At 69.4% G+C, this 57,306-nt stretch carries 45 protein-coding genes and 3 pseudogenes (2 of these 48 running past the window's edge); 24 read left to right on the top strand and 24 right to left on the bottom strand.

The genetic code is table 11. The annotated features are described in order from the left end of the window. Positions 1–560, top strand: the end of a protein-coding gene (gene gndA, locus ABZ855_RS17640; protein WP_360807670.1) for an NADP-dependent phosphogluconate dehydrogenase. The gene continues 883 nt to the left of window position 1, outside the view; 560 of the gene's 1,443 nt are visible here — the last part of the coding sequence; the start codon falls outside the window, past its left edge; its stop codon occupies positions 558–560. 58 nt (positions 561–618) lie between these two features. Here the strand turns inward: gndA and ABZ855_RS17635 are convergent, their stop codons facing one another. Further along, complete coding sequence (locus ABZ855_RS17635; protein ID WP_360807668.1) at positions 619–2,133, bottom strand: cellulose-binding domain-containing protein; 1,515 nt, start codon at positions 2,131–2,133, stop codon at positions 619–621. A gap of 261 nt (positions 2,134–2,394) precedes the next feature. Beyond that, a complete protein-coding gene (locus ABZ855_RS17630) occupies positions 2,395–3,717 on the bottom strand; it encodes a radical SAM protein (protein ID WP_360807666.1) in 1,323 nt (440 codons plus the stop codon). A 149-nt stretch (positions 3,718–3,866) separates the two neighbouring features. Here ABZ855_RS17630 and ABZ855_RS17625 point away from each other — a divergent pair, with 149 nt between their 5' ends. The 9 genes from ABZ855_RS17625 to ABZ855_RS17585 all read left to right on the top strand — a co-directional run bounded on the left by ABZ855_RS17625 (position 3,867) and on the right by ABZ855_RS17585 (position 15,485). Next, positions 3,867–5,111, top strand: coding sequence for an FAD-binding protein (locus ABZ855_RS17625; RefSeq protein ID WP_360807664.1), 1,245 nt, complete (start codon positions 3,867–3,869; stop codon positions 5,109–5,111). 174 nt (positions 5,112–5,285) lie between these two features. Continuing rightward, entirely contained in the window at positions 5,286–6,521 is a 1,236-nt protein-coding gene (locus ABZ855_RS17620) for an ROK family transcriptional regulator (protein ID WP_360807694.1), read from the top strand. 221 nt (positions 6,522–6,742) lie between these two features. After that, positions 6,743–8,005: a sugar ABC transporter substrate-binding protein gene (locus tag ABZ855_RS17615; protein ID WP_360807662.1), complete on the top strand. Its 1,263-nt coding sequence runs from the start codon at positions 6,743–6,745 to the stop codon at positions 8,003–8,005. A 20-nt stretch (positions 8,006–8,025) separates the two neighbouring features. Further along, positions 8,026–8,991: a sugar ABC transporter permease gene (locus tag ABZ855_RS17610; RefSeq protein WP_360807660.1), complete on the top strand. Its 966-nt coding sequence runs from the start codon at positions 8,026–8,028 to the stop codon at positions 8,989–8,991. Positions 8,992–8,999: 8 nt separating this feature from the next. Further along, positions 9,000–9,893 (top strand): carbohydrate ABC transporter permease, encoded by an 894-nt coding sequence (locus ABZ855_RS17605; protein ID WP_360807692.1) that lies wholly within the window; start codon positions 9,000–9,002, stop codon positions 9,891–9,893. Positions 9,894–9,934: 41 nt separating this feature from the next. Further along, complete coding sequence (locus ABZ855_RS17600) at positions 9,935–12,829, top strand: glycoside hydrolase family 2 TIM barrel-domain containing protein (protein ID WP_360807658.1); 2,895 nt, start codon at positions 9,935–9,937, stop codon at positions 12,827–12,829. A gap of 32 nt (positions 12,830–12,861) precedes the next feature. Then, positions 12,862–13,875 (top strand): ATP-binding cassette domain-containing protein, encoded by a 1,014-nt coding sequence (locus tag ABZ855_RS17595; protein WP_360807656.1) that lies wholly within the window; start codon positions 12,862–12,864, stop codon positions 13,873–13,875. 1 nt (position 13,876) lies between these two features. After that, entirely contained in the window at positions 13,877–14,680 is an 804-nt protein-coding gene (locus tag ABZ855_RS17590; protein ID WP_360807654.1) for an ABC-2 family transporter protein, read from the top strand. Between the two features lie 4 nt (positions 14,681–14,684). After that, a complete protein-coding gene (locus tag ABZ855_RS17585) occupies positions 14,685–15,485 on the top strand; it encodes an ABC-2 family transporter protein (RefSeq protein WP_360807652.1) in 801 nt (266 codons plus the stop codon). An 84-nt stretch (positions 15,486–15,569) separates the two neighbouring features. Here the strand turns inward: ABZ855_RS17585 and ABZ855_RS17580 are convergent, their stop codons facing one another. The 5 genes from ABZ855_RS17580 to ABZ855_RS17560 all read right to left on the bottom strand — a co-directional run bounded on the left by ABZ855_RS17580 (position 15,570) and on the right by ABZ855_RS17560 (position 20,215). Further along, positions 15,570–16,589, bottom strand: coding sequence for an LLM class flavin-dependent oxidoreductase (locus ABZ855_RS17580; RefSeq protein WP_360807650.1), 1,020 nt, complete (start codon positions 16,587–16,589; stop codon positions 15,570–15,572). Between the two features lie 77 nt (positions 16,590–16,666). Beyond that, positions 16,667–17,191, bottom strand: coding sequence for a flavin reductase family protein (locus ABZ855_RS17575; RefSeq protein ID WP_360807648.1), 525 nt, complete (start codon positions 17,189–17,191; stop codon positions 16,667–16,669). Then, the gene (locus ABZ855_RS17570; protein ID WP_360807646.1) at positions 17,188–18,528 is read right to left on the bottom strand and encodes an NtaA/DmoA family FMN-dependent monooxygenase; all 1,341 of its coding nucleotides are present in this window, start codon (positions 18,526–18,528) and stop codon (positions 17,188–17,190) included. Before ABZ855_RS17570 ends, ABZ855_RS17575 begins: the two co-directional genes overlap by 4 nt. A 215-nt stretch (positions 18,529–18,743) precedes the next feature. Continuing rightward, positions 18,744–19,481, bottom strand: a complete 738-nt coding sequence (locus tag ABZ855_RS17565; RefSeq protein ID WP_360807644.1) for an NAD(P)-binding domain-containing protein — start codon at positions 19,479–19,481, stop codon at positions 18,744–18,746. Between the two features lie 140 nt (positions 19,482–19,621). Beyond that, positions 19,622–20,215, bottom strand: a complete 594-nt coding sequence (locus ABZ855_RS17560) for a TetR/AcrR family transcriptional regulator (RefSeq protein ID WP_360807642.1) — start codon at positions 20,213–20,215, stop codon at positions 19,622–19,624. A 250-nt stretch (positions 20,216–20,465) separates the two neighbouring features. Between ABZ855_RS17560 and ABZ855_RS17555 the strand changes: the two genes are divergently transcribed. From ABZ855_RS17555 to ABZ855_RS17545, 3 genes are all read left to right on the top strand, one after another. Further along, entirely contained in the window at positions 20,466–21,785 is a 1,320-nt protein-coding gene (locus ABZ855_RS17555; protein ID WP_360807640.1) for a jacalin-like lectin, read from the top strand. Positions 21,786–21,920: 135 nt separating this feature from the next. Further along, a complete protein-coding gene (locus ABZ855_RS17550; RefSeq protein ID WP_360807638.1) occupies positions 21,921–22,730 on the top strand; it encodes an alpha/beta fold hydrolase in 810 nt (269 codons plus the stop codon). Between the two features lie 360 nt (positions 22,731–23,090). After that, positions 23,091–24,488: a hypothetical protein gene (locus tag ABZ855_RS17545; protein WP_360807636.1), complete on the top strand. Its 1,398-nt coding sequence runs from the start codon at positions 23,091–23,093 to the stop codon at positions 24,486–24,488. 287 nt (positions 24,489–24,775) lie between these two features. Here the strand turns inward: ABZ855_RS17545 and ABZ855_RS17540 are convergent, their stop codons facing one another. Then, positions 24,776–25,834: a rhamnogalacturonan acetylesterase gene (locus ABZ855_RS17540; RefSeq protein ID WP_360807634.1), complete on the bottom strand. Its 1,059-nt coding sequence runs from the start codon at positions 25,832–25,834 to the stop codon at positions 24,776–24,778. Between the two features lie 280 nt (positions 25,835–26,114). Here ABZ855_RS17540 and ABZ855_RS17535 point away from each other — a divergent pair, with 280 nt between their 5' ends. Next, a complete protein-coding gene (locus ABZ855_RS17535) occupies positions 26,115–27,803 on the top strand; it encodes a rhamnogalacturonan lyase B N-terminal domain-containing protein (protein WP_360807632.1) in 1,689 nt (562 codons plus the stop codon). Positions 27,804–27,934: 131 nt separating this feature from the next. Here ABZ855_RS17535 and ABZ855_RS17530 read toward each other — a convergent pair whose 3' ends face one another. Together ABZ855_RS17530 and ABZ855_RS17525 are read right to left on the bottom strand one after the other, a co-directional pair. Then, positions 27,935–29,347, bottom strand: a complete 1,413-nt coding sequence (locus tag ABZ855_RS17530) for an RICIN domain-containing protein (RefSeq protein ID WP_360807630.1) — start codon at positions 29,345–29,347, stop codon at positions 27,935–27,937. Next, entirely contained in the window at positions 29,344–30,528 is a 1,185-nt protein-coding gene (locus ABZ855_RS17525) for a glycoside hydrolase family 43 protein (RefSeq protein ID WP_360807628.1), read from the bottom strand. The genes ABZ855_RS17530 and ABZ855_RS17525 overlap by 4 nt, the downstream gene beginning before the upstream one ends. Before the next feature lie 242 nt (positions 30,529–30,770). On the opposite strand from ABZ855_RS17525, the gene ABZ855_RS17520 reads away from it, so the two are divergent. Both ABZ855_RS17520 and ABZ855_RS17515 read left to right on the top strand, forming a co-directional pair. Continuing rightward, entirely contained in the window at positions 30,771–32,921 is a 2,151-nt protein-coding gene (locus ABZ855_RS17520; protein ID WP_360807690.1) for an autotransporter, read from the top strand. A 154-nt stretch (positions 32,922–33,075) separates the two neighbouring features. Then, positions 33,076–34,200 (top strand): hypothetical protein, encoded by a 1,125-nt coding sequence (locus ABZ855_RS17515; protein ID WP_360807626.1) that lies wholly within the window; start codon positions 33,076–33,078, stop codon positions 34,198–34,200. Here the strand turns inward: ABZ855_RS17515 and ABZ855_RS17510 are convergent. Then, positions 34,194–34,445, bottom strand: coding sequence for a DUF6415 family natural product biosynthesis protein (locus ABZ855_RS17510; RefSeq protein ID WP_360807688.1), 252 nt, complete (start codon positions 34,443–34,445; stop codon positions 34,194–34,196). The genes ABZ855_RS17515 and ABZ855_RS17510 overlap by 7 nt on opposite strands. Before the next feature lie 615 nt (positions 34,446–35,060). Here ABZ855_RS17510 and ABZ855_RS17505 point away from each other — a divergent pair. Next, positions 35,061–35,666 (top strand): annotated as a pseudogene (locus tag ABZ855_RS17505) (DUF6042 family protein); the annotation flags it as partial. A 78-nt stretch (positions 35,667–35,744) separates the two neighbouring features. Here the strand turns inward: ABZ855_RS17505 and ABZ855_RS17500 are convergent. Continuing rightward, a pseudogene (locus tag ABZ855_RS17500) lies at positions 35,745–35,899 on the bottom strand (integrase core domain-containing protein); the annotation flags it as partial. Between the two features lie 436 nt (positions 35,900–36,335). Between ABZ855_RS17500 and ABZ855_RS17495 the strand changes: the two are divergent. Next, on the top strand, positions 36,336–37,391 hold the full coding sequence (locus ABZ855_RS17495; protein ID WP_360807624.1) for a TIR domain-containing protein: 1,056 nt from the start codon (positions 36,336–36,338) through the stop codon (positions 37,389–37,391). A gap of 69 nt (positions 37,392–37,460) precedes the next feature. After that, positions 37,461–38,006 carry an NUDIX hydrolase gene (locus ABZ855_RS17490; RefSeq protein ID WP_360807686.1) on the top strand — a complete coding sequence of 182 codons (546 nt, stop codon included), beginning with the start codon at positions 37,461–37,463 and terminating at the stop codon, positions 38,004–38,006. 72 nt (positions 38,007–38,078) lie between these two features. Here ABZ855_RS17490 and ABZ855_RS17485 read toward each other — a convergent pair. Continuing rightward, positions 38,079–38,184: pseudogene (locus ABZ855_RS17485) on the bottom strand (IS5/IS1182 family transposase); the annotation flags it as partial. 446 nt (positions 38,185–38,630) lie between these two features. Here ABZ855_RS17485 and ABZ855_RS17480 point away from each other — a divergent pair. Further along, positions 38,631–38,789, top strand: coding sequence for a hypothetical protein (locus tag ABZ855_RS17480; protein WP_360807622.1), 159 nt, complete (start codon positions 38,631–38,633; stop codon positions 38,787–38,789). Between the two features lie 68 nt (positions 38,790–38,857). On the opposite strand, the gene ABZ855_RS17475 is transcribed toward ABZ855_RS17480, so the two are convergent. Beyond that, the gene (locus tag ABZ855_RS17475; protein ID WP_360807621.1) at positions 38,858–40,540 is read right to left on the bottom strand and encodes a hypothetical protein; all 1,683 of its coding nucleotides are present in this window, start codon (positions 40,538–40,540) and stop codon (positions 38,858–38,860) included. A gap of 394 nt (positions 40,541–40,934) precedes the next feature. Here ABZ855_RS17475 and ABZ855_RS17470 point away from each other — a divergent pair, with 394 nt between their 5' ends. After that, positions 40,935–41,441, top strand: a complete 507-nt coding sequence (locus ABZ855_RS17470) for a hypothetical protein (RefSeq protein WP_360807619.1) — start codon at positions 40,935–40,937, stop codon at positions 41,439–41,441. 91 nt (positions 41,442–41,532) lie between these two features. Here the strand turns inward: ABZ855_RS17470 and ABZ855_RS17465 are convergent, their stop codons facing one another. Next, positions 41,533–42,978: a hypothetical protein gene (locus tag ABZ855_RS17465; RefSeq protein WP_360807617.1), complete on the bottom strand. Its 1,446-nt coding sequence runs from the start codon at positions 42,976–42,978 to the stop codon at positions 41,533–41,535. A gap of 1,072 nt (positions 42,979–44,050) precedes the next feature. After that, entirely contained in the window at positions 44,051–44,389 is a 339-nt protein-coding gene (locus tag ABZ855_RS17460) for a hypothetical protein (RefSeq protein ID WP_360807615.1), read from the bottom strand. Positions 44,390–44,691: 302 nt separating this feature from the next. Here ABZ855_RS17460 and ABZ855_RS17455 point away from each other — a divergent pair, with 302 nt between their 5' ends. Next, a complete protein-coding gene (locus ABZ855_RS17455) occupies positions 44,692–45,180 on the top strand; it encodes a hypothetical protein (RefSeq protein ID WP_360807613.1) in 489 nt (162 codons plus the stop codon). A gap of 240 nt (positions 45,181–45,420) precedes the next feature. On the opposite strand, the gene ABZ855_RS17450 is transcribed toward ABZ855_RS17455, so the two are convergent. Further along, the gene (locus ABZ855_RS17450; protein WP_360807611.1) at positions 45,421–46,821 is read right to left on the bottom strand and encodes an amino acid permease; all 1,401 of its coding nucleotides are present in this window, start codon (positions 46,819–46,821) and stop codon (positions 45,421–45,423) included. A 173-nt stretch (positions 46,822–46,994) separates the two neighbouring features. On the opposite strand from ABZ855_RS17450, the gene mmuM reads away from it, so the two are divergent. Next, on the top strand, positions 46,995–47,924 hold the full coding sequence (gene mmuM, locus ABZ855_RS17445) for a homocysteine S-methyltransferase (protein ID WP_360807609.1): 930 nt from the start codon (positions 46,995–46,997) through the stop codon (positions 47,922–47,924). Positions 47,925–48,408: 484 nt separating this feature from the next. Then, positions 48,409–49,470, top strand: coding sequence for a LacI family DNA-binding transcriptional regulator (locus tag ABZ855_RS17440; protein WP_360807607.1), 1,062 nt, complete (start codon positions 48,409–48,411; stop codon positions 49,468–49,470). 33 nt (positions 49,471–49,503) lie between these two features. Here the strand turns inward: ABZ855_RS17440 and ABZ855_RS17435 are convergent, their stop codons facing one another. From ABZ855_RS17435 to ABZ855_RS17405, 7 genes are all read right to left on the bottom strand, one after another. Continuing rightward, a complete protein-coding gene (locus ABZ855_RS17435) occupies positions 49,504–52,236 on the bottom strand; it encodes a fumarate reductase/succinate dehydrogenase flavoprotein subunit (protein WP_360807605.1) in 2,733 nt (910 codons plus the stop codon). Positions 52,237–52,249: 13 nt separating this feature from the next. Next, positions 52,250–53,107, bottom strand: a complete 858-nt coding sequence (locus ABZ855_RS17430) for an ABC transporter ATP-binding protein (protein WP_360807604.1) — start codon at positions 53,105–53,107, stop codon at positions 52,250–52,252. Beyond that, the gene (locus ABZ855_RS17425) at positions 53,104–53,976 is read right to left on the bottom strand and encodes an ABC transporter permease (RefSeq protein ID WP_360807602.1); all 873 of its coding nucleotides are present in this window, start codon (positions 53,974–53,976) and stop codon (positions 53,104–53,106) included. The genes ABZ855_RS17430 and ABZ855_RS17425 overlap by 4 nt, the downstream gene beginning before the upstream one ends. Next, the gene (locus ABZ855_RS17420; protein WP_360807600.1) at positions 53,973–55,394 is read right to left on the bottom strand and encodes an ABC transporter substrate-binding protein; all 1,422 of its coding nucleotides are present in this window, start codon (positions 55,392–55,394) and stop codon (positions 53,973–53,975) included. The genes ABZ855_RS17425 and ABZ855_RS17420 overlap by 4 nt, the downstream gene beginning before the upstream one ends. A gap of 14 nt (positions 55,395–55,408) precedes the next feature. Further along, positions 55,409–55,636: a ferredoxin family protein gene (locus ABZ855_RS17415; RefSeq protein WP_006376935.1), complete on the bottom strand. Its 228-nt coding sequence runs from the start codon at positions 55,634–55,636 to the stop codon at positions 55,409–55,411. Between the two features lie 53 nt (positions 55,637–55,689). Further along, entirely contained in the window at positions 55,690–56,460 is a 771-nt protein-coding gene (locus ABZ855_RS17410; RefSeq protein WP_360807598.1) for a GntR family transcriptional regulator, read from the bottom strand. Positions 56,461–56,637: 177 nt separating this feature from the next. Continuing rightward, positions 56,638–57,306, bottom strand: the end of a protein-coding gene (locus tag ABZ855_RS17405) for a carboxylesterase family protein (protein ID WP_360807596.1). Its footprint extends 930 nt past the window's final position; 669 of the gene's 1,599 nt are visible here — the last part of the coding sequence; its start codon lies off the right edge, out of view; the stop codon is at positions 56,638–56,640.

Below are 57,306 nucleotides of genomic sequence, written 5' to 3'. Positions count from 1 at the left end.
GGGCCCTGCGCGCCGCGTACCAGCAGCTGCCCGGCGGGAGCAGCTGGGACCTCACCGCGTACGAGGCGGAGCGGTTCGCCTGCCTGGTCGAGCACGCCCTGTACGCGTCGAAGCTCATCGCCTACGACCAGGGCTGGAAGATGATCCTGGACGCGTCGGCGGAGTACGGCTGGGACATCGACCTCGGCGCGATAGCGAAGATCTGGCGCGGTGGCTGCATCATCCGCGCCGCCTTCCTCGACCGGATCCGCGCCGCCTACGCCGTCGATCCCTGCCGGGTCACCCTGCTCACCGAGGAGGGGTTCACGGCCGAGATCGCCGACGCGCAGGTCCCGTGGCGCGAGGTCGTCGCGACGGCCGCCCGGCACGGTGTCCCGGTCCCGACGTTCTCCGCCGCCCTGTCGTACTACGACACCCTGCGCGCCGAGCGCCTGCCGGCCGCCCTCACCCAGGGCCAGCGCGACTACTTCGGCGCCCACACCTACCGGCGCACCGACCGCGAGGGCCGCTTCCACACCCTCTGGGAGCGGGCCGACCGGAGTGAGACCGAGGTGATCTGACCTCGCTCCGCGTGATCCTCCGGCCGTTCACGGCACCCCGTGCCCCGCGTGGGGTGGGTCAGGTCGTGCTCGTGCAGGGGCTGCCGTTCACCGTGAAGTCGAACGGGAGCTCGTTGTCGCCGTCGCGGCCGGCGAGGAACCCGAGGGAGACCGTGCCGCCCGCCGCGACCGCCCTGTTGTAGTCGGCGGCGGTGGCCGTGACGCGGTCGCCGTCCTGCCTGAAGTTCGCGTCCCACATCTGGCTGACCCGCTGGCCGTTGTGGAAGCTCCAGGCGATGCTCCAGCCGTCGAGGGCCTTCGTGGTGGTGACGCTGATGGTGGCCTGGAAGCCGTCGGGCCATTCGTTGACGAGGTCGAAGTCGACGTCGCAGGACACCGGGGCGCTCTTGGCGGGGCTCGGCGTGGGTTTCTCACGGGGCTCGGTGGACGAGGAGGTGCCCTGGGGCTCCGTGTCGGGCTTGTCGTTGGCCGTCGGGGACGAGCCGGTGTGCGGCTTCGAGGCCTGGTCCGTCGGCAGGGGGGACGCGGACGGGGTGGCGCCCACGGGGACGGTCAGGCCGGACGGCAGTACGGACGCCGGGTCCACGACGGGCTTGTTGTCGCTCGCGCCGCCCCGCGTGGTCGTGTCGCCGTCCGATCCGCCGAAGGGCATCAGTGACACCGTGAGCGTCAGCGCCGAGACGATGACGGCGGCCACCAGGATCGCCGTACGGCCGATGCGCGGGCGGAACTCCCCGATGGTGAGTCCGGTGTTCATGCCCGCTTCGGTGCGCCCGCCGAGCAGGCCGGCCTCGGCCGCGCGGCGGCGCCGTTCCAGATAGGCGAGGCCGCCCCAGCCGATGACACCGCCGGCGAGCGCGGCGGGCAGGCCGCTGATGCCGCCGTAGAGCCGCAGGCAGGCGGCGGCCTCGGCGCACTCCACGCAGGTCGCGAGGTGCCAGGAGAGGTCCTCGGGGATCTCGGCGCCCTGCGAGCGGGTGACGGCGTCGAGCAGCCGGGCGAAGCTGCGGCACTCGGAGCTCATCGGGATGTCGAGGAGGTTGCGCTGGCACCGGTCCCTGAACAGGCCGCGCACCTGGACGAGTTCGTCGGCGGCGGTATGCGGGTCGAGGCCGAGCCGGCGGGCCACGACGGGCAGCGGCAGCGCCTCCACCTCGGCCAGCCACAGCAGGGCGGCGTCCGGTTCCTGCATGTCGCGCAGGGCGCGCAGCGCGAGCGGGCGGCGCAGCGGCGGGCCCACGTACCGGGCGGCCTTGTCGGAGTTGAGCCAGAGCCTCAGGTCGGGGTCGAGATGGTTGCCGTGCCCGGTTTCCTCCCAGGACGCGGCGGTGCTGCGAACCGCCGCCAGCAGCAGGGGTATCCAGGGCAGCCGGGGTATGCGGCGCCCGGTGCTGCGGGCGCCGAAGTCGGCGGCCCGGGCCGCGTGGATACCGTGCGTGAACGCCTCGGCGGCCAGCTCCGTGCCGGCGGAGGAGCCGGACGTGCACAGGTCGGCGTACGAGAGGACCGCGTCCCAGCACTCGGAGAACAGCGCTGCTTCGGCGGCGTCCTGAGGGGTCGGCAGATCTGGCATTTGGGGGGACTCCAGCATCAACGGCTTGCACACGCCAACGTCAAGGTCAGGGTAGAACGTCAACTGCCCCCAGGAACAAGGGAGTTGAGGGGAACGTTTCCCAGAACGGAGCCCCGAGCTTTTCACGTTTCCCGCACAACTGACAAGCGACGTATTCACATGTCCGCACATGTCAACGCGGCTCGCCGTACGGGGGTCGCGAGGTGAGCGGAACGACGTTTTTGTCCCCGGCCCCCCATACGGATCGCGGGGGCGCTCTGTTCAGACGTTCGGCACCGGATCCCGGGCCGGCAGGCTGTCCATGAAGGAGCTGACGGAGAACACCGCGCGGCCGGGGCCGGGTTCGCCGTAGCCGGGGGGCGAGTCGAGGCCGAACTCGTCCATCGTGGCGCGGTAGGCCTCCAGCAGACGGATGTGGTACTCCAGCGGCGCGCCCTGCGGGTTGGCCTTGCCGAGCGGGGTGGTGGGCTCGGGGCACCAGGTGGTGAACCGGGGCGTGATGCCGTGCGACATGAAGAAGCGCAGGCCCTCGGTGGTGGACGCGATCGCCTCGTCGACCGTGGTGAACCCGGACGGCTCGGCCATCTCCACACCGGCCACGAAGTTGGGGATGACGTTGCGCGCGCCGAAGACCTCCGCCGAGTCCAGGATCCGCTTGTGCCACTCGTCGCGGCCCACGTAGCGCTCCTTGCCGGGGCAGTACAGCTCGAAGAGCCGGCGGTCCCACACCTCGTAGTTGGGGTGGTAGATCTGCACGCCGTAGTCCTTGAAGCGCTGCACGTCGTCCTTGGGCAGCGCCTGGGCGACGACCTTGCCGATCCAGCGTCCCGGGAAGTGCTCCTCGATCGCCTTCGCGTACATGCCGTAGAAGTCGGCCTCGTCGCGGCCCTGGAGCTTCGAGGTGATCGCGCCGCCGGTGAGCGTGTAAGCGGTGGAGGCCTTGGCGGTGTCGTACCGGTTGATGATCTCCAGCGCCTCGAGGACCTCGTCGACGTCCTTGACGCCCGTGTAGGGCCGCCCGGCGGCCTTGTGCTGGCGCCAGTTGTGGTTGATGTCGCAGTACTGGCACTCCTCCTTGGCGCCGAAGTACTGGCAGACCCGGAAGACGGTCAGATAGATCAGGTAGCCCCACTGGATGGTCGGGGCGACCTCCATGACGGACTTCCCGTTGGAGAGGGTGTGGCGGTAGTACTCCGGCATGGGCGGCACCCCTACGTCGGAGATCCGCCTGCCGTCCAGATAGAGGCCGAGGACGCCGTCCTCACCGGCGGCCACCCGGTAGGGCGACGCCGGGTTCACCCGCACCGACACGACGGTCCGGCGCAGGTCGTAGGGCCCGCCGGTGAGGATGATCTCCTCCGGCGGGCGGCGCAGCGCGGCCTCGCCCAGCTCGGGCAGGGTGCCGTGGTCGAAGGAGAAGATGAAGTACGACTTCGGCTTGACGTCACCGCTCTCGTTGTCGCTGAGCGCGGACGCGTCGAAGGCGACACCACCCCTGAGCAGGTCTTCTTTGAAGACGGCTTCCCTCGGTACATGGGGAAAGCGCTCCATCAGATCCTCGACCAGCGCGGTGCGGCTGCCCATCCCGTGTCTCCTCCAGCTCCGGCGGTGTCCCGGCGTTCGACTCCTCACGGTATGCCCCCGCCCGCGCGTGGGTGGCCGCGGGGCCCCTCGGGCATGTCCTCCGGCGTCGCGTGAGAGGGTCGTCGCACCTGAGCGGAGGGACAAACCCCATGGCCGAGACGCTGACCAACTGGGCGGGCAACATCATCTACACGCCCGAGGAACTGCACCGACCGCGTTCCCTGGACGCCCTGCGGGCGCTCGTGGCGGACAGCGAGCGGGTGCGGGTGCTGGGCAGCGGGCACTCGTTCAACGAGATCGCCGAGCCGGGCGCCGGCGGTGTCCTGCTCTCGCTGGCCGGCCTGCCCCAGGAGATCGACGTGGACACGGCGGCCCGTACGGTCCGGGTCGGCGGCGGGGTCCGGTACGCGGAGCTGGCCCGGGCCGTGCACGGGCGCGGGCTCGCGCTGCACAACATGGCGTCCCTGCCGCACATCTCGGTGGCGGGGTCGGTGGCCACCGGTACGCACGGTTCGGGGGTCGGCAACGGTTCGCTCGCCGCCGCGGTGCGCGAGGTCGAGCTGGTCACCGGGGATGGCTCGACGGTGACGATCAGCCGGGGCGAGGAGCGGTTCGAGGGCGCGGTCACCGCGCTCGGCGCCCTGGGCGTCGTCACGGCCCTCACCCTCGACCTGGAGGCGGACTTCGAGGTCGAGCAGTACGTGTTCACCGAACTGCCCCTGGACGGGCTGGACTTCGAGGCGGTGGCCGGGGCCGCGTACAGCGTGAGCCTGTTCACCGACTGGCGGGCGCCGGGCTTTGGGCAGGTGTGGCTGAAGCGGCGGACCGACCAGGCGCCGGTGGACTTCCCGTGGGCCGAGCCGGCCACCGAGGCGATGCACCCGGTGCCGGGGATGCCGGCCGTGAACTGCACCGAGCAGTTCGGGGTGCCGGGGCCCTGGCACGAGCGGCTCCCCCACTTCCGGGCGGAGTTCACGCCGAGCAGCGGCGAGGAGCTCCAGTCGGAGTACCTGCTGCCGCGCCCGTACGCGCTCGACGCGCTGCGCTCGCTCGACGCGATCCGGGACGTCGTCGCGCCGGTGCTGCAGGTGTGCGAGGTGCGGACGATCGCCGCCGACACGCAGTGGCTGAGCCCGGCGTACGGGCGGGACAGTGTGGCCTTCCACTTCACCTGGGTGGCGGACACCGAGGCGGTGCTGCCGGTGGTGCGGCGGGTCGAGTCGGCGCTGAACCCGTACGGGGCGCGTCCGCACTGGGGGAAGGTGTTCGCCGTACCGGCGGAGGTGGTGCGGGGACGCTATCCGCGGCTGGCGGACTTCGGGGCGCTGGCGGCGTTCCTGGACCCGTCCGCGAAGTTCACGAACGCGTTCGTCCAGGAGGTCCTCGGCGGCTGACCTCGGGCCGGGGGCGGTGCCACGTGCGGGGGAACTTTCTTCAGCCCCTTTCCTAACCCCTTGTCGAACCTCCCCCGCTCCCATAGCCTTGCGCCGCGCCGGTGCCGTCGTGCTCCGGTCTGTCCGCATTTCAGGTCCGTACGGGATCTGCTCGGCGAGGGGGCACACCCGGTGGTGAAGCGCACGTCACGTGACATCCGCACCGCGAACCGCTATGAGGTGCTTCGCCAGATCATCGCCCATTCACCCACGTCCCGGCAGGAGCTGGCCGCCGCGAGCGGGCTGAGCCTCGCCACGGTCGCCACGCTCGTCGGCGAGCTGCTCGAGCTGCGGATGATCACGGAGGTCGGGTTCGAGGACTCGGCGGGCGGCCGCCCCCGGGGCCTCGTGGCCGTCAACGCGCCGGGGGGCGCGTTGATCGGCGTCGACATCGCGGAGACGTACGTCCATGTCGAGCTGTTCGATCTCGCGCTGAACGTGCTGGCCCGCGCCGACGAGGACATGCGTCCCGGCGAGAGCCTGCCCGAGCAGGTGGTCAGCCATGTGGCCGCCGCCGTGGGCTCCGTGGTCGCGCAGGCCGGCATCGAGGGCGCGCGGGTGCTGGGCGTCGGGGTGAGCGTGCCGGGGCAGGTGGACCGGGACACCGGCGTCTCGGAGTACGCGCCCAACTGGGACTGGCACGACGTACCCCTGCTCGACCTGCTGTCCGAGGTCATCGCCTACCCGCTCTACCTGGACAACCCGCTGCGCGCCGGCGCGGTCGCCGAGATGTGGTTCGGGGCGGCGCGCGGGCGCGGGGACGTGGTGGTGGTCAATCTCGGTACGGGGGTCGGCGCGGGGCTCGCGCTCCAGGGCGGGCTGTACCGGGGGGTGAGCAACAGCGCCGGCGAGTGGGGGCACACCACGCTCGTCCTTGACGGGCGGTTGTGCCGCTGCGGCAACCACGGCTGCGTGGAGGCCTATGCCGGCGCGCCCGGCATCATGCTGAACCTGCGCGAACTCGGCCCGGACAGCCCGCTGTTGCATCCCGAGGACCAGACCGCCACCATCGACGCGCTGGCCCGTGGGGTGGAGGCGGGCGATCCGGTGGCCGTCGAGGTCGTGCGGGAGACGGCCCGTTACATCGGCGCGGGCATCGCGAACCTGGTCAACGTCCTCAACCCCGAGGTGGTCGTGCTCAGCAGCTGGGTCGCCCGCACGCTCGGCGAGCCGCTGCTGCGCGAGGTGCGCGAGTCGGTCGGCCGGCACGCGCTCAGCAGGCCGCTCGCCGCCACCGAGATCGTCCTGTCCCCCATCCCCACCGATCCGGCGTGCCTGGGGGCGGCGACGTTCGCCCTCGAGGGCGCCCTGTCCTCGGTGACCCAGCGGTCGTCGACCGCCCGGCGGACCGGCGCGATGCCGCTGAAATAGGTCTGGTCCAATGGTCAACCGCGCCCGCGCGGACCGCCGTTGAGCGGTCCGCGCCTTTGTCACGTCCGAAATGCCGAACAGTCCGCAACGTTTCGAACGGGCTTCGTCCAACCCCTTGCCGAAGCCTTAGCCGAAGGTTAACGTCCCGCTCCGCACCTCCTGTTTCAGCCACTCGGCGCTTCGCCCGTGGCCCGCAGCCGCACCAGAGACAAGGACGTCACATGTCGGCCATGAGCAGCAACTGGGACCGCCGATCCATCCTCCGCGCCGCAGCCGGCCTGTCCGCCGCGGGCGCGCTGACCGCCTGCGGCGGCAACAACGGCCGCTCCGGCGGGGCCGGTTCGGGCACGAACCTCACGCAGTACTTCCACGCCTACGGCGAGGCGGGCACCGAGCAGGCCATCAAGAAGTACGCCAAGGCCTACGACAAGGCCAACGTGACCACGCAGTGGATCACCAGCGCCGACTTCGAGAGCAAGCTGTTCGCGACGCTGCTCACCAAGAACGCGCCCGACCTCTTCGAGTTCCACCCGCAGATCCAGATGATCAAGAGCGGCCAGGTGGCGGACCTGACCGACATCATCGAGCCGGTCAAGTCGGACTTCAACCCGGCCGACATCAAGTCGCACACGGTCGACGGCAAGATCTACGGCGTCCGCATGATCGACGACCCGCAGTTCTTCTTCTACCGCAAGTCGATGCTGGAGGCGGCCAAGGTCGACGTGCCCACCACGCTCGACGAGCTGATGGAGGCCGCCGAGAAGCTCACGACCGGCAAGGTCAAGGGCCTGTACATGGGCAACGACCTGCACAACGTCATCAACCCGATGATCTGGTCGGCCGGCGCCGACACCCTCGACGAGAAGAACCAGATCGCCTACCACACCCCAGGCGTCATCGAGGGCATCAAGAAAATGCGTCAGCTGTTCACCAGCGGCAACCTCCTCCTCGGCGCGCCGACCGAGTCCTGGGACCCCTCCTCCCTCAACCAGGGCCTGTGTGCCATCCAGTTCTGCGGTATGTGGGCGATGCCCGGCATCCAGGCCGCGCTCGGCGACGACTGGGGCGTGTTCCCCTTCCCGAAGACCATCGACTCCGGCAAGCAGTCGGTCTACAACGGCGGCTGGTCGATGTTCGTCAACGCCAAGAGCGAGAACGTCGAGGCCGCCAAGGAGTACGTCAAGTGGCTGTGGATCGACCAGAAGCAGTACCAGGAGGACTGGGCCACCTCCTACGGCTTCCACATCCCGCCGCGCGCCTCGCTCGCGCAGTCGGCCACCAAGCTCAAGTCGGGCAACGCCGCTGAGGGCGTCAGGCTCTTCAACGAGTTCGGGCACTTCGACAACATCGGCTGGACCCAGGCCATGATCACCGCCCTCGAGGACGTCTTCGCCAACGCCGTCCGCAAGGACATGGATCCGGAGGCCGCCCTCGACAAGGCCGACGAGGCCGTCAACCGCGAACTCAAGAAGCTGTTCGGATAGGCCGCGGGACGGATCAGGACATGTCGACGACGAAGACGCGCGACATCGCGCGCCCCGCCGCGGAGAAGGCCTCACCGGCCAAGCCGCGGCGGGCCCTGCGGGGCAGCCCCACCTTCAACTTCTGGCTCTTCACCGGGCCGTTCCTCATCGGCCTGGCGATCTTCGTCTACGCGCCGATCCTCTGGAGCCTCTGGCTCAGCTTCTTCGAGGCCCGCTTCACCGTCACGCCCGACAAGTTCGTCGGCTTCGACAACTACACGTACATGCTGACGAACGACGACTTCGTCGGCTCGCTCGGCACCTTCACCGCCTTCGCCGCGTTCATCGTGCCCACCACCTGGGCGCTCTCGCTGGGCCTGGCCCTGCTGGTGAACCGGCTGCGCTTCATGCGCGCGTTCTTCCGGTCGGTCTTCTTCCTGCCGACCGCGTGCAGCTATGTGGCCGCGTCGCTGATCTGGAAGATGTCCATCTTCAGCGGCGTCCGCTTCGGCCTGATGAACACGGTCCTCGGCTGGTTCGGGATCGAGAACATCGCCTGGCTGGCCGACCCGAACCCGCCCTGGTACTGGGTGGTCATCGTCAGCGCGCGTCTGTGGCTGCAGTCCGGCTTCTACATGATCCTTTTCATCGCCGCGCTGCAGAACATCCCGGGCGAGCTGTACGAGGCCGCCGCCATCGACGGCGCCAAGCCGGGCTGGCAGACCTTCCGGTACATCACCCTGCCCCAGCTGCGCGCCACCTCCACCGCGGTGATCCTGCTGCTGCTGATCGCCGCCTACCAGGCCTTCGACGAGTTCTTCAACCTCCTGTCGAAGACCACCTGGGGCCGGCCACCCCTGGTCGAGCTGTACTACAAGGCCCTGGGCGAGAGCCAGGACTACGGTGCCGGCAGCGCCGGCGCGGTCATCCTGACCGTCTTGATCTGCGCCGTGACCCTGCTCCAGGGCAAGTTCATGGGCTTCGGAAGGGGGGACGAGTCCAAGTGACCACCACGATGCCCGAGGTGCCCGAGGTACAGGACCCGGCGCCGCAGTCGAAAAAGCCGCGCCGCGTCAGGCGTGGCGGCGGCGTGATGAGCTCCACCGGGCTCTACATCGCCACCGGTATGGCCGGCTTCTTCTTCCTGATCCCGTTCTATCTGCTGGTCCGCAACGCCCTCTCCACGGACCTCGAGATCACCGGAGAGAACTGGAAGTTCTTCCCCACGGACATCCAGTGGGGCAACATCAGCGAACTGTTCAACGACGGGACGGTGCCCTTCGCCCAGTCCCTGTGGAACTCGGCGATCGTCGCCACCCTGCACACCGTCGGCGTCCTGCTGGTGTGCTCCCTCGCCGGGTACGGCCTGGCCCGTATCCCGTACAAGCACGCCAACAAGGTGTTCTACGCCGTCCTGGGGACCCTGATGGTCCCGACCGCGGTGACCTTCGTACCCAGCTTCGTGCTGGTCTCGTCGCTCGGCTGGGTGGACACCTACCGGGGTCTGATCATCCCGGGCCTGTTCAGTGGTTTCACCTGCTTCCTGTTCCGGCAGTATTTCCTGGGGTTCCCCAAGGAGCTGGAGGAGGCGGCTCGCGTGGACGGACTGGGCTACTGGGGTGCGTACTGGCGCATCGTGGTGCCCAACTCGCTGAACTTCTTCGCGGCGATGGCGACCATCACCTTCATCAACGGGTGGAACTCCTTCCTGTGGCCGCTGGTCATCGGTCAGAGTCCGGACGCGTGGACCGTTCAGGTCGCGCTCTCCAACTACATGACCAACCAGACCGTCGTCTTCCATATGATCTTCATGGCCACCGCATTTTCCATCCTGCCCCTGGTGTTCGTGTTCCTCTTCCTCCAGCGCTGGCTGGTGCAGGGGATCGCCCAGACCGGCATCAAGGGCTGAGCCGCCCATCGAGCTGAACCACGGGCCGAACTAGGAGACCGATGTCCTTCCGCACCACGGCAGCATCCCCGGCGACGGCGACCGACTACGTCGAGGACGTCTCACCCGGCAGCGGGGCACTTCCGCCCCGCGCCTGGTACGCGTCCTCGGACGCCGGTTCGCTGTCCCTGAACGGCAGCTGGCGTTTCAGGCTGTCGCCGACCGCCGACGGCGCGGACGACTCGTTCGCCGAGCCGGGCTTCGACGCCGGGGACTGGGCCGAGGTGACGGTCCCCGGCCACTGGGTCCTCCAGGGCGACGGCGCCTTCGGCGCGCCCATCTACACCAACGTCCTCTACCCCTTCCCGGTGGACCCGCCGCGGGTGCCGACCGAGAACCCGACCGGCGACCACCTGCACGTCTTCGACCTGCCGTCCGACTGGCCCGACCTGTCGGACGGCGGGGCGGTGCTGCGCTTCGACGGGGTCGAGTCGTGCGCCCGGGTGTGGCTGAACGGCACGGACATCGGCGAGTTCAAGGGCTCCCGGCTGGCCCACGAGTTCGCGGTCGGGCATCTGCTGAAGCCCGGCGGCAACGTCCTCGCGGTCCGGGTCCACCAGTGGTCGGCGGGCTCGTACCTGGAGGACCAGGACCAGTGGTGGCTGCCGGGCATCTTCCGCGACGTGACGCTGCTGCACCGTCCGGCGGGCAGCGTCCTCGACTTCTTCGTGCACTCCTCGTACGACCACACGAGTGGTGAGGGCACCCTCCGTGTCGAGTCCGACGTCGACGGGCGGGTCACCGTCCCCGAGTTGGACATCGATGTCAGGACGGGCGAGCCGGTGACGGTCGCGGTCCAGCCGTGGACCGCCGAGACGCCCCGCCTCTACGACGGTGAGCTGGTCACGGAGGGCGAGCGGGTGCCGTTGCGCATCGGCTTCAGGACCGTCGAGCTGGCGGACGGGCTCATCAAGGTCAACGGGAAGGCGGTCCTGTTCAAGGGCGTCAACCGGCACGAGTGGCACCCCGAGAAGGGCCGCTCCCTCGACCTGGAGACCATGCGGGCGGACGTGCTGCTGATGAAGCGGCACAACGTCAACGCCGTCCGCACCTCGCACTACCCGCCGCACCCCGCCTTCCTCGACCTGTGCGACGAGTACGGCCTGTGGGTCATCGACGAGTGCGACCTGGAGACCCACGGCTTCACCGAGCAGGGCTGGCGGGACAACCCCGTCGACGACGACCGCTGGACCCCGGCCCTCCTGGACCGCGCGTCGCGGATGGTCGAGCGGGACAAGAACCACCCGTCGGTCGTCATCTGGTCGCTGGGCAACGAGGCCGGCACCGGACGCGGCCTGACCGCCATGGCCGAGTGGATCCACGGCCGGGACAGCTCCCGGCTCGTGCACTACGAGGGCGACTGGGACTGCCGTGACACGGACATGTACTCCCGCATGTACGCCGACCACGCGGAGACCGAGCGGATCGGCCGGCACCTGGACGGCGGCACCCACAAGCGCCGCCAACTCCCCTTCATTCTCTGCGAGTTCGGCCACGCCATGGGCAACGGCCCCGGCGGCATCGCCGACTACCAGCGGATCTTCGAGGCCCACGAGCGCACCCAGGGCGGCTTCATCTGGGAGTGGATCGACCACGGCGTCAAGGACGAGCGGTTCGGCTACGCGTACGGCGGCGACTTCGGCGAGGAGCTGCACGACGGCAACTTCGTCTGCGACGGGCTGATCTTCCCCGACCGGACGCCGTCACCGGGGCTCCTCGAGTACAAGAAGGTCATCGAGCCGGTCCGCATCGAGGGCGACGGCACGGACGGCACCGTACGCGTGACGAACGCGTACGACTTCGCCGACCTGTCCGCGCTCACCTTCGAGTGGTCGTACGACGTCGACGGCACGGCGGTCGAGTCCGGCACCCTCGCGGTGCCCGCCCTCGCCCCCGGCGAGTCGGCGGACGTGAAGCTGCCCGCGCCGCCCGCCGACGCGCGGGGCGGCGCCGAGTCCCAGTGGACGGTACGGGCGCTGCTGGCCGACGAGTCGGCCTGGGGCGAGCGGGGACACCAGGTGGCCTGGGGCCAGGTCCCCGTGGCCGCCCGTCCGTCGCCGGCGGTCACCGCCTCGGCCGCGCCCGCCGTGGCGGACGGGGTCATCACCCTCGGCCCCGGCTCCTTCGACGCCCGCACGGGTGCGCTGCGGTCGATCGGCGGCCGCGAGGTCCGGGAGCTGCGGCTGGACGTGTGGCGAGCGCCCACCGACAACGACTTCGGCGCGGAGTGGCAGCCCGACATCCGCTACGGCGTGCTGTGGCGGCAGTTGGGCCTGCACCGTATGCGACACCGCCTGGACTCCGTCGAGTCGGGCGAGGACACGCTGACGGTACGCACCCGGGTGGCGCCGGCCGCCGCCGAGGTGGCCCTGAACACGGAGTACCGCTGGACGTCCGACGGCGACCGGCTGCAACTGACCGTGTCCGTCGTCCCGGAGGGCGAGTGGAAGCTGCCGCTGCCGAGGCTCGGCATCCGGCTGGGGCTGTCGGAGGCGGACCGGGTCACCTGGTTCGGCGGCGGCCCCGGTGAGGGCTACCCCGACACCAAGTCTGCCTCCATGCTGGGTCGTTGGGAGTCGACGGTCGACGACCTCCAGACCCCCTACGTCCGCCCGCAGGAGAACGGCGCCCGTGCCGACGTGCGTTGGGCGGAGATCGGCGGACTGCGGGTCGACGGCGACCCGGAGTTCTGGTTCACGGCCCGCCGCTGGACGAGCGAACAGCTCGACGCGGCCGACCACCGGACCGACCTGACGCCCACGGACACCGTCTGGGTCAACCTCGACCACGGGCAGCAGGGCATCGGCTCGCAGTCCTGCGGGCCGGGCGCACTGCCGCAGTACCTGCTGCGGGTGGCGCCGGCGACATTCACCTTCGTGTTCACAGCAATCGAGTAACACTTCCTCATCTCGCCTCTATCGGGGGAACGTTGAGCGGCAACATAGAGGTCCGGGGCCTGTCCCGGACCTTCCACACCACAGTGCGGCGTCCCGGGTTCACCGGGGCGCTGCGCTCCCTCGTCCAGCCGGAGCGGGTCGCCAAGGAGGCCGTCTCCGACATCACCTTCGACGTCGCGCCGGGTGAACTCCTCGCGCTGCTCGGGCCGAACGGCGCCGGCAAGTCGACGACCATCAAGATGCTCACCGGCATCCTCACGCCCACCTCCGGCGAGGCACGCGTCGCCGGTGTGGTGCCGTACCTGGAGCGGGAGCGCAACGCCCGCAACATCGGGGCGGTGTTCGGCCAGCGCACCCAGCTCTGGTGGGACCTGCCGGTGCGCGAGTCGTTCTCGATCCTGCGGGACATCTACGAGATACCGAAGGACGAACACGCCGTACGGCTGCGGGAGTTCGACGAGCTGCTGGCGCTGTCCACGTTCTGGGACACCCGCGTACGGCATCTGTCGCTGGGCCAGCGGGTGCGCTGCGACCTCGCGGCGGCGCTGCTGCACGATCCGCCGGTGGTGTTCCTCGACGAACCCACCATCGGTATGGACGTGGTCGTGAAGGAGCAGGTGCGGGAATTCCTGCGGCACCAGGTCGAGGAGCGCGGCCGGACGGTCCTCCTCACCACGCACGACATGACCGAGGTCGAGCGGCTCGCCGAGCGGGTCGTCCTCGTCAACCACGGCCGGCTCGTGCTGGACGGCACGCTGGACGAGATCAAGAAAAAGTTCGGCTCGACCTGGCAGGTCCGAGCCACGCTGGCCGACCCGCACGCGGAGGTGGCGCCGCTCCCCGGCATCGCTCTCCTGCGCCGCGAGGGCCCCCAGGTGGTCTTCGGCCCCGAGGGCCCGGCCGCCCCGACCGTCCACCAGGCGCTCAAGCAGGTCATCGAGCGGTACGAGGTGACGGACATCGCCCTCGACGAGGCCGACCTCGAGGACGTGATGCGTGCCGCGTACGTCCAGGCCGAGGCACCCGCGACCCCCGAGGGCGCCTGACATGGCCGTCCTGCACGCCTGGCGGGCCGCCCGGGTCACCCCCCTCGGCGAGCTGAACGCCCCGCCCCGGATGACCGCGGCCCTGATCCGGCTGACCGTCCAGGTGGTCCTGGTCGCGTCCCTGTGGAAGGGCCTCTACCAGCAGACCGGTACGACGGCCGGCCTCGACCGCGAGCAGGCGGTGACGTACGCCGTCATGGCCGTACTCGCCTCCCGGCTGCGGGAGTTGGACCAGTACGCGGGCCGCGACACCGTACTCCAGCACATGCACTTCGGCACGATCGTGTACTGGTACCTGCGTCCGCTGCCGCCCCAGCGCTACTACGCGCTGCGGGCCCTGGGCGAGCAGGTGTACGGCTTCGCCTGGGCATTCGCCGGGTTCTTGGTCTGTCTGGCCGCCGGGGTGGTCGAACCGCCCGAATCGGCGGCCGTGGCAGGGGTGTTCGCACTCAGCCTCCTGCTCGGCCAGCTGGTTCTCTACTACGTCATGCTCGTCATCGACCAGCTGTGCTTCTGGACGCTGCGCAACGGCGCCGCGATGCTCATCCTGATCTTCGCGCAGAACCTGCTGTCCGGGGTGTACGCACCGCTGTGGTTCTTCCCCGGCTGGTTCATCACCCTCAGCTCCTTCCTCCCCTTCCAGGCCACGCTGAGTGTGCCGCTGTCGCTGTACGTGGGCCGCATTCCGCTCTCGGACGCGGCCTTCCAGCTCTCCGTGCAGGCCGGCTGGGTCCTCGTACTGGCCCTGTTCACCCGGTTCCTGTGGCGGCGGGCCGCCCTTCGAGTCGTCGCCCAGGGAGGCTGAGGCCGTGAACGCCGTACGTATCGCATGGCGCATCACGCGCCTCAACTTCCGTGCCCAGCTGGAGTACCGCTCCGAGTTCCTGCTGATGATCGCGATCGGTGCCATCTGGCAGGTGTCGGTGATCGTGTTCGCGACGGTGCTGTTGACCCGGTTCACCGGGATGGGCGGCTGGGACAGCTCGGAGGTGCTGCTGATCCCGGCGACCCGGATGCTGGCGCACGGCATCTTCGTCCTGTTCCTCGGACGGCTGCACGGGATCGGCCGGATCATCCAGGAGGGGATGATCGACACCTATCTGGTCCGCCCGATGCCGGTGTTCCGCCAGGTGCAGCTGTCCGTCTTCCCCACCAACGCCATCGGCGACCTGACCGTGGCCGTGGGCCTGATGGTGGGCGCGCTCTCACGCAGCGACCTGGACTGGACGGCGGGCCGGATCACGTACCTGGTGCTGGGCGTCCTCGGCGGGATGCTCATGGAGGCGGCCCTGTTCCTGGTGGTCGCGTGCGCGTCGCTGCGCTTCCCGGCCGCCGACTACTGGGGCCGCTGGCTGGAGGAGCTGCTCGGCACGTTCGGCAGCTACCCCCTGAACGTACTCCCGAGAGCGGTGGGCGGCTTCCTCACCTTCGGCCTGCCCCTGGCCTTCGTCGCGTACTTCCCGGCAGCGGTCCTGACGGGCCACGGCCACGACACGGGCGTCCCGTACTGGCTGGCTGCGGCGTCGCCGTTGCTGGGGCTGGTGGCGTTCCTGGGGGCCCGGCTGCTGTGGCGGTGGAGTCTGGGTCACTACACGGGGGTGAACGGGTGACAGGTGCGGCGCACCGGGCCGGGGTACGTGGGGAGGTACCCGGGTAGCGCTTCGGAGGGATCCGCCCGACCTGCGCGGGGACCGTCAACGAGCGGCGACGGCGAGCGTCTGGGCCAGCAGGGCACGGGAGTGTGACCGGGCTTCGGGGTCCGCGATGATGTCCTGGATCATGACTTCGTCGACGCCGGTGGCCTTGGTCATCTGCTCCAGCTGATCCCGTACGGTCTGCGGGCTGCCGGCGAGCTGACGGGGCCAGCGGCCGTCCGTGATGACGGTGGGGGCGTCCTTCTGGTCCTGGCCGAGTTCCCGCTCGGCTTCCTCGACCGTGGGAACCCGGGCCGCGGGCCCCTGCCGGGCCAGGCGTGCCATCAGGGCGGTCCTGGACCAGTTCAGCCGCCGCGCCTCGGCGTCGGTGTCGGCGACCACGGCGCTGACGGAGAGGATGCCGCGGCCTCCGGCCGGCCCGCCCGCCACGGGTGCGGAGAACGCGCCGTGGCGCAGCAGAGCACGAGGGGCAACGTCAGGGTTGATGAAACCCGCGAAGGCGTAGCCGAGGCCCAGCTCGCCCGCCATCCGGGCGCTGCTGCCCGAGGAGCCGAGAATCCACACGTCGGGCCGCGAGGCGACACCCGCGGCGGGGTTCAGCCGTGCGAAGGGGTGGTCGGCGGGGAAGCGGCCGTGGAAGTAGGCGAGTACTTCCTGAACCTGCTCGGCGAAATCGTCGGCGGGCGGTGCGTCGCGGTCGCGGCGCAGGGCGAGGTCGACCAGGGGGCCCGCGGTGGCGCGGCCGAGGCCGAGGTCGATGCGGCCCGGTGCGAGGGCTTCGAGCTGGAGGAAGGTCTCGGCGACCTTGTAGGGGCTGTAGTGGTTGAGCAGTACCGCGCCGGAGCCGACGCGGATACGGGAGGTGGCGGCCGAGGCCAGGGCGATGAGGATCTCGGGCGCCGAGGAGGCGGTGCTGGCGGCATCGTGGTGCTCGGCGTACCAGATGCGGTGATATCCGAGATCCTCCGCCTGCTTCGCGGCGTCGACCGAGTCCTTGAGAGCTTGGGTTCTGTCGCCGCCGGGGAGGACGGTGGAGAGCTCGACGAGACTGAGTTTCACGGTGTTTCTGTCCTTGCTGGCAGTCGAGTTGGGGCGCCGGAAAGCGGAGTTCGAGGCTGGGGAGGAGACCGGGCCGCTCAGGTGGTCAGTGGCGTGTGGGTGCCGAAGAGACGCTGGTGGTAGGTGAGGGGCTCGGTGCCTTCCTCGCCGGGTTCCGCGGCGAGGACGTGGGCGAGCTGGACGGTGTGGTCGCCGGCGGTGACGTACTCGTCGACCTCGGCGACGATCCACGCCGCCGAGCCGGGCAGGCGGGGCAGGTCCGCGCTGAGCGACCAGATGACGTCGTCGGCGAACTTGTCCGCACCCGGCCGGGCGAAGGCGGCGGCGAGTCCGGCCTGGTGGGTGCCGAGGATGTTGACGCCGAAGCGTCCGGTGCGGCGGATGATCGCCAGGAGTCGGGAGCGGTTGTCCAGGGACACCAGGATCATGGGCGGGGTCAGGGACAGGGAGGCGAAGGCGCTGACCGTGGTGCCGTGCGGGCGCTCGCCGTCCATCGCCGTGACCACGGCCACCGGGGAGGCGACGGCCGCCATGGCGTCACGGAACCGGCGCGCGGGCGGGGCGGTGGCGGGCGCTGTGGCGAGCGGGGATGTACTGGTCATGACCGGGCCGGTTCCGTGACGCGCGGGTCCAGGCCGTACTGCTCGCGGGCGCCCAAGTTGTCGCGCAGGGTGGGGCCTTCGTAGTCGAGGTGGAAGAGGCCGCGCGCCTGGAGGAGGGGGACGACCTGGTCGACGAAGGCGTCGACGCCGTCGTGGTAGCCGTCGATGGCGAGCGAGAAGCCGTCGCAGGCCCCGGCCTCGAACCACTGCTGCATGTGGTCGGCGATGTCGGCGGCGGGGCCGCCCACGACCGGGTGGTAGTCGATGACGCCGTGGGCGAGGACATCGCGCAGACTCCAGCCCTCACGGGCCACTTCCAGGGCACGGAAGGAACGCCGGTCGTGCGGGCTGGGCTCGGCGTCGGCCAGTTGGGGTGCGGTCAGCGGCCTGTCGATCTGATCGTAGGAAAGCGGCAGACCGATCATCGCGCCGAGGTACTGCACACGCTGGCGCAGGTCGACAGACTCGTCCAGGAAACGCCTGCGCTCCAGGGCGGCCTCGCGGGAGGCGGCGACGGCCGGCATGAAACCGGCGAACATCTTCACCTCGTCCGGGTCGCGCCCGGCCCGCTTGGCGGCATCCCGCAGGGCCTGGCGCTGGGCCTGGGCGTCCTCGAGCGTCATCGGGTTGGCGTAGACGCCGTCGGCGAAGCGGCCGGCGAGTTCCAGACCGTAACTGCCGCCGCCCGCCTGGAAGATGACCGGCTGGCCCTGCTCGGACGGCGGAATGGGCAGCGGGCCACGGGACGCGACGTGGCGGCCCTGGACGTTGACCGGCTGGATCTTGCCCATGTCGGCGAACCGCTTCGCCTCGACGTCACGAACCCAGGCGTCCTTCTCCCAGCTGCCCCACAGAGCCTGCACGACCTGGACGGTCTCGTGCGCGCGCTCGTACTTCTCCGCGCGGGGCGGGATGCGGCGGCCGAAGTTCGCCGCGGCCGCCGGGTGGGAGGTGGTGACCGCGTTCCAGCCGACCCGGCCGTGGCTGATCACGTCCAGGGCCTTGAACTGGCGGGCGATGGTGTAGGGCTCGTTGAAGGTGGTGGAGGCGGTGGCGACCAGACCGATCCGCTCGGTCTCGCGCGCTATCACAGTGAGGACGAGGAGCGGGTCGAGGGGGGTGTGCGGGTGCTCGGTCTCCAGGTCCACGTCCAGGACCGGGGTGTCCGCGATGAACAGCAGCTGGATCTTGCCGCGCTCGGCGGCCTGTGCGTAACGCACGAACTGGTCCATGTCGGTGTAGCTGGACAGATTCGCCCCGGGCAGCCGCCACGCCCCGGGCTCGGATCCGTAGCCGCTGGTGAACTGCATGGCCAGAAGCATCTGCGGGCTCGTCATGGGGGACGCCTCCAAACGGGCGGAAGGAAACAGGGGTGGTGTCGGGGATGGCCGAGGATGGCGAGCGTGCGGCGTGCGGCGTGCGGCGTGCCGCGTGCGGTCGGTGCGTCCGGGCTGGTGCGCCTGGATGTCCGGCGGGCAGCCGCCGCACCCTCCTGCGCGGGATCGGCGGCGCGGCGGCGCTCGGCGAGAAAGAGGAGGCCGGGGGCGGGGTGTCAGCGGTGCGCGGCGCGGTTCATCTCGACGATGTCGTCCAGGGTGGGGCTGCCGGGGAGGTCGGCGATCCGCTCGAGCATGCTGTCGCGGACGGCGGCGTCCTTGACGCGGTCGGCGGCGGCCAGGGCGGCCGGTAGCTCGTCGAGGGTCAGTTCGGTGCAGTAGGCGGGGCCCATCGGCTGCTGGCGCCAGGAGTCGGCCAGGGGGCCGGCGTCGTAGGGGTCGAAGCCGGTGTCGTCGACCAGGCTCATGGCCACCTTCTTCGCCTCCGCGGAGTCTCCGGCGACCGGGATGGCGATGCGGCCCGGAGTGCCCGCCGGAAGACCTCGGGTGCGCTGGGTCTCGGCAAGGGCGGCGTTCCATGCCTTGATGACGGGCCGGCCGAGGAGCTCGGAGGCGTACACGCTCTCCACCTGGCCGCCGTCCTCCACCGCCTCAATCCGTCCGTTGAGGTGCGGGTAGTAGTTCGAGGTGTCGATCACGACGGTCTCGGCGGGGGCGGTGGCGATCAGCTCCGCCAGCTTCTCCTGCACCCCGAACGGGATCGCCAGGACGACCGCGTCCCGGCCCTGGACCGACGCGTCCAGGTCCACTGCGCGGGCGCCCGCCTCGACCACCTCGGCCGCGACGACCTCCGCCCCCCGGGCATCCGCGACCTGTACGTCGTGACCGGCCAGGCTCAGCTTGCGGGCGAGGTTTCCGCCGATTACTCCGGCACCGATAACAGTTATTTTCATGATTTATCCTTTCAAAGGTCGCACCACCCCACGGGCGGCTTGATGCGAATGACGGCGCGGCGGGACCGCCGGGCCATTGCCCCGGCCCGTCTGGCGCGGGGTGCCCCCGCGCGGTCCGGCCTTGAGTGAGGTACCGACCGCTACGCGCGGTCGCCCGGCTCGCGGTATCCGCGGGCCACGAGCGCCCGCAGCCGCTCGACGGATTCCCCGGTGGCGCCGGTGCCCTTGATCCAGGCGACCGAGCAGGCCGCGAGGAACAGGTCGTAGCCCGTCACCGACGGGCGTACGTACCCGACACGCTGCGCGGCTCGCACGTACGCGTCGGTCGTGGCGATGAGATCGTCGCAGGGGACGGTGAGCGGATTGCCCGGGTCCTGCGCCCGGGTGGCCGCCATGAGGGGTTCCGGCAGTCCGCTGTAGGCGCTGAGGTAGTCCTCCATGGCCCGCAGCCACTGCGTCAGCGCCGCGCCGGCGTCGCCGATGCCGGCGATGTCCTCACGGCGGGCCACCAGTTCCTCGGTGCGGGCCTGGAGTACGGCGGCCAGCAGGGCCTCACGGTTGGGAAAGTGCCGGTACAGCGTCCCCGGCCCGACGCCCGCCTCCTTGGCGACCGCCTCCAGCGACGTACCGACCCCGTCCCGCAGGAAGTGACGCTGGGCGGCCTCCAGCAGGGCCGCACGATTGCGCTGGACGTCGGCACGGGGCTTGCGGCCCTGCTGCTCCGCGGCGTTCATAGACCCTCCTGGACTGCTCGGTACGGCGACCCCAACAAAAACGGAGACCATCTCCGAATTTCCTCCACAGTAAACCGGAGACACCCTCCGGTCAATTCGGGGGCTACCGCTTCGCTCACGGGCGCCCGACAACCCAGGAACGGCGGATCTTCACTCCACTCTCTGTTCCCCCAACAGCCCTTGTACAGCACACTGTTGGCCCGTGAACCTGAGCAGTGTTCACTTCCCCCTCCCATGGAGACCCCCCACCATGAGAAGACTCATCGGCACCCTCGTCGCCGGCGCTCTGGCGCTGGGCGGGCTCGCTGCCACCGGCTCCACTCCCGCGGTTGCCGCCACCTCGGGCACCTTCAACGTTCTCACCTACAACGTCGCCGGCCTTCCGGATGTGCTCAGCTCGGGCAACCCCAAGGTGAACACCCCGTTGATCTCGCCGCGTCTTGGCGCGTACGACATCGTCAACGTGCAGGAGGACTTCAACTACCACGCCGATCTGTACGCGAAGGACAACCACCCGTACCGCACGGCGACCAGTGGCGGCGTGCCCTTCGGAGACGGACTCAACACCCTCTCCGACTACCCGTTCCAGGACTTCGAGCGGGTGAAGTGGAGCAAGTGCACCGGCACCAACTGCCTCACCCCGAAGGGCTTTTCGCTCGCCCGGGTGCGGATCGCCGAGGGTGTCTACGTGGACCTCTACAACGTCCACACCAACGCCGACGACACCGACGAGGCACACGCAGCCCGCCGCGACAACGTCTCGCAGCTCTCCGCGTTCATCCGGGCCAACTCCTCCGGCAACGCCGTGATCGTCATGGGTGACACGAACACCCGGTACACGCGCACGCCCGACAACATCCGCACGCTCGCGTCCGAGAACGGGCTGACGGACGCGTGGGTCCAGCTGGTCAAGGGCGGTACGCCGCCGGCCCAGGGCAGTGACCCGATCGTCTGCCCGACGACCGCGCCCACCAACAGCTGTGAGGTCGTCGACAAGGTCCTCTACCGCGGCAGCAAGCTCGTGAACCTCTCCGCGACCCGTTACAACAACGAGTGGGCGTCCTTCCTGGACTCCGCGGGCGGCAACCTCTCCGACCACTTCCCGCACACGGTCGACTTCTCCTGGACGCTGAACCCGAAGCTGCGCGCCGGCGATGTCGTCGGCGGCCCGCACGGCACGGCCTTCAACGACTCCGACGATCTCCCGGCGACACCCTCGCCCCGCACACTCACCCTGCGCGGCGCCTCCCGCCTCGACGGGCTGTCCCTGACGCACGACGGCGGCACGACGCTGGTCCACGGCGGCACCGGCGGCACCGCCACCTCCCTCACCCTGGCGTCCGGCGAGCATCTCACCTCGGTGAAACTGACACAGGGTCAGAAGGACGGCCGCACAAGGATCTTCTCGGCGGCGTTCACGACGGACAGGTCCCGCACCCTGGCCTCCGGTACCGCCACGACGGACACCGCGACCTTCACGGCACCGTCGGGCTGGCAGATCGTCGGCTTCACGGGCCGCGCCGGCGACGAGATCGACCAGCTGGGCATGGTGTACGCGCCGATCGCCTGACCCCCACCAAGTCCTGGGCCTGGATGCGTTGTTGGGGGGGCGGACACCACTGTGCGTGTCCGCCCCCTCCCGCTCCGTCCACGCGTCCCGGAAAATCAGTCCGCTCCGGGCGCCCCAGCCGGTAGCTTCGGGAGGATGAGTGATCACTACGACGTGCGCGGCTCAGGCCCCGTCCTCCTCATCATCCCCGGCGGCGCCGGACATTCCATGGGCCTCGACAACGCCACCGCCCTCCTCTCCGAGCGTTTCACCGTCGTGACGTACGACCCCCTCGGCCTCGCCCACGGCCGACTCGGCGAGCCGGTCGAGGAACAGCGCGTCGAGTGGTGGAGCGACGGCGCGGCGCGGGTACTCGACTCGGTGCTTCCCGAGGGCGAGGCGGCGTATGTGTTCGGCAGCAGTTCGGGCGCCGTCACCGCCCTCGATCTGGCGTCCCGGCACCCGGACCGGCTCCGCCATGTGATCGCGCACGAGCCGCCGGTCGTCGCGGTACTGCCGGACGCCGAGCGACAGCGGTCGATGTTCGCCGGGGTGCGCGACGCCTACCGCACCCAGGGTGCCGAGGCCGCGTCGATCCGTATGACGGCCGGCATGGAGGAACGGGCCCTCACCGAGGAGGAGCTGAACAAGACGTCGGACGCGACACCACAACCCCCGTCCCCCGCCGACGAGTTGGCGACGCCGATGGGTGTCTTCCTCACCCGGGTCCTGGTCCCCTTCACCTCCTACAGCCCCCACCTCGCCGCCCTGTCCGCCTCCTCCCCCCGGCTCACCGTCGCCGTGGGCATCGACTCGGCCGGCCAGCTCCTGCACCGCACCACCACGTTCCTCGCCCGCCGTATCGGTGGCGTGGCCCGTCCGTTCCCGGGAGGGCATCTCGGATTGCTGACCCACCCGGCGGAGTTCGCCGCGCGGCTCAGGGAGACGTTGGTTCCGGTGGGCTGAGGTGGGTGGGTGCCTGCTGCGAGGACTGGCCGTCACCCGCCGCCCGCCACCCCTCGCCGGTCGCCCGTGGCCCCTCGATCGCCGGTCACCAGTCCCCGAGCGCCGGGCCGGTCACCGAGCGCCGATGGCCGAGCGCCGACGGCCGGGGCGCCGAGCCGGTCACCGAGCGCCGGGCCGGCCGCCACTCGCCGGTCACCGAGCGCCGGTCACCGAGCGCAGGCCGCAGGCCGCAGGCCGCAGGCCGCAGGCCGCAGGCCGCAGGCCGCAGGCCGTCGCGCGTCGCGCGTCGCGCGTCGCGCTGCGATTTCGAGCCGCGCGATCCGGCGGCAACCTTTCCCCGCCCCCCGGCAACAGACAGGTATGACCTCAGCACCACTCCCCCGCCCCACCGCCCACCGTCGTACCCACGCGGCCCGTAAGCCCCTGATCGGGGGGCTCGCGGCGGCCGGGCTGCTCGCCGGCGCCTGGTACGCGACCGCCGGGGCGGCGACGACGCCCGCTGCGCCATCCCTCGCCGTCACGGCCACCGCCGTGACGCTGCCGGCCAAGTTCCCCTATTTGTCCGCCGGTTACAACAACACACGGGAGTGGACGCGCACGGCGACCGCCGTCGCGCCCAACGGGACCCTGCGGGTCGCGTGGCCGGCGTCGGACGGGGTGCACGTGACCCCGCTGACCTCGGCCGGCAAGCGGGCGGGCGGCGACTCGATCGTGAAGGGCGCCAAGGAGGTCGGGGGGCTGATCGCCCACAACGACGGCTTCGCGCTGCTGACCCGGGTCGCCGACACCAACAAGTGGAAGGAGACGGCGGCGGCCCTCGTCCGCTTCTCCCAGGGCAGGGAGGCCTGGCGCACCAAGCTCACCGGCACCGCCTCCCACGACACGTCCCCCACGCTCGACGGCCAGCTCACCTGGAACGGCACCAAGTACGGCGCCTACTTCGTGGTGCACGGCGCGGGCGGCTTCGCCGACGGCCACTTCGGCGACAAGCTGTCGTATCTGAGCGCCAAGGGCGCGAAGCTCAGCGGCGGTTGGGGCTGGGGCTGCTCCCACAACGAGGGCATCGCGCTGCACGCCGAGCCCACCGGCGCCTTCACCTCCCTCTGCTTCGACGACTGGCGTTCGGGCCTGTTCGTGTCGACGGGCATAGGCGCCCCCGACAACGCCCCTGCCGTGCAGCGCGAGCAGTGCTGGGCGGGCTACTGCGGCGGCACGTACGCGGGCCGCACCGGCGACCTGGTGAAAGCGTCCACGGGCCGCTACGCCACCGCCTACGGCTCGCGCGGATCGGCCTCCGCCGCGAAGAACCCGGACGACTCGAGCGGCCGGGGCTGGACGGTGAAGCCGAGGTGGAGCACGCACCAGGTCGCGGTGTCGTTCCTCAAGAACCGCAACTCCCCCGCAGGCAAAGCCATTTACCTGACGAACGCGCCCGGCGCGGAACACGTCAACGTCCGCGTGGCCCCGTACGGCAAGGACCGGCTGCTGGTGTCCTGGGAGTCCCTGAAGAACGCCAGGTGCGCCAGCGGTACCTGCACCGGCACGTTCACGGGCACGCACCTGCGGCTGATCGACTGGAACGGCGCGTTCAAGTCGCCGGACAAGGTCGTCCAGGCGCGCATCACGGGCGACATCGCCGCCCTGAAGGACGGCTCCCTGACCTGGGCTTACGTCCCGGTGACCCCGTCGTACGCGACCCCACTGACGGGCGCCTCCCCGACTGCGGCTTCGCTGCGCATCGCCCGTCTGGCGCACTGAAACCCCACGGGCCTCACCGTGCGGCCGGCTGTACAGCCGGCTGTACGGCTGGTCGTGCGGATCGTCGTACGGCAGGTCGTACGACCGGTCCCGGCGCCGTAGCGGTCCCGGGAAGCCGTCGACCCTGGGACGCCCCGGTTCCGGTCGGGGCGCCCCAGGGGCTCATGCGCGCCCCTACGGGACGCGGGTCTGTGTCGCGGTGCGACTCCCCGGCGTGGGCGCGACCAGCGCCCGCCATCCGGGAGAGCGGCCCTCGGCGGGCGAAGAACCGCGTACCCCGCCGAGCGTCACCTCACCGCGCCCCGGGGAACCAGCCGCTGCGCCACCAGCTCGTCGCGCACCAACTCGGCGTACGCGGTCGCCCCTCGGACCGACGTGTGCGTGTTGTCGCGCTTCTCGTTGTAGAGGTACAGCGCCTTGGAACCCTCCACGCCGAGGGACTCCACCAGCGTCTTCGTCTTCGCCGTCAGGTCGATCAGCGGTACGCCGCGCTCCGCCGCGACCGCGCGGATCACCGCCGGGTGGTCGACGCCGAGGCCGTTGACCAGCAGGGCGGTGCCGTTGTTCAGGGTGCCGTCGGAGTTGAACCAGCGGCGCACGATCGGGGTCACCAGTACCGGTTTCCCTCCTCGCTCGCGAATACCCGCGACAAGCGTCTCCAGGTTCGCGCGGTACGTCGGTTCGTCGGTCTGCTTGTCGTTGTGCGCGAGCTGGACGAGGACCAGGTCGCCGGGCCGGATCAGCGGCTGGACGGTCGCGAAGAGCGCGGGGTTGGCGAGGTAGGTGACCGTACTCTCCCCGGAATCCGCGTAGTTGGCGACGGACAGTCCCTTGCGCAGGTACTGCGGCAGCTCCTGGCCCCAGCCGGTGTAGGGGTCGGCGGGCTGGTCGCAGACGGTCGAGTCGCCGACGAGGAAGATCTGCCGGGTGTGCCGGGCGGCGGGCGTGACCCGGATGTCCGCCAGGGCCGGCGCCGACCCGCCGAGCACCAGGTCGAGGCCAGGGGTGCCCTCGGGGCCGGTCGGTTCGCCCTCGGGCGTACGGACGTCGACGGTGAAGCTGCGGGCCACGCGCTCGCCGGCGGCCGTGCCGGTCTCCGGGGTGAGCGCCCGCCGGGTCTCGCCGGTGACCGCGGTACTGGCGGCGGCGTCGCCGCCCAGCAGGACCCGTACGTCGTACGTGCCCGGCGCCACGTCGAAGTGGCAGGCGGTGGCGGTGCAGTTCTCGATGCCCAGGGCCCGCGGTCCGTGCGAGGGCCGCGTGTGAGCGGCGGCGGGCACGGCGGCCAGGGTGGTGACGGTGCTCAGGGTCACGGCCGCCAGCACAGCTCGGTTGAAACGTCTCATCGCGGTTCCCACAACAGTCCTCCGACGCTCGACAAGGCCCAGCGGGTGGACGGTACATGGTCTGGCAAGCGCTTTCTAGAGTCCTGCACGATTTCACACAACTGCCAACTTCCTTACAACGAAAGCCCTTTCGCAAAATCGATTCAACTGTCACTCTTCCCAACACCGCACGCCGCAAGGCAGTGACACCGCCGGCACTGCGGCACCGCGGCACCCGCAACCCGTGCGTCCCCCACTTCCACCCCACCCCCACACCCCCACCTCCGAAGGAGGCACCCCCATGTCCGCAGCCAACGACAGGCAATCCGGCAGCTCCGGAATCCACCTCGGCCGTCGTGCGCTCGTCCTCGGCGCCACGGCGACCGCCGCCGGACTCGCGTTCCCGGGCACCGCTCAGGCGGCGACCTTCGGCTACACCGACGACGGCACGAACTACGTCATCGACACCGGCGCCAACCTCGTCTTCAAGGTCCGCAAGTCCAACGGCGACCTGTCCTCGCTGGTCTACCGGGGCACGGAGTACCAGGGCTACGGCGGCATGAACTCGCACATCGAGTCCGGCCTCGGCTCCTCCACGGTGACGATCCAGCAGTCCGGTTCGACGATCCTGGTCAGCGTCACGTACGGCACGCTGAAGCACTACTACGCGGCCCGCAGCGGCGAGAACAACGTCTACCTGTGGACCAACAAGGCCGACACGTCGGTCTCGGCGACCCGGTTCATCCTGCGCGTCAAGGCGGGCCTGTTCCTCAACGACGAGCCCGACTCGTACACGTACACGAACAGCACGATCGAGGCCTCGGACGTCTTCGCGAAGTCGGACGGCCAGACCCGCTCGAAGCACTACTCGAAGCTGCGGGTCATCGACTACGACTACATCGGCTGGAAGACCGGCAGCGTCGGCCTGTACGTGGTGCGCAGCAACCACGAGAAGGCCTCCGGCGGCCCCTTCTACCGCTCCCTCCTGCGCCACCAGAGCGCGGACGGCGGCGGCCTGTACGAGATCCTGTACTACGGCCAGAACCAGACCGAGGACCAGCGCTTCGGCCTCCAGGGCCCGTACGTCATCGCCTTCACGGACGGCGGCGCACCTTCCTCGTCGCTGTTCCCGGGGACGCTCACGACACCCTGGGCGGACTCCCTCGGCATCTCCGGGTACGTCGCCGCCGGCGGCCGGGGCAAGGTCGCGGGCGTCGGGATCACCGGGCGCAACACGGCGTACCCGTACACGGTCGGGCTCGCCAACTCGGCGGCGCAGTACTGGGGTTCGGCCCGGTCCTCCGACGGCTTCTTCTCCATCGGGGGTGTCCTGCCGGGGTCGTACACGCTCACGGTGTTCAAGGGCGAGCTCGCCGTGTACACCACCTCCGTGTCGGTGTCGGCCGGTGGCACGACGACCCTCAACTCGATCGCGATCCCGTCCTCGAACGACCCGAGCAACGCGAGCGCGATCTGGCGGATCAACGACTGGAACGGCACCCCGAGCGGCTTCAAGAACGCCGACCTGATGACGTACGCGCATCCGTCCGACGTCCGGGCCGCCGCCTGGACCGGCAACGTGGTGATCGGCAGCGGCAGCGAGACCTCGGGCTTCCCCTGCTACCTCTGGAAGGACGTCAACAGCGGTCTGCTGGTCTACTTCAAGCTGACCGCGGCCCAGGCCGCCGCCGCGCACACTCTGCGCATCGGCGTGACGACGGCCTACGCCAACGGCCGCCCGCAGGTCGTCGTCAACGACAACTGGACCTCGGCCATCCCCTCCCCGCCCACCCAGCCGAACACCCGGTCCCTGACCAACGGGTCCTACCGGGGGAACAACAACACGTTCACGTACAACGTCCCCGCGAGCGCGTGGCTCACGGACACCAGTCAGTACAACGTGCTGAAGATCAACGTGGTGAGCGGTTCGGGGACGACCTCCTATCTCAGTGCGGGCACGGCGATCGACGCGCTCGACCTGTTGAGCTAGCGCTCCGCTGGATAGGCGGTTCGTTCACCGCGGGCCCGGTGGGGGCTTGTCGCGCAGTTCCCCGCGCCCCTAACGGGGCGCGGTCGCGCCCGCGACCTCACCGGATCCCGCTACCCGTTACTGAGGGACCGTCATGTCCCGCGCGTCCACTGCTGGTTGGTTCCGCTGTTGCAGGTGTACGTGATGACGGCGGCCGAGTCGGCGGTGGACGCGCCGTTCACGTCGAGGCACTTGCCGCTCGCGCGGGAGACGAGGTTGACGTAGGAACCGCTGGTGGTGAGCGACCACTGCTGGTTGGTGGCCGACGAACCGCAGTTCTCCTGCGTGACGGTGCCGGCGTTCTCCTGGACGCACAACGAGCTCCCCCGGGTCACCAGTTGGTAGTAGCCGCCCGCGACGGACTTGAACCAGTACTTCTGGTTGTTGCCGCCGTTGCAGGTGTACTGCTTGATCTGGGCGCCCGCCCACAGCGACTGGCTGGTGACATCGGCACACTTGGAGGAATGCCGGGCGATCAGCGTGTTGTACGTGGCGCTGTTGCCGGTGACCGTCCCGGTGGCGGTGTCGATGGTGACCTCGGGGGACCAGGACATCGACATCGTGGTGGACGACGGGAAGCTCAACGGCAGCCACACATAACGGGAGTCGTTGACCGTACCGCCGAAGGAGTTGCCCCAGCGGTCACCCATGTAGAGGTACGAGGTGCCCGAACTCCCCTGCACGGGAAGGACGTACGCGGCCTGCGAGCCGAACGTCGTGGAGTCGCCGACGTTGGTCATCGCGGTCCACGGGCCGGTGACGCTGGACGCGGTGGCGTACTGCTGCTGGTTGGGGCTCCAGCCGGTGGCGGCCGAAGTCACCATGAAGTAGACGCTGCCCCGCTTGAACAGGGCCGGCGCCTCACGGTGGCCGTTGTGCCAGGGGTCGGCGACCAGCGCGGCGATGCCGGTGTAGTCGGCGGTGAGCCGGTAGATCTGGAGGTCGTAGTTCTCACGGGCCGCCGAGATCATGTAGCCGGTGCCGTCGGTGTCGACGAACACCGTGATGTCACGGGACATGTGAACGCCCAGCGGGCGGAAGCTGCCCTGCCAGGTGTAGTTGCCGTCGACGGTGTCGGAGACGGCGACGGCCGCGCGGGCCTCGCTGTAGTCGACGCCGTTCTCCTTGTGCATCCACATCACGAACTTGCCGGTGGCCGCGTTGTACATGACCTTCGGCCGCTCGATGTTGGCCGTGGCGAGCTCGGAGGAACTGGACTGCGTCAGGACATGGTTGCGGAACTCCCAGTTCTTCAGGTCGGTGGAACGGTAGGCGTCCACGTACCGGAAGGTGTTGTCGGCGTTGCGGTTCTCGCCGAACCAGTAGTAGTAGGAGCCGACCTTGATGACCCCGCCGCCGTGCGCGTGCACGGGGTCGCCGTTGGTGGCGGTGAACTGGGTGCCGTTGGTGATGGTGACGGCCGCCGCCTGGGCGGGCCCGGCGGTCGCGAGGGCGCCGGCCAGCGCCAGACAAACGGCGAGGAGAACCGCGTACACACGTCTCATGAGCCACTCTCCATGGGTGAGCCGACCTGCGTGCCTGTCTGCCGGCTGTCGGCGACGGGGACCCCGAAGTCCGGGGTGCCGTCCGCGTTCCAGCCGAGCTTCTGCACCCGGGTGTGCCGGTTGGGATCGTTCAGCGGGTCGCCGACGATCTCCCTGTACTGCCGTGCGTGATAGACGAGGACGTCGGTACGGCCGTCCTCGGCGACGGTGAAGCAGTTGTGGCCGGGGCCGTACTGCTTGGTCGTGTCGTTGCTGGTGAACACGGGGGTCGGGGACTTCGTCCAGTTGGCCGGGTCCATGAGGTCGGCACGGGCGTCGATGGTCAGCAGACCCATGCAGTAGTTGAAGTCGGTGGCGCTCGCCGAGTACGACATGAAGATCCGGCCGTTGCGCTTGATGAACGACGGGCCCTCGTTGACCCGGAAACCGATGCGCTCCCAGTCGAACTCGGGCGTGGTCAGCCGTATCTGAGGACCGGTCAGAGTCAGCGGGTCGGCCATCTTCGACAGCCAGACGGCGGTGTTGTTGTCCATCCCGGGCTCGTGCTGCGCCCAGGCGAGGTAGCGGGAACCGCGGTGGGTGAACGTGGTGGCGTCGAGGGAGAAGGTCTCCCAGGCGGTCTTCAGCTGCCCGCGCTCGACCCAAGTCCCCTTGAACGGATCGCGGTTGGAGTTCTCCAGCACCCAGATCCGGATGTCCCAGATCGCCTCGGCGGGCGCGGACGCGAAGTAGACGTACCACTTGCCGTCGATGTGATGGATCTCCGGCGCCCAGATGTGCGCGCCCATGGGCCCGGTCTCGTGCTTGCGCCAGATGACGGACTCGTCGGCGGTCGCGATGCCCCGGATGGTGCGGGAGCGGCGCAGGATGATGCGGTCGTACTCGGGGGCGGTGGCCGTGAAGTAGTAACGGCCGTCGGTGTGGCGGTGGATGTGCGGGTCGGCGCGGTTGCGCACGAGGGGGTTGACGAACCGGTCGGCGGCGCAGGGGGCGCCCGCCGGGGCGGCGGGGGCGGGAGCGGTGGGAGCGGTGGCGGTGGGAGCGGTGGCGGCGTGCGCAACGCCGGGAACGGTCACCAGGGCGCCTGCGGCCAGGGCACCCTTCAGCAGCGTTCTCCGGGCGGAGAGAGTGGGGTCTTCGGGGCCTTCGGGGCCTTTGGACAGGTCATCGGCGCGGCTCATGCGGACTGCCTCTCGGGGGTGGGGCACGAGATGTTGGCGTGTGTGTGTATGTGCGTATGTGGGGGTTGACACGAGAAACGTTCGTAATTACGAACAAGATCAGTCATTCCGAACGCCGAAAAGGTAAGCGTGTGTTACGGCGAGGTCAACGGGTCGGAGGGGACCAAAACCGCTGAGCAACTTTCTGTTATTGCCCGGAGGTCCGTTCCGTCTCCCGTTACGTGCACAGCAACCCCCCTTCCATCACCAGCCCCACCCATCGGACCGTGACGGCCGCGGCGGCCCTCGCGACGGCAGCCCTGTTGCTCGGCGCCCCGCCCGCGTCGGCGGCCGGCCTCCGGGACGCCACCGCCGACGTCCTCGCAGGCCGGGACGTCACCCTCACCGGCGACACGGTGGTACGGGTGCCCGCCGGTACGACCACCTACAACGGCGTCTTCCGAGGCGAGGGCACCCTCACCGTGCGCGGCACGGGCACCCTGATCCTGACGAGGGACAGCGACTTCACGCTGCCCAGGTCACGGCAGGGCCAGAAGGTACGCATCCCCGGCGGCAACCACCCGTACGTCACGGTCACGAACCCCGACCCACCGGCGGTGACCGTGGAACGCGGTGCCACCCTCCAGTACGGCAACGGCGGCACGACGGGACTGATCGGCCACTTCCCGTACAACACCCCGGCGTTCCGCCTGAACCAGGACAACATCCGCGTCGACGGCACCCTGCGCCTGTCTCTGACGAGCGCGTACAACCTGGGCACCATCAGCGGCGCCGGACTGGTGACCCAACCCCGTTTCCTCTGGGGCACCTGGGACCTCTCGGGCATCCACGCCTTCTCCGGGGTGATCGACAACGGCACCCAGGTCAACGCGGGACGCCCGGAGTACGCGACCTCACTCCCCCGGGTGCGCAAAGTCCTCAACCAGGGCACCTGGACGGTCGACACCCCGCTCGGCCAGACGGTCACCATGGGCATGGACTTCTACCAGCGCGAGTACGGCAGCGACATCAACATCCAGTCCCGCCCGGGCTCGAAGGTGGTCCTGACGGGCCAGTACAGCTGGTCGAACCAGGGCGGCGACACCAACCCGTCCCTCTCCGACCCCGCCCTCAACTGGACGCCGGCCCGCAAGAACGTCAACAAGCGCGGCACCAACATCAAGGGCGCGAACGTCCAGTGGGGCGACGGCACCACCAACAAGATCTTCATGCCGGGCACGGCCGAGACGGTGTACATCAACCTCCTTGCCGCCAGGTCCCGTTCACTGCTCACGTTCGACTACGACGGCCCGGTGACGCTGGGCGCCCCCATAGGCGGCGGCCGGTTCCACGACACCCTGTCCGCGCCCGGCGCCGGGGACATCGTCATCAAGGGGACACGCGGCAACGACGTCACGTTCGCCGCCGTCCAGTACTACGACGGGTCGACGACGATCGAGAAGGGCGCGGTACTGCGCCTCGGCAGCGGCAAAAGCGGCGGCGACGGCGGTCTGTACACCAAGGGTTCGCTCTACAAGGTCGTGAACAACGGCTCGTTGGTGGTACGGAACACCAGCAGGCCGCTGACGCTGTCGAGGATCAGCGGCAGCGGGTCGTTCACCCAGTCCGGCGCGGCGACGACGACACTGACGGGCAGTGGAGTGACGTACGGCGGGACCACGACGGTCACGAAGGGCACGCTGGCCCTCCGAGGCGGAGCAACTCTCGCACGCAGCAAGGTCATTCGGCTGACCACGGCGAGCGCACGGCTGGACACGGGCCCGGCGGGGCTGCGCCTGGGAACCTCTCTCACCGGTTCGGGAAGGGTGACGGGCTCGGTGACGAACGACGGGGTGATGGCGAGCGGGCTGACGGTGACGGGAGCCTATTCACAGGGCCCCAAGGGCGAACTCGTCCTGCGGGGAGGTCCGTTGAAGGTCGGCGGGGCGGTGCGCCTTGCGGGGGCGGTGGACCTCTCGTCGGCGGGTACGGCCTCTCACCCGGCCCGCACGATCACGGTGGTCGACAACACCGGACGCGGGAGGACCACCGGCACGTTCAGCGGGCTGAAGGAGGGCGCCGCGTTGAAGCTCGCCGACACGACGTACCGGATCAGCTACCGGGGCGGCGACGGCAACGACGTGGTGTTGAAGGCGGTCACGAAGAGCGGCGCGGCGCAGACCGCGGGTTCGGGAGTGCGCTCGGGGTCGGCTTCGGGGACGGGCTCGACTGTGGGCACGGCGGCCGAGGCAAGCACCGACTCGGCCCCGGCGACGGCCAGTTCGGGGCTCGGGTGGTGGCCGTACGCGATGGCGGTGGGCCTGCTGGCGGGCCTGCTGATCCCGGCCACCCGGAGAGTACGGGGACACGGGAACGGCCGGCGGCGGGGTGGGCGGCACGCGGCTCAAGGGTGATTCGGGTACAGGGCAGCTGGGGGCACGGCCAGATTGAGCAGGGCGGTCGCCGCCCCCGTACGAACGGTCAGTACCGGCTCGAATCGAGGTACCGTCCCCGACCCGCCGTAGGGTGCCGACCAACTGCACTCGTCCTTCAAGGAGACCCGACCCCGTGCCTCGGTCCGCTCACCTCGTGGCCACCCTCACCGCGCCGCGTTCCTTCTCCGGAGCCGGTGATGCCCCGTACCTGGCCTATTCGGCCACCGCACGGCTGCTGGTACAGCGGACCGACACGGAGCTGATCGTCCAGGAGATCGAGGCACGGGCCACGACCTGGGCCACGGGTCCGGAGGTCTCCTTTCCGGCACCCTGGCCGCGCCGGTTCGGCCAGGGCACGGTGTCCCCGGCCGGAGACCTGGCTGTGTTCACCGGGGCGCACGCGCTGCGAGCCGTGGACCGGTCGGGGAGCGTGCGCTGGGAGTTGAGGCACCGGTGCTGGGCGGGCTGCGCGGGACACTCGGCGTTCGAGGAGTACGCGGAGGACCGGGATCACCGGTACGCGGGCAGCGGCTCGGCCGCCTTCTCCGCGGACGGGAAGCTCGTCTGGGCGCACACGTGTGGCCCCGACAGCAGTGAGACGGCCGAGGAATGGCTGGTGATCGACGCCGCGGACGGGTCGGTACTCGCACGGGCCGAGACGGGCACTGCGGCTGCGGGATCGGTTCACGTCGCGTCACCCGACCCAGGCCAGATGGGCCTGAGTATCGGCGAGGGCCAGGACGGTTCCCCCCTCAGGTGGGGCCGCTGGGACGGAGCCGACCTCCTGGTCGATCGCTTCGGCGACGAGGACCGGGCCCTGATGTCGGTGAGCCCGTCCGGCGACCGGCTGCTCACCGTGACCCACGACCAGGATGCCCTGGCCGTCCAGCGCGTCGACGACGGCTCCGTGGAAGCCGAGCTGCACACCGACGAGGTTCCCCGGCATCCCGATTCGGAACCCTCGGAACCCGAGGACGACGATGACGACGAGGCCGAGGCCTTCTTCGACTACGAGGGCGGTTTCATCGACGGGGCCAACGCCGTCGTCGGGACGGTCGAGAGCGACGAGGAATTCGGCGCGGGGCGCCACTGGCTCGTCGACACCGCCGCTCCCCTGCGGATCGCCGATGAGCTGGTCTATCCCCATCCGGTGTCCGGCCTCCCGACGGCCCTCGGCGACGGCACCTGGTACACACAGTCCGCGGCCGACAATGCCCTCCATGTCTGGGCCGTGGGCCCGGCGGACGACGCTCATTGACCTGTCTCCGGGCGGGGCCCACACAGCTTCTCGTAGTGGTCGCAAAGGGCGTTCAGGGAGCGCGACATGCGGCGTGCGTAGGCGAGGCGTGAACTCAGGCCGAGGCCGGGGTCGATGCGCAGCTTCCTTGCGTAGGTGTGTCGCCGTTCGCGGCTCACTCCTGGCCGGTCATGAGCTTGATAGCCGGCCTGTTGCCAGAGCGTTGCTCTGCAACGCTGCCGATCTTGACTGACCCGCCCGAAGATTTAGATACAAAGTCAAGGTCAATGACGCACCCCGTTCACAAGCTCGCAGCGCACCTGTTCATCATGTCCGCGCGGTGGGTGGACCCGGGCATCGCGGAAGCAGCCAACCGACAGGTCCGCGCGATGTGTGAGCTCAGCGGACACGCCTTCCCGGCCGGAGGAGGTCTAGGACGGCCAACTGCCCCCGATCGAGCGGGCACGCGTTCAGCGCCGCAGCGGAGCCGAAGCCGCCCTCGCGGCCGCCGAGCCAGCCAGCGGGCCGGTTCACGTGCCCGAGCCTGACAACGTCGCCGTTCCTTGCGGTCACGGGCACGAGCGAGCGCCGATTTACGAAGTCGTCCTCACCATGCCGCTGTCTCCGAGGCGGAGATGTGACGGCCCCAGGTCAGATAGTCGAGGGCGGTGGCCAGGCGGATCCGGCCCTCCTCGTGGAAAAGCCGCCCGCAGGACGATCTGCCGGTCCCTCCAGAGCGCAAGCGGCTGCGTGAGCCCGCCGGCCTGAGCCAGGCGCAGATCGCCACGGCAGTAGGCGCGCCCCCCGGGAAGCGGTAGGAAACTGGGAAACCAGCCGGCCCGAACCGCGACCGTCGAAGCGCGCCGCGTGCGCCCGGGGGGATCGCAGAGCGCGGGGCCACCGCGGAGGACCTGAAGCGCGGGCTGCGCAAGGCTGACAACCCGGAAGGCGACTTGGATGCCTCCTGTTGGGAGGACACTGAAGACCTCGACGATGAGGAACGTGCCCAGCAGGCAACGCACGTTGACGACGCTGAGCACTATGCAGCTGCCTACAGGCGGCCGCCCCTGCGCACCCACACCGATGTCCTGGACCTTCTCCTGGCCGCAGGCGCCATCTACGAGGTGCCCGACGAAACCGGCGTGCCGCGCTTTTACCCCAAGGTCCCCGCGCCTGCGCCCGCAGATGTGTTCCCCCTGGATGAGAAAGAGGCCGCCATCCAGAGGCAGCTTCGGATCGACAGGGCATACGAGGGCGACTCCTACCGCATCATCGAACTCTTCGAACCTGATGGGAAACGCCACGAGGAAGTGGTGACCAGCCTGGACCGGCTCGCTCGACTCATCAAGGGCGACCCCCACGACGCACGCGAGGCCGTCCGTCTCCTGACCGAGGCGGGCGACTTCGCCACCAGCTTCGATCTTGACGGCCTCCCGTCGCACAGGGTCTTCCGCATCCGGTGCGACTGGGACCGGTTCGACCAGGCACGGATCGGCATTCACGGCATGACCGAGACGGAAAACTCTCGGTCACCTTGCCCAGCTGACTGGACCGGCCGTAGCCGCCGAGTGTCGGCGTCGGGTGTTGCTGTGGAGCCATCGAAAGGCGTCGAGTCGGGCCTCGCGCGCGTCTGGCCAACTCTTTCGCCCTGCAGGGTCTCGCCTTTGAAGGTCGCGTTGAAGGACTCGGCGAGTGCGTTGTCCGCGCTGGACCCGACCGCGCTCATGCTCCACCGGACCCCTGCTGACCTGCATGCTTCGAGGCCCCTGCTCGTTTATCCGCCGCACAGAGCTGGAGACGGGCGGCCCGCGCGCGAGCGGCCTCGTGCGGCTGGGTTCGGGGTCCCTGGAGAGATCCCCGACACGATGGGGCGCCCGCTGCGTCAACGGCCGCAGCACCCGGACGGCCGTCAGCCGTGCCCGCCAGCGCGAGGGACTCCTTGCCCGCCGCACCGTGCCTTGGTCGCCGTGCGCGATCCTCTGCAGTACCTCGGTGAGACACAGAGGGCAGTCGTGCTCATGCAGCCGGTCAGCAGCGAGGCGATCACCTCGGCGGCGGGCTCTCCGTTTTTGCCCTCACGGCATGAACCGGGTTCTCGAGTGCGAGAATCTCAGAAAAGCTGAAGGTGTGCAGGACAACGGGCGGGGGCGCTGGCAGTGGTGACGTTCAGGCCGCGGATCTTCATTGGGTCATCGGGGGAAGCCAAGGATATTGCTCACGCCCTGCGCGAGGCGTTGTCCACCACTGCTGCTCCAACTGCCTGGTTCGACCGTGCTTTCGCCGCTTCTACGACGGTGATCGAGCGCTTGGATGAGATCGCGCAGTCGGAGATCGACGGCGCTGTCCTGGTTCTGACCGCCGACGACCTGCGCACTCGGGACGGAACCACTTCCTGGACGCCCCGGGACAATGTTGTCTTCGAGCTGGGCCTGTTCATCGGCGCGCTCGGTCGGGAGCGTACGTTCGGCCTGCTGTGCGGCCACTGCGCCACGAACCTGGCGCTGCCCAGCGATCTCCTGGGCGTCACCTGGGTGCACTACCAGGATCCACGGTGTCACGGCGCCGCGCCGTCGCCGGACGCTGTCACGTACTTGGGCCAGCTGGCCAATGCGGTTCGGCCTGCCGCAGACCAGATCTTGGAAGCTCTGAAAGCGGCAAAAGTGTCCCCCGTGCGGGCTCCAGGGCTTCCTGACCTGATCAAGGCCTACCCGATTCGAGGCGCCGTGCCGCGACACACCTGGAACGAGGTACTGCAAGGTGCCAGCCAACATGTGTGGCTCTACGGAATGGCCGAACACGGGTACGCCGATGACGACGAGGTGCCAGAGCTCCTGGCGAGCGCGGCGCGCAGAGGCTGCGACATCCGTGTGCTCCTGTTGGACCCCGAGCACAGCGGAACGGTCAGTGTGGACAGAGAGGAGGGCAACCCGTCCGGAACCATCGCGCCAAGGATCCGGGCAGCACTTGCCCGGTTCCGCGTTATGGCCGAGACATGCGACGGGCGGATGAAAGTGCATGTGTATGGCGGGCCGCCGACCGTCAGCATCGTCCGCGGCGATGACCGCATTCTCATCACGCCATATGTCCGGTACATATCAGGCGACAACACGCCCACATTCGAACTAGAAAGTGCCGGCTTCAATGGCATGTTCGTCCGCTATTCTCGACATTTCCAGAAGGTGTGGGGCGAGTCGAGACCATGGAATGGGTGAAAGATGTTCGCTTTGAAACGACGATCGCGCAAACAGGCTGCGAGGCCCACCATGCAGGACGCAGACTTGGTGGAGAAGGAAGTAATTACCGAGGGACCCAAGCGGTTCATTCGTGAGAAGCTACGCATGCCGGACGGCGAGGAGATCGACTGGTATTACCTTGACACGCCCGACAGTGTCATGGTGGTTCCCATCACGGCAGAGGGTAACGTCGTACTCATCCGTCAGCACCGATACAACCTGAAGAAGTACACCCTTGAGCTTCCGGCGGGAACAGTCCTGCGAGGGGAAAGCGCCAAAGATGCCGCCCTCCGTGAACTGTGGGAGGAGACAGGTTTTGAGCTGGAGCCAGAATCTTCTCTGATCGATCTGGGCAACTACTTCCTCATGCCCTCGGAAACCAACAGGAACATCCACCTCTTCCTGGCGCCGTCCGTCCTCCAAGGAACCGAAAAGCCTCCCGGTGACACACAGATCGAGAAGTACTTCGACATGAGCGTCTGCTCCCTGCCGTTGACAGAGGCTCTCGCCGGGGTCGGACAGACCATTCACGGCATGGAGACAGCCGCAGCTTTGCTTATGGCCGACAACGCCATGAAGAGAAATCCTCTATAAAGGGTGTTGCACCTGCGACCAAAGGTCTCCAGGCCATGAGGCGAGTGCGAGGTTGCGCATGTGGGCGACGGTGTGGACGGCGTTGTCCGCTTCCTCGCCTGCAGCAGGGGCCGGCGCGGGCGTTTGCGGTGCAGCACGGCCATCCCGCAGTTGAGGTAGCGCCGTCACCGAGGACGGTCACGTCTTGGCCGTAGCGTTCGACGCGGGCACCGGTCACCTGGACGTCGCCCCCGACGCCCCCGCGTGCGGGACAGAGACTCCCTTCGCCGTACACGAACGTCATGGCGACGGCGAGCCCCGCCCAAGAAGTCCTCTGACTGGCCGTCCACCTCCGCACGTCATGGACAACCGGTTCTACCGGTACAGGTATCCGTCCCGACCGACCGGGCTCCGAGGTGGGTTTTGAGGCCCTGCGGCATGACCGTACCGAGCGGCGCAGCGTGGTCCTGCACACGAATGCCGACAACTGAGCGACAGATGCCGTGACGGCTCTCCCTGCGCCTGCTTGCCTTCGGGGGAGCTGGTTGACGCGTCCGGTAGACAGGCCGAGCAACTCTGCCGTCTTGGCCAGGGTGCGGGTCCGGCGGAGTTCAAGCACGGCCCCCTGCCGCCTCGGCCGAGGAGGTGAAGACGTACCGGATCGGCGAGCACGAGTGGTGCACAGCCGTCGTCCGCCGGCACATCGACGGAAAGGCAATCATCGCCGCCGAAGACCCGAGCGTCGACTCCGCAGGCTGTGCATGGACCACCTTTGCCCCCTTCACCCCGAACGCCGACGAGTAACCGGGATCGGACCATGCCGCCTCCCCAATGACGGGGCGTCCGTGCGCTGCGCCGTACTCAAGGCCGCATCAGCCGCAGTGCCAGCCGGTCGCTTCCTCATGTGCGACCAGCTGTTCGAAGGTCGGTCGTAGCCCGCGGATGAGACTGGTGCATAGGTTCTCCCACGGAAGCGGGATACCGCCCGGGGAATCCCCATGCGGAAAGCCAGAATTTGGCGTACGGGTGAAGGTGGGTTCCCAGTCCGCGGAGAAGTGTATGACGCCGACCACCGGATCGAAGAACCGTAGGCCGGACGCACAGTCAGGAAGGGACGGAGTGTCGTTCTTCCATGTGCGATTCCTTTTGGATTCTGGGAGAGCTAGCAGTGCCTTTTTATTCATCTTGCGGATCATCTCGTATTCTTCCTCACGCATCCTGCCGGGTACGAACAGGAGCAGGCGCTGAGGTGGGAGAATCCGCATGGCTTCGGACAACTCCCACATGGTTCCGAGGCTTGAGCCCAGCACGAGAGTGACCAGGCGGGACCGCATCATGAGTTCCCGCACCGGTTGTTCCCATTCGTCTTTCGGCAGATACATGCGCGCTGCTCCCGCAAAGGGGAGGACTTCGCCAGGGGCGCCGACGGCGACCAGTGGTCCGACGGGGCGCAGCGCGTCTGCGATATGTTCTTCCTCATCGCGACTGGATGCGACGAGGCCGATCAAACCACTCATAATATTGGGCGGCAATCCGATTTCATGGCCCCATTGTTTCTGTAGTGCGGTGCGCTCTTTGTCGTCCTTGAATGATCTCAGGTACAGCACGTAGGAGCCGGGGCGGAGTACATTCGGTGACCAAATAGCCGGTTTGATATGCCTGCGGCCTTTCAGGAATAACTTTCGACTCTGATCAAAAGCGGAAACGCCCATCATCGACAGTACGACGTAGAAACCGGACGCCGACGAGACAGGAACAACCCGGTGAGCCCCCCAGAATGTGAGTCCGAGAGCTGCCAGGCAGCATGGCCAACCGGCCAGCCACATCACGAGCCCCCTGTACGGGGCTTGGCCGGGATGTCGGGCGTAACGGGGACCTTGCCGCGTATCGCCCTTGGGCCCCAAGGTCCGTGCCCGGGCGCGTGTTCTGCTCTTGTCGGCATGATGGCGGCTCTGGGGAACCGACTGGCGGGAGTCAGTGTGCAGATTTACGGCTGGATTCGCAACAACTTGTGATGACTTCGGCGATGTTGTGCGAGGGTAGGGGAAACTCCAGGAGCCCTGCCAGGACAGCTTTTTACCGTACGGGAGGGCCCAGAAAATGCCTGCCGCAGGCAGCGAGAATAGTAGGAGTTTCAGCCCGGTGTCTTCACCGATCTTTCCATCCAGGAGTGGTGAGATGCGGATGGTCAGAGCGATCAGCAGTGCGGGCACTAGTACTTGAAGTAGGATGCCGGCCACCTGGAGGCGAGTCTTGTAGATCGCCAGGAGAGCCAGCAAAAAATTCCCTATTATAAGGCCTTTGAAGTAGCTGATAGGGATATCCAGCCCAGCGGTGTCCAGGGCAGCGAAGAATAAGATAGTTGCGACATAGCGCCGACTGGTAACCGGTCGGAATGGGGTACTGAGCGGCGCATAGAACAGAGTCCTGGGGATCGTGGGGATCTGTATGACCCATGCCGTCAAGATTCCGAGGAAGTAGCCGGGCATGGGGATCACATCGATGAGCTTGAGTCCCCCCGATTCGGCGAGAGTGCTGTAACGATCGGCGCCCAATGTTCCTCCCGTTGTGGATCTGCCGCTGTGGCGCGACTTCGATGGCGCACCGCTCCCCCGCTGACGGTGTGTGCGATGCCATCCCGTCCAACTCACCTGTGTCGACTGACATTTAGGCGGGCCGATGCCGATGTCTCTTTCGCCACCCTGCGGTTCCAGTCACGGTGCAGAGTGGGCTCCTAAAGTTCTTTCCAGCCAGAGAAATCTTCACGTATGTACATCCATGGCCAAAGCCACGCGCCAGAAGCAGCGCAGGAATACCACGGTGAGCGGTGAGGTGTGTCCGCTTGTCTTCGAGAATACGGAGCAGTCGAGCATCGCCCGCGCGTGCTGACCTAGGGCAGAATGCGCCCCTGGGGTGCCGGCGTGAGGGCGGTCCCGGCATGATGCCCGTATGGATGACATCCGAGATGCTCTGTGGAACGCCACCGTCGACCAGTCCGCCTACGGGGACACCGCGGGCTACCAGAGCGCCGTGTTCGAGCAGTACAAGCTGTGCGTCGAGATGGCTGACCGGGTGAGCGCCCGGCGGAACCTTTCGAACACATTCTTCCTCACCCTCAACAGTGCCATCGTCACCGTCCTGACCACCACGCTGCATGACGTGCGCAGCCATGTTTCCGTCTGGCTGCTACTCCCCGGGCTCGTGATCATCATCTCCATGTGCGCTGCCTGGTACGTCCTCGTTCGCTCGTATCGCCTCCTCAACGGGGCCAAGTTCGCCGTCATCGGTGCCCTTGAGGAACGGCTTCCCGCCTACGCCTACTCCCGCGCGGAGTGGAATGCGCTCGGCGAAGGACGCGACTGGCGTCTCTACCTTCCCTTGACCCACATTGAGCAGTGGGTACCAGTCATCTTTGCCGTCGCCTACCTCCTGGGCTTCTTCGCGATCGTCCTGTAATTTCGGTGCCGATAACGAATTTGTCATGAGCCGCAAACGGTGTGGATCTTTGATCCCTCTAACTCCTGCCGTGGCAGCGCCCGTAGGTACGTCAGTGTCCCGCGCCGCTCTCATCGATCAGTGTGGAGGGCTTCTCGGGCGCGTCGCCGCCGGTATGGTGACGTACGCCCAGCAGCCGCCCGCGGGCACTGAAATCGATTTGGAGCGTGTCCGCGTCCGTGGTGCCGTTGGCCCTTCTCTCGCGCAGGATCTCCTCCGCGTACAGCAAGGGCAGTTCGATCGCGAAGGGCGCCCGCCCGCCTGCCTGCGCGATCGGTTCCGTCGTATGTTCCGGACCGCCCTGCGCGCCTCCGCTCCCTGCCACGGTGTCCCTCTTGTCTTCGATGGCAAGGAACCGCCCCGTTCCCGACATCAGGACGCTGATCGGTGTCTCGTCTGTCGCCCCGTTGGACCGCATCGCGCGCAGCGCCGACTCCAGCTCGGCGACCGTCATGCAACGGCCTGCGTCGGCCTGATCCGCCGCATGCTCCGCAGCCGACAGTTCTCTGAGTACGGTGCCCATGAACGGCAACAACTGCTCACGGTTCAGCCTGCGATGGCGGCCCTCCTCCGTCCACCCGCGGACGGAGGTAGGGTCGAGCCTGATCAGGTGAGGGGTCCAGTCCGTGTCGAAGCGGATGTAACCACGAGGCGTCGGCAGCCACTTGACGCGTTGTGGGTTGCTTAGCGGTGGGTAGGCGGGCAGGCGTGGCGGGCACTGGTCGGCGTCGCTTCCCCGTCGTAGGCAGTCCGCCTCCTGCCGGAAGATCGCTTCTGCCTTCTCCCGGAACGCGTCGTACTCACTCTCATCTGTGTAGATCGAGATGAGCAGTGTCTGCGGCGCACGACGCCGTAGACACTGCCTGAGCTCCCACAGCGTTCCTTCAGAAGTACCCGCGGCGAGGAGCACCAGACGAGCATCATCGATGAGGGAAGCCACCGTCGGCTGCCAGTCGTTCAAGGGCAGATACAGCCGCGCGGCTCCCAGCAAGGGGAGCGTTTCGTCCGGTTGGCCGACGGCGATGACCCGCGCCAGACTGCCGAAGGAACGGGAGATCTGCTCCTCGACGGTGCGCGTGCTGGTGTTGACGAGTGAACCTCCCACTCGCTGGAACCGGCTGAAGGCGTGCGGCATCGTCGCCCCCATCACGTCCGACGTGAAGGGCCGGAGGTACAGCACGTAGGGGCTGTGCTTCGCATCGGCCATCGTCCGCAACACCGGAACACTGTGACGGCGCCCGCGCCGTCTGAGCCTGCGGCCACCGAGCAGCGACACGGCGGCGGCGAATGCAATCGCTCCTACGGTCACCACGCGGTACCACAGAGGATCGGTGGTACCCAGCGGCGAGAAGATCGTCCGCATGCGGCTGAAGCCAGCGATGAAGAACAGAGCGCCGAAGAACGACAGAAAGGTGCCGATCAGGCGCATGGCCCAGCCCAGGAGCCGGTGCTGACGTCGTCGCGGCGCACCAAAGAGCGTGAATTCATCCCCCGTCATGTGATCTGGCTACCAACAGCCAAACCATGATCACAAGCGGAATGGCCCAAGTACCGCAGCACCCCCACAGCTTCACACACTCCAAGCAAGGCTCACCCAGCCGGATGTCCTCCCGCTCGTCGAACGCGGTGGCTCCCCACCGTTGTCGCCCTCCAACCGCCTGGCGGGCGGGGCCACATGGCTGACTTGCCTTACGTCTCTAGATCTCCTCGGCCTTGTCCATGGCCCGCCAGACGATGAGGCGGAGGACGAGCGAGAACCAGGGACAGAAGAACGATCATGGAAGGCGGATTCCTTCGACAGCATCTGCCCAGTTATCGCCTGCCTGTGAGGGGTCGTCATACCCTTCACCCGCCGCGTCGCTTTGCCCACGCCACTGACCGGCCTGTTCCTGGCGCGCCGTTTCGTCCACCCGGCACGGTGACCGTACAAGGTGCAGCAGCCCTCGGCTGGTAGTTGCCACTACCGGTATGAGAAGGGGGAGCCGCGGGAGGACCCGGTGCAGGCCGGGCGCCACTCCCCGGCCGTCACACAGACAACCTGAAGTCCACAATCTGCCGCAAGGGCGGCCACACCTCCGGAGTGAGGCCCTCCACATCTCCTCGTGAGCGGACGTTGGCGAGCGACAGCCGGACTCAGCGCGCCGGCGTCAGTGACGGGCTGGAGGTGCTCCGGTGGCGGGTCCCATTCCTGGCTGCCGCCGATCGGTCGCACCTGGACGTACGAGGCCTCGAAGCTCATGACCTTGCCGAGCCTTTTGGTGCCGGTGTCCTCGACGACGTCTCCTCGTTGCAGCTTTTCCGCGCTCACCGTCGCCCGGACTCCCCTCCGGAAGCTGAGCCCCATGGACGCCACCGCCCCTGGTCCGCTCGACCCCGACGTCCTCGACCCGGACGACCTGCGCCGAGCCTTGGCGGAGCACTCTGAGCAGCCTTCTCACTGATCAAGAAGTGGGGCGGTCTCTCCCAGAAGCGGATCGCCTCGGCTTGCCAGCTCACACCGGGCTCGCCGACCGATCCTGGGAAGGACAGACCACCGATCCAGATCCGCCCGCGCCCCTGGGGCCCCACGGTCATCCCAGGACTCGCCCTGGCGCCCCACCACGATCGTGAACCTGACGGCAGACCTGACCCGGAGCGACCTCGTGATGGACCGCCGCGCAGCAACGCGCGCCTTGGCCGACGCCGCCGTCACCGGTGCCGCTCTGCACGATTCTCGCGAAGGATGGCTGCAAGCTGTGCCCCCCACCGAGCGGACGCGTAGGCGCGGCCGTCTCGGTCAGCGTGAAGTCGGACAACTCGAAGCGACGGCGCGCGCGTTCCGCGCCCGGGATCACAGGTTCGGCGGAGGCCTGCGCCGCGAGGCCGTCGTCGGCCAGCTCAATGAAGTAGCCGGTCACCTCGAAGAACATCAGGCGCCGGACATGAGCAAGGCCTCTTCCGAATCATGGCCTACCTCGGCGGTACAGCCGCGACCATGGCATGGGATTCCGGTATGCAGCGACAAGCACAGAGCTACTACCAGCTTGCACTGCGCGCCGCGCATGCTGGGGGCGACCATGCATTCAGCGCCAACATGATGCGAACACATTCCGCCCGAGTGCGCGCACAGCTCAGTCAGCTCTACCCATACACCGTCGGCAAGGCGTCGACTCGGTCCATGAGCGAGGGACGCACTATGATCCGCGACGTGTTGTCCAACTGAGGGAACAACGTGACCACCATCGCCGTGACCGGGCACATGGACCTGACCGACGCCAGTGTGCCTTTGGTACGGGACGCTCTCCGGGAGACTCTGAAGCCGTTCGTCGGCTCCGGTCTGACCGGTGTGTCGTGCATTGCCAAAGGTGCCGACTCTCTGTTCGCCGAGGTCGTGTTGGACCTCGGCGGACGTCTGGTCGCGGTCGTTCCCTCACGGGACTACCGGCAGAACAAGGTCAAGCCCGACCACGCCGAAACCTTCGACCGGTTGGTCGAGTCCGCCGACGAGGTGCTCGTGCTTCCCAACGACACGGCCGACCGATCGGCGTACGAGGATGCCAACCACACTCTGCTCCAGCGCGCCGACCGCCTGGTGGCGGTGTGGAACGGAGAGCCCCCGACCGGCAAGGGCGGCGGTACCGCGGACACCGTCATCGAGGCGCGTGAAGCAGGCCTGCCTGTCGACGTCGTCTGGCCGGACGGCGCCTCACGCCTTGGGTGACCAGTGGACCGCCGGTACGCGAGGCCGAGCAAGGCGTCGCCCGTGCGCTCCTTGCCGTCTGCTGGCGGATTCGCACCCAAAGGGTTCAGGCAATGAACGAGGACCAGAGTTTCCGGAAGGTCGGAGTGCATCAGCCCTTCCCGGGCTCCCTGCCTGTCCGTGATGCTCGCTGGAACGTCGCGTCGTCCCCACGCGCGGGGTTTGTTCGGATTCACCAGATTTGGCTCGCCTCGCCCGAGATCAGGCGATCGCCTTCTCGCCCTCCGCCATCTCCCCCCGCCCCCGCATCCACACGTACACCGGAATCCCCGCGAACAGGAACAGCACCCCCTGGTACACCGCCGCGTACCCCGCGCCCGCGATCAGCCAGAACGAGAACGCGAAGGACAGTGCGGCCACGATCAGGTCGCGGATCAGGCCCGCCGGGCGGACGCGGTCGCGCGTGCCTCTGGCCAGCCAATACAGCTGAGCAGCCGCCGAGAAGAGGTACGGGACGCAGCCCGTGAACGTCGTGATCAGGACCAGGACGCGGAACGTGGTGTCCGGGCCCGCCGTGTAGTTGAACGCGATGAGGATCGTGCCGAGGATCGCGCAGGCCCAGACGCCGAAGCCGGGCACCCCGCCCCTGCCGATCTTCGCGAACGGCGCCGGGAAGAGGCCGTCGCGGGCCGTCGCGTACGGCATCTGCGCGGCCAGGAGGATCCAGCCGTTCAGGCAGCCGACGATCGACGCGACCGCGACCAGCGCGATGGCCGTACCGCCCCAACTGCCGCCGGTGATCGCGTTCACGGCGTCGGCGAAGGGGGCGCCGGAGTGCACCAGCTTCTCGTGCGGGACCAGGCCGAAGACGGCGACCGTGCCGAGGATGTAGACGAGGGCCGAGCCAAGGGTGCCCAGGACGCTCGCGCGGCCGACGTTGCGCTCGGGGTCCGCCACCTCGCCCGCGCTGACCGCCGCCGACTCCACGCCCAGGAAGCTGTAGAGGAGCAGTGCGGCGGAGGCGGCCAGGGCGCCCGGCACGCTGTCGCCGGACGCGTTGAACGCGCCGAAGTTGTCCGTGTCGATGAAGAAGAGGCCGACCGTGGCGACCAGCAGCAGCGGCACAAACTTCAGGATCGTCGACACGATCTGTACCGTGCCGACCCACCGGGTGCCCGCGAAGTTCGCGGCGGCCGGCAGCCAGAGGGCCAGTATCGCGACCAGTGCCCCCAGGGCGTGGTTGTCGTGCAGGGGGATCAGTACATCGACGTACCCGACCGCCGCGACCGCCAGGGCCGCGATGCTCACCCATGTCATCGTCCAGTACGACCATGCCGACAGGAAGCCCGCGAAGGGGCCGAACGCGTCGCGCGGGTAGACGTACAGCCCGCCGGTGACCGGGCTGCGGCGGGCCAGCTTGCCGAAGAGCAGGGCGAGCAGGACCGCGCCTATGGAGAGGACCAGGAAGGCGAGCAGGCTTATCGAGCCGTACGGGGCGACCGTGGCGGGCAGGACGAAGATGCCGCCGCCGATGATGTTGCCCATGACGAGCGCGGTGGCGGCGGCAAGGCCGAAGGTGCGGCGGCGGGACGGGGTCGCGGTCGGTGCGGTCGGAGTCAGCTCCGGCTCGCCGGACTCGGTGGTGCGGGGAGCAGCAGTCATGACACTTCCAGTCGGCGGGGAGGGGCGGGGAGGATGACAAGGAAGGGCAAGGAAAGCGGGGGGTGGAGCAAGGTGGGGGGCGCGATGGTATCCCGCCGTCCCACATCGTGGGCGATTCGTTCACGCACTGGACATGTACGGCTGTCCGGGCAGCCGTCGAATAGCCTCGAAGCATGACCAGCGACGCCTCCCCCTCCCCCGCCCGCCCCTCCTTCTCCGCTGCCCTCGCCACCGGCGACCCCCTCGTCCTCGACGGCGGTATGTCCAACCAACTGGCGTCCGCCGGGCACGATCTGAGTGACGAGCTGTGGTCGGCGCGGCTGCTCGTCGAGCAGCCCGAGGCGATCGTCGACGCGCACCTCGCCTACTACGAGGCGGGCGCGGACGTCGCGATCACCTCCAGCTACCAGGCCACCTTCGAGGGTTTCGCCAAGCGCGGTATCGGCCGGGAGCGTGCCGCCGAGCTGCTCGGGCTCAGCGTGGAGCTGGCCCGCGAGGCCGCGCGCCGGGCGGACACGGAGCGGCCCCTGTGGGTGGCGGCGTCCGTGGGGCCGTACGGGGCGATGCTTGCGGACGGGTCCGAGTACCGGGGGCGGTACGGGCTGAGCGTCGGCGAGCTGGAGCGTTTCCACCGGCCGCGGGTGGAAGTGCTGGCCGCCGCCGGGCCCGATGTGCTGGCCCTGGAGACCGTGCCCGACGTCGACGAGGCCGACGCCCTGCTGCGCGCGGCGCGCGGGCTCGGGGTGCCGGTCTGGCTGTCGTACAGCGTGGCCGGGGACCGGACGCGGGCCGGGCAGCCGTTGGCGGAGGCGTTCGCGTTGGCCGGTGAGTCGGACGAGGTCGTCGCGGTCGGCGTGAATTGTTGTGTGCCCGAGGATGTGGAAGGCGCCGTGGAGTTGGCGGCCCGAGTGACGGGCAAGCCGGTCGTGGTCTATCCGAACAGCGGTGAGGTCTGGAACTCCGACGCCCGTGCCTGGACCGGCAGTTCGACCTTCACGGCCGGCCAGGTGACGGGCTGGCGGGACGCGGGGGCACGGCTGATCGGCGGGTGCTGCCGGGTGGGCCCGAAGGCGATCACGTCGATCGCGGACACGCTTCGGTGAGTGGTTGCGCGGTGCGTTGAATGTGTACGGGGGTGACCGCGCACTCGGTGCGGTGACCGGTACGCGGTGCGGTGACCAGTACGCGGTCCAGTGATCGGTACGCGGGGCGGTGACCGGTACGCGGTGCGGTGACCACGCACTCGGCACCGTGTGGGTGCCGCGACCGCCCGCCTGTACGCAGCCGCGCACGCGTAGCTGCGGGCAGTCGTGCCGCTGGGGCGGCACGGGTGGGCGCAGCGGCACCCCCTCCGCGTACGTCCGCGAACGCCCACGCCCGCCCCCGCATCACGAGGCGCAGCGCACCGCGCGCCTCGCACACGTGACCGCAGGTGACGCCGTGCTCGGCCGGGTGAAAGTTTCGGGGTGCCGGTGGCGCCCGGTGCCGCTCCCCGCCGTTCGTCCGCGCTGCTAGCCTCCCGACGGGAACCGGTTGTCGATGTGTTGTGTGTGGCCGTGCTTCCCGGGGAGAGGGGCGGGGCTCACCATGACAAGGAAGAACGGGACCGGGGACAGCCCGGCGCGCAGCACCATCCGGGATGTCGCGGCGCGGGCCGGGGTGTCCGCGTCCACCGTGTCGCGGGTGCTCGGCGGCGACTATCCGGTGAGTACGGCGACCCGGGGCAGCGTCATGCGGGCCGTTCGGGAACTGGACTACGTCGCCGACGCGCGCGCCAAGGCGGTCGCCGGTGTCGGGACGCCCACGCTCGCCTTCGTGCTCGACGACATCACCGGCCCGTCGTTCGCGCTGATGGCGCACGGCGTGGAGCGGGAGGCGACCCGGCTGGGCCATCTCTGTCTGGTGTGCAGTACGGACGGCGACGCCGCGCACGAGCTGCGGTTCGTCGAGATGATGCGTGCTCAGCGTGCCGCGGCCGTGATCCTGGTCGGCGGCACGGCCGACACCCCCGAGTACCGCTCCCGCACGGCCCGTATCGCCGACTCGCTGGCCTCTGTCGGCTCGCGTCTGGTGCTGTGCGGGCGGCCTCCGCTGGATCCCGGTACGCCGGTCACGGTCATCGAGTACGACAACGAGGGCGGCGCCTACGCCCTGTGCGCCCACATCCTCGCCCAGGGCCATCAGCGTGTCCTGTTCCTCGGTGGCCGCCCCGACCACACCACAGCGCAGGGCCGCGAACGGGGTTATACGGCCGCTCACCGCGCACGAGGCCTGGAGCCCGACCCGGCGCTACGGCTGCACGGTGACTTCACCCGGGACTCGGGTCACCGTCTGATGCGTCAAGTCCTGTCCCAGGGGCTGGAGTTCACGGCGGCGATGGCCGCCACCGACATGGTCGCGGCCGGTGCGCTGACCGCCCTGCACGAGGCCGGTCTGTCCGTACCCGGCGATGTGTCGCTCGCCGGGTACGACGACATCCCGTTCGCCCGCGATCTGCATCCGGCGCTCACCACGGTGCACGTCCCGTACGAGGAACTGGGCCGCCTCGCCGTCCGTACCGCTCTGGGGCGGACGCCGGACGACCCGGACGAGCACCTGCTGCTGGGCACCCATGTCGTCGTACGGAACTCGGTGACGGTACGGCGGTAGACCCGCGTACCGCACCCGGCCGTGCCCTCGTCGCTACGCCAGCCTGGCGTACGCCCGTACGTCGGCGTCCGCGTCCCCCGACACCGAGGCCAGTGCTTCGGCGACGCCCGGGCGGCCGTCGTGGCGGCGCAGGGCGCGGACCGCGGCCTTGCGGACGTCGGCGAACGCGTCGGTCAGTGCCCCGGTGAGGGCGGGCACCGCCAGGTCCGGGGCGGCGGCGCCCAGTGCGGTGGCCGCGCCCGAACGGACCTGCCAGGCAGGGTCGTTGAGGGCGTCTGCGGCGGCCGTGTCCAGCGGGGGCGGGCAGCCGGTGGTCGCGAGGGCGGTGAGCGCGGCGGCGCGTACCAGTGCGTCGGTGTCGGCGAGGAGGGGCTTGAGGTCGTCCGGGGTGCCGACGGTGCCCAGGCCCTGTGCGGCGGCGACCCGTACCTCTCGTGAGGTGTCGGCGGCGGCGCGGGCGAGTTCCGGTGTCGCGTCCACCGAGACCAGGGCCCGGACCGTCTGGATGCGCACCCCGAGGTCGGGGTCGGTGAGGGTGCGGGCGTACAGGGCGGCGGAGCCGAGGCGCAGGGCGCGCAGGACGTCGAGCGCGGCGGCCCGTACGCTCTCGCGGCCGGGGTCGTCGAGGTCGAGCGCGGTGATCAGGGCGTCGCGCAGGGCCTCGTCGGGCGGGAGGACCTCGACCAGTTCGCGCAGGGAGCCGGCCGCCGATTCCCGTACGCCCGCGTCGGGGTCGCCCAGTGCGGTGGCCAGGGCCGGGCCTGTGCCTTCGGGGGTCGTTTCGGTGAGGGTGGCTACGGCGGTGCGGCGTACGGCCGGTTCGGGGTCGGTGAGGTAGGGGTGCAGGTCGGCGAGGCTCGGCTGTTCGTCGGCGAGGGCGAGGAGTTCGAGGATGCGCGGGGAGGGCGCGGTCGCCGTGGGCAGGATCGTACGGGCCTTGACGGTGCCGGAGCCGACGGGGGCGACCTCGCGGGGGCCCGCGGTCGCGACCTGTTCGGGGTGGACCTCGCCGAGGACGCTGACCTCGCCGCCGGTCGGTTCGAAGCCCTCGACGGGGACGAGGTAGGGGGCCACCGGCCGGGTCAGGAATTCCATCGAACCGTCCGCCGCCTTGCGGACGTTGAGGTGCTTGAACCAGTCCGCGTCGTCGCGCTGCGGGATGTCGGTGCGGTCGTGGTAGAGGCCCCAGCGGCTCTCGGTACGGGCCAGGGAGGAGCGGGCGGCCAGTTCGGCGCAGTCGCGGATGAAGTCGACCTCGGCGCAGCGCATCAGTTCGTGCGGGGTGTGGCCGCCCATGCCGGCGATGTCCTCGCGCATCCGCTCGAACGCCTCGACGGCGAGGGAGAGTCGGGCGCCGGACTTGGGCGGGGCGACGTAGTCGTTGACGAAGCGGCGGAGTTTGTACTCCACCTGGGGCTGCGGGGGGCCGTCGGGGTTGCGGAGGGGCCGGTAGATCAGTTCGTGCGCCTCGCGGAGCTGGTCGGGGGGCAACTCGCCCTCGTAGGTGCGGTGTTCGGCGGCGGCGTCGGCGCCGGCGAGGTCGCCGAAGACGAAGGCGCCGATCATGTAGTTGTGCGGTACGCAGGCCAGGTCGCCGGCCGCGTACAGGCCGGGGACGGTGGTGCGGGCGTGTTCGTCGACCCAGACCCCGGACGCCGAGTGGCCGCCGCACAGGCCGATCTCGGAGATGTGCATCTCGATGTCGTGGGTGCGGTAGTCGTGGCCCCGGTTGGCGTGGAAGGTGCCGCGGGTGGGGCGTTCCGTGGAGTGCAGGATGTCCTCGAGGGCGGCCACGGACTCCTCGGGGAGGTGGCTGAGCTTGAGGTAGACGGGGCCTCGCTCGCTGGCGACCTCCGCGGCGAACTCGGCCATCATCTGGCCCGACCAGTAGTCGGAGTCGACGAAGCGTTCGCCGTGCCGGTTGACCTGGTAGCCGCCGAAGGGGTTGGCGACGTAGGCGCAGGCGGGACCGTTGTAGTCCTTGATCAGGGGGTTGATCTGGAAGCACTCGATGCCGCTGAGTTCGGCGCCCGCGTGGTACGCCATGGCGTAGCCGTCGCCCGCGTTCGTGGGGTTCTCGTAGGTGCCGTAGAGGTAGCCGGAGGCGGGCAGGCCGAGGCGTCCGCAGGCGCCGGTGGCCAGGATGACAGCGCCGGCGCGTACGGTGACGAACCGTCCGGTGCGGGTGTCGAATCCGGCGGCGCCGACCGCCCGGCCGTCGGCGGTGAGGACCCGGACCGGCATGACGCGGTTCTCGATGCGGATCCGCTCGCGCATCTCGCGGCGGCGCAACTGCCGGTAGAGGACCTTCTTGACGTCCTTGCCCTCGGGCATGGGCAACACGTAGGAGCCGGAGCGGTGGACCTGGCGGACCGCGTACTCGTTGTGCTCGTCCTTCTCGAACTTGACACCGTACGACTCCAGGCGCTGCACCATGGCGAAGCCGCGGGTGGCGGTCTGGCGGACGGTGGCCTGGTTGACGATGCCGTCGTTGGCGCGGGTGATCTCGGCGACGTAGTCGTCCGGTTCGGCGCGGCCGGGGACGACGGCGTTGTTGACGCCGTCCATGCCCATGGCGAGGGCGCCGGAGTGGCGGACGTGGGCCTTCTCCAGGAGCAGGACGTTCGCGCCGTGCTCGGCGGCGGTCAGCGCGGCCATGGTGCCGGCGGTGCCGCCGCCGATGACCAGGACGTCGCAGGTCAGTTCGTCGGCGTCGTGGAGGGAGGGGATCTCGGTGAGGTCCACGGGGGACTCGGTGCGGGCCATGGGGTGGTGCCTCTCAGGTGCCGAGAAGGGCGGTGTCGTGGGAAGCGGGGTCTTGGGAGGCCGTGTCGTTCGAAGCGGCGCCGTTCGAAGCGGTGTCGTTCAAGGCGGTGCCGAGGGACGCGAGGATCTCGCGGCGCAGGGCGACCGTCGCGGGCTCGCCGTGGGCGGCTCGTTCGCGGGGGCGGGGGACGTCGAGTACCTGGCCGGTGCCGAGGAGGGCGACGCGGTCGCCGAGGAACACGGCCTCGTCGACGTCGTGGGTGACGAAGACGACGGTGGCGCGTGTCCCGTTGAGGACCTCGACCAGCAGGTTCTGCATCCCGGCCCGGGTCTGCGCGTCGAGCGCCCCGAACGGTTCGTCCATGAGTACGGCGCGCGGACGCCCGGCGAGGGCGCGGGCCAGCTGTACGCGCTGGCGCTGGCCGCCGGACAGCCGGTGCGGCAACTGCTCCTCACGGCCGGCCAGGCCGACCTGGGCCAGCCACCGAATGGCCTGCGCCCGGCGTTCGGCGCGTGGCAACTTCCGTATGGCTAGCGGGAGTTCGACGTTGCGGCGGGCGTTGCGCCAGGGCAGGAGGCCGTCCTCCTGGAAGACGAGGGCGCGGTCGGCCTCGGGCCGGGTGATGGGCCGGTCGTCCTGGCTCACCTGGCCCTCGAGGGCGGGCAGCAGCCCGGCCAGGGTGCGCAGCAGTGTCGATTTCCCGCAGCCGGACGGGCCCACGACGGTGAGGAGTTCACCGGGGGCGATGTCGAGGTCGAGGCCGCTGAGCACCGGCAGTTCCGGGCGCCCGATGGTCGCGCCCGACAGCCGCAGCCGTACGCCCTTGGGGGCCTCGGTCTCCACTGCGGACGTAGTGACCTGGGTCGTCATGAGGTCGCCCTCCCGGACGCTTGCGCGGTTGCGGCCGGGCGGCGGACCCGCGGGCGCACCGCCCGTTCGGCGGCCGGGCGGGGCAGCCAGCGGGTGACGCGGCGGCCGGCGACCTCGACGGCGGTGGAGGTGAGCCAGCCGAGGAGGCCGATGGTGGCCATGCCGACGAGGACGCCCGGGTAGTTGACGATGGTGTAGTCCTGCCAGGTGCGGTAGCCGACGCCGTACTGGCCGGAGATCATCTCGGCGGAGATGACACAGATCCAGGACACGCCGATGCCCACCGAGAGCCCGCCGAGGATGCCGGGCAGCGCGCCCGGCAGGACGACGGAGGCGAGGACGCGCAGCCGGCCGCCGCCCATGGTGAGGACGGCCTCCTCCCAGACCGGGGTCAGGGCGCGGACGGCGTGCCGGGTGGAGACCAGGACGGGGAAGAACGCGGCGGTGAAGGTGATGAAGACGATGCCCTGCTCGTTGGTGGGGAAGAGCAGGATCGCCACCGGTACGAGGGCGATCGCCGGGATGGGCCGCAGGACCTCGAGGAGCGGGCCGAGGAGGTCGGCGGCGATCCGGGAGCGGGCTATGGCGGTGCCGACCGCGATTCCGGCGACGGCGGCGAGCGCGAAGCCGGTGAGGATGCGGGTCAGGCTGTCGGTGAGGTCCTGCCAGTAGACGGCCGTGCCGAGGCGGTGCGCGAACTCGCTCGCGACCTGGGTGGCGGTGGGGAACTGGGCGAAGCGCAGCCAGAGGTTGACGTGGTGGCTGGTGAGGAGCTGCCAGATGCCGAGCGCGGCGAGCAGCGAGGCGGCGCGCAGCGCGTAGCGGGCGTACGGGGTGGAGAAGGCGGAGCGGGCGGCGGGGGCGGTCATTTGGCTGCCTGCCGGAGTGCGTCGGCGTAGCTGATGATCCGCGCTCCGGTGTGGGCTGCGGTCCAGGCGTCGGCGGCGGCCTCGGTGACGAAGGGCTTCAGGGCGGTGCCGTCCTGGACCCACACCGACTTGTCGGCGAACCAGCGGGTGCCGGTGGTGGCGTCGGGGACGTAGGCGGCCCGTACGTCGGCGCGGTGGGCGGCGACGTAGCGCAGCAGGGCGGCCGGGTCGGCGTAGGTGCTGGTGGTGGTCGCGCCCTTGAGCCAGACCTCGGGCTTGGAGGCGGGGGCCATGGTGGCGGCGGCCTTGGCGTATCCGGTGCCGTAGGCCTTCTTGAGGTAGGTGTCGTCGACGAAGTCGGAGACGTTCACCGGGCCGGCAAGCTTGGCGGAGACCAGCAGGGGGACGTCCTTCTTCAGGGCGGCGACCAGCTCCGGCTTGAGGGTGGGGTCGAAGGTGGAGATGCCGCCCTTGCCGTTGTAGAGGTAGACGACCTCGGGGGGCAGGCCGGTGACCTCGGCGACCTTCTCGGCGGCCGTGACCGGGTGGGCGTCGAGATACTCGGTGGCCTTGATCTGGGCGGCGAGGAAGGCCTCGACGACGGCCGGCCGCTGGTCGGCGAACGCGTGGCGCACGGTGACTCCGTGCAGGGTGGGCAGGCCGAGGGAGCCGCCGTCGTACAGGGCCTTCGCCTTGCCCTGGAAGGCCAGCAGGCCGGGCCAGGCCACGAACTGCGAGAGCGCGTCGACGCTGCCGCCCTCGAGCGCGGAGGCGCCCACGGCGGGCTGCTGGTTGAGCTTGCCGATGTCCTTGTCGGGGTCGAGTCCGGCCTGTTCCAGGGCGCGGACCAGGGTGCCGTCGGCGGCGGAGCCGACGCTCGTCGACACCTTCTTGCCGCGCAGGTCGGCCAGCGACTTCAGCTTGGAGTCGGGGGCGGTGACCACGGTGTTGAGGGCGCCGCGCGAGTTGTAGCCGGTGACGGAGACGAGGCGGGTCGGGGCGTTCAGCTGCTTGCCCCGGGAGGCGTTGATGAGCAGCGGGAAGTCGCCCATGGAGCCGATGTCGACCTTTCCGGCGACCATCGCGGCGGTGATGGGGGCGCCGGTGGCGTAGTCCTGCCATTCCACCTTGTAGGTGATGCCGTCGCGGGCGCCCAGGGCCTTCAGGGCGCTCTCGAAGTAGCCGAGGGACCGCAGCAGCGTTCCGGCGGTGACGGTGTTGATGGTCTTGGACTGGTAGCCGACGGTCACGGTGACCGACTTGCTGTCCCCGGCGCTCGCCGAGCCGCCGCAGGCGGTGAGCGGGAGGAGCAGGGCGGCGGCGAGGACGGCCGGAGCGATCCTGCGGGACGGGCGGGTCGGGCGGGTGCCACGTGCGGGGGCGGTGCCGGGTGCCTGGGTGCGCGCCACGGAAGCCATGCGGGAAGAACCTTTCACCGGAGGAGGTAGGGCATGTTGACGGTGACCGCGCCCGTGGGGCAGCGGGCGGCGCACGGGCCGCAGTACCAGCACTCGTCGACGTGCATGTACGCCTTGCTGGTGTCCGGGTCGATGGCGAGGGAGTCCAGCGGACACATGTCGACGCAGAGAGTGCAGCCGTCGATGCACTTGGACTCGTCGATCGTGACGGGCACGTCGGCACGCTGGGGGACGAGAGGCATGGCTGTCTCCGGGAATCGGCTGTCGAGGGTGTGGGTGAGGTGTGAAGGGTGGTTCAGGTGGACCGGTGGAGCAGTCCGCGCATGGTGATCCGGTCGCCCCGGAAGCGGATGAACTCCAGGTCCACGGGCCGCCCGTCGGACAGACAGGTGAGCCGCTCCAACATCAGTACGGCCGCTCCGCGCGGGGCCTCCAGGACGGCCGCGGAGTGCGCGTCGGCGGTGACGGCCTCCAGGGTGATCTCGGCGGTGCCCAGACGCCGGCCGGTGATCTGCTCGAGCAGCCGGAAGACGTCGGTGTTCTCCAGGTCGGCGCCCAGGAGCTCGACCCCGATGTCCATCGGGATGTAGGTGAGGTCCAGCGACAGCGGCACCCCGCCGAGGCGGCGCAGCCGCTCCACGTAAAGCACCTCGGCGCGCGGGCGCAGTCCGAGCCGGGCGGCGACCGGCCCGGGTGCGGGGACCGGGCTCATGGTGCGGACCTCGTTGGTGACGTGGCCGTGCTCGTGGAGGGTCTCGGCGAGGCCCATCAGCCGGTCCAGGCCGTGCGGGTACTTCTGACAGGTGACGACCGTCCCGACCCCGGGCAACCGCTCGACCAGCTGTTCGGTTCGCAGCAGGTCGAGGGCCTGGCGCACGGTGTTGCGGGACGCCCCGTAGTCGGCGCCGATGGCGTCCTCGTGCGGGAGTACGCCGTCGGGGAAGCCCTCCGTCAGGAGCTGGTGGCGCAGCAGGTCGGCGAGCTGCCGCGCCCGATCCGCGCGCAGCCGGCGGCGTCGCGCTGCCGCGACGGGCGCGGTGTGTTCGCGAGTGCGGTCGGCGGGCATCGGGGCTCCCAGGTGGGCGGGGTTCGTTTCCCCCGGACCATAACCGTGGGCCGCTCGCTGTGGTGTTGCGGCAGTGTTGCGCCACCACCACAGCGGTCGTTCACCGCCGTGAACTGGATGTTTGCCGCCACGAGTGAGAGATCTGCCACTTGGCCGGATCTCATCTGATGGCGGTGATCAACGCCGGGGAAGCCCTCCCGGACGGCGCAGCCGTCGTACGGCGGAGAGGGTCTCCGCGCCCCGGACGGGCAGCCGGGGGCGGGTGGCCGAGCCCGACGCGGCTTCCGGAGTCGTCGGGACCGCCGAGGCCCGGTCGGCCGCCCACAGGGCCAGTTCGCGGTCCCGGGGACCCTGAACGGTGTGCGGGTCGCCGTCGCCGAAGATCCGCACCGGGTGGGAGGCGTCCCAGGGCTGCCAACCGGGGTCGCCGTCGACGGCGAAGCGTACCCACGCCGTGTGCATGGCCTCGGCGAGGTCCTGCGGGGCGCCCTCACCGGCGAGTTTGGCGGACTCGGGTGCCTCGCGGGTGTCGAAGACGAAGCCCAGTTCGATGGCATGGCAGGCGCCGAGACCGGGCCTGGTGGACGGCCAGGCGAACTCGTAGACGTAGGTCCCGCCCTCGCTGTGGGCGTCCGCGAGCCGGTGCAGCGGTACGCGCAGCAGGTGGTCGGTGACCAGCTGGCCGACGAGGTCGGTCGTCCCGGCGTCGGGATGCAGGGTGCGGTAGCCGCGCGGCACCTCGGGGCCGCAGTGGCAGCGGGCCATCGCGCCGGCCAGGGCGACCGGACCGAGCCGGTCGACGCGCTCGACGAGCCCGCCCGGCACCAGCCACAGCCGGTACTCGTC

Source organism: Streptomyces sp. NPDC047042, assembly GCF_040644035.1.
Taxonomy (GTDB): domain Bacteria; phylum Actinomycetota; class Actinomycetes; order Streptomycetales; family Streptomycetaceae; genus Streptomyces.
This window is presented reverse-complemented; position numbering and strand designations above follow the sequence as displayed.

What these genes read in the sequence shown, in the direction of transcription:
- ABZ855_RS17635 (WP_360807668.1), bottom strand. Translation starts at nt 2,133, where the DNA reads ATGCCAGATCTGCCGACCCCTCAGGACGCCGCCGAAGCAGCGCTGTTC.
- ABZ855_RS17630 (WP_360807666.1), bottom strand. Translation starts at nt 3,717, where the DNA reads ATGGGCAGCCGCACCGCGCTGGTCGAGGATCTGATGGAGCGCTTTCCC.
- ABZ855_RS17625 (WP_360807664.1), top strand. Translation starts at nt 3,867, where the DNA reads ATGGCCGAGACGCTGACCAACTGGGCGGGCAACATCATCTACACGCCC.
- ABZ855_RS17615 (WP_360807662.1), top strand. Translation starts at nt 6,743, where the DNA reads ATGTCGGCCATGAGCAGCAACTGGGACCGCCGATCCATCCTCCGCGCC.
- ABZ855_RS17610 (WP_360807660.1), top strand. Translation starts at nt 8,026, where the DNA reads ATGTCGACGACGAAGACGCGCGACATCGCGCGCCCCGCCGCGGAGAAG.
- ABZ855_RS17605 (WP_360807692.1), top strand. Translation starts at nt 9,000, where the DNA reads ATGCCCGAGGTGCCCGAGGTACAGGACCCGGCGCCGCAGTCGAAAAAG.
- ABZ855_RS17600 (WP_360807658.1), top strand. Translation starts at nt 9,935, where the DNA reads ATGTCCTTCCGCACCACGGCAGCATCCCCGGCGACGGCGACCGACTAC.
- ABZ855_RS17590 (WP_360807654.1), top strand. Translation starts at nt 13,877, where the DNA reads ATGGCCGTCCTGCACGCCTGGCGGGCCGCCCGGGTCACCCCCCTCGGC.
- ABZ855_RS17575 (WP_360807648.1), bottom strand. Translation starts at nt 17,191, where the DNA reads ATGACCAGTACATCCCCGCTCGCCACAGCGCCCGCCACCGCCCCGCCC.
- ABZ855_RS17570 (WP_360807646.1), bottom strand. Translation starts at nt 18,528, where the DNA reads ATGACGAGCCCGCAGATGCTTCTGGCCATGCAGTTCACCAGCGGCTAC.
- ABZ855_RS17565 (WP_360807644.1), bottom strand. Translation starts at nt 19,481, where the DNA reads ATGAAAATAACTGTTATCGGTGCCGGAGTAATCGGCGGAAACCTCGCC.
- ABZ855_RS17560 (WP_360807642.1), bottom strand. Translation starts at nt 20,215, where the DNA reads ATGAACGCCGCGGAGCAGCAGGGCCGCAAGCCCCGTGCCGACGTCCAG.
- ABZ855_RS17555 (WP_360807640.1), top strand. Translation starts at nt 20,466, where the DNA reads ATGAGAAGACTCATCGGCACCCTCGTCGCCGGCGCTCTGGCGCTGGGC.
- ABZ855_RS17550 (WP_360807638.1), top strand. Translation starts at nt 21,921, where the DNA reads ATGAGTGATCACTACGACGTGCGCGGCTCAGGCCCCGTCCTCCTCATC.
- ABZ855_RS17545 (WP_360807636.1), top strand. Translation starts at nt 23,091, where the DNA reads ATGACCTCAGCACCACTCCCCCGCCCCACCGCCCACCGTCGTACCCAC.
- ABZ855_RS17540 (WP_360807634.1), bottom strand. Translation starts at nt 25,834, where the DNA reads ATGAGACGTTTCAACCGAGCTGTGCTGGCGGCCGTGACCCTGAGCACC.
- ABZ855_RS17535 (WP_360807632.1), top strand. Translation starts at nt 26,115, where the DNA reads ATGTCCGCAGCCAACGACAGGCAATCCGGCAGCTCCGGAATCCACCTC.
- ABZ855_RS17530 (WP_360807630.1), bottom strand. Translation starts at nt 29,347, where the DNA reads ATGAGACGTGTGTACGCGGTTCTCCTCGCCGTTTGTCTGGCGCTGGCC.
- ABZ855_RS17525 (WP_360807628.1), bottom strand. Translation starts at nt 30,528, where the DNA reads ATGAGCCGCGCCGATGACCTGTCCAAAGGCCCCGAAGGCCCCGAAGAC.
- ABZ855_RS17470 (WP_360807619.1), top strand. Translation starts at nt 40,935, where the DNA reads ATGGATGACATCCGAGATGCTCTGTGGAACGCCACCGTCGACCAGTCC.
- ABZ855_RS17465 (WP_360807617.1), bottom strand. Translation starts at nt 42,978, where the DNA reads ATGACGGGGGATGAATTCACGCTCTTTGGTGCGCCGCGACGACGTCAG.
- ABZ855_RS17460 (WP_360807615.1), bottom strand. Translation starts at nt 44,389, where the DNA reads ATGTTCTTCGAGGTGACCGGCTACTTCATTGAGCTGGCCGACGACGGC.
- ABZ855_RS17450 (WP_360807611.1), bottom strand. Translation starts at nt 46,821, where the DNA reads ATGACTGCTGCTCCCCGCACCACCGAGTCCGGCGAGCCGGAGCTGACT.
- mmuM (WP_360807609.1), top strand. Translation starts at nt 46,995, where the DNA reads ATGACCAGCGACGCCTCCCCCTCCCCCGCCCGCCCCTCCTTCTCCGCT.
- ABZ855_RS17440 (WP_360807607.1), top strand. Translation starts at nt 48,409, where the DNA reads ATGACAAGGAAGAACGGGACCGGGGACAGCCCGGCGCGCAGCACCATC.
- ABZ855_RS17435 (WP_360807605.1), bottom strand. Translation starts at nt 52,236, where the DNA reads ATGGCCCGCACCGAGTCCCCCGTGGACCTCACCGAGATCCCCTCCCTC.
- ABZ855_RS17430 (WP_360807604.1), bottom strand. Translation starts at nt 53,107, where the DNA reads ATGACGACCCAGGTCACTACGTCCGCAGTGGAGACCGAGGCCCCCAAG.
- ABZ855_RS17425 (WP_360807602.1), bottom strand. Translation starts at nt 53,976, where the DNA reads ATGACCGCCCCCGCCGCCCGCTCCGCCTTCTCCACCCCGTACGCCCGC.
- ABZ855_RS17420 (WP_360807600.1), bottom strand. Translation starts at nt 55,394, where the DNA reads ATGGCTTCCGTGGCGCGCACCCAGGCACCCGGCACCGCCCCCGCACGT.
- ABZ855_RS17415 (WP_006376935.1), bottom strand. Translation starts at nt 55,636, where the DNA reads ATGCCTCTCGTCCCCCAGCGTGCCGACGTGCCCGTCACGATCGACGAG.
- ABZ855_RS17410 (WP_360807598.1), bottom strand. Translation starts at nt 56,460, where the DNA reads ATGCCCGCCGACCGCACTCGCGAACACACCGCGCCCGTCGCGGCAGCG.